This is a genomic window from Kiloniella sp., from assembly GCF_965205715.1.
Taxonomy (GTDB): domain Bacteria; phylum Pseudomonadota; class Alphaproteobacteria; order Kiloniellales; family Kiloniellaceae; genus Kiloniella.
Genome location: NZ_CBDBHW010000014.1, coordinates 1,007,279 through 1,064,442, shown reverse-complemented (window position 1 = coordinate 1,064,442; position 57,164 = coordinate 1,007,279). Strand labels below are relative to the sequence as shown.

At 46.7% G+C, this 57,164-nt stretch carries 55 protein-coding genes (2 of these 55 running past the window's edge); 27 read left to right on the top strand and 28 right to left on the bottom strand.

Annotated features, from left to right (window positions below):
* The 3 genes in view from ACOGW3_RS21985 to ACOGW3_RS21975 are tightly spaced (at most 49 nt apart) and all read right to left on the bottom strand, a layout consistent with a single transcriptional unit that may run on beyond the window.
* Positions 1–645, bottom strand: partial view of an MFS transporter gene (locus tag ACOGW3_RS21985; RefSeq protein WP_419904905.1) — the 5' portion only. The gene continues 564 nt to the left of window position 1, outside the view; only the first 645 of its 1,209 coding nucleotides appear in the window; its start codon is at positions 643–645; its stop codon lies beyond the left edge, outside the window.
* Positions 646–694: 49 nt separating this feature from the next.
* Complete coding sequence (locus ACOGW3_RS21980) at positions 695–1,246, bottom strand: DUF2059 domain-containing protein (RefSeq protein ID WP_419904904.1); 552 nt, start codon at positions 1,244–1,246, stop codon at positions 695–697.
* Positions 1,246–2,262, bottom strand: coding sequence for a homoserine dehydrogenase (locus ACOGW3_RS21975; protein ID WP_419904903.1), 1,017 nt, complete (start codon positions 2,260–2,262; stop codon positions 1,246–1,248). Before ACOGW3_RS21975 ends, ACOGW3_RS21980 begins: the two co-directional genes overlap by 1 nt.
* 190 nt (positions 2,263–2,452) lie before the next feature.
* On the opposite strand from ACOGW3_RS21975, the gene ACOGW3_RS21970 reads away from it, so the two are divergent.
* A complete protein-coding gene (locus ACOGW3_RS21970) occupies positions 2,453–2,728 on the top strand; it encodes a hypothetical protein (protein WP_419904902.1) in 276 nt (91 codons plus the stop codon).
* Positions 2,729–3,246: 518 nt separating this feature from the next.
* Positions 3,247–3,990 carry a substrate-binding periplasmic protein gene (locus ACOGW3_RS21965; protein WP_419904901.1) on the top strand — a complete coding sequence of 248 codons (744 nt, stop codon included), beginning with the start codon at positions 3,247–3,249 and terminating at the stop codon, positions 3,988–3,990.
* Positions 3,991–4,057: 67 nt separating this feature from the next.
* Here ACOGW3_RS21965 and ACOGW3_RS21960 read toward each other — a convergent pair whose 3' ends face one another.
* Positions 4,058–5,290 carry an ISL3 family transposase gene (locus tag ACOGW3_RS21960; RefSeq protein WP_419901077.1) on the bottom strand — a complete coding sequence of 411 codons (1,233 nt, stop codon included), beginning with the start codon at positions 5,288–5,290 and terminating at the stop codon, positions 4,058–4,060.
* Between ACOGW3_RS21960 and ACOGW3_RS21955 the strand changes: the two genes are divergently transcribed.
* Complete coding sequence (locus ACOGW3_RS21955; protein WP_419904900.1) at positions 5,277–5,456, top strand: hypothetical protein; 180 nt, start codon at positions 5,277–5,279, stop codon at positions 5,454–5,456. The two genes, ACOGW3_RS21960 and ACOGW3_RS21955, sit on opposite strands and share 14 nt — an antisense overlap.
* Positions 5,389–6,198, top strand: coding sequence for a substrate-binding periplasmic protein (locus ACOGW3_RS21950; protein ID WP_419904899.1), 810 nt, complete (start codon positions 5,389–5,391; stop codon positions 6,196–6,198). Before ACOGW3_RS21955 ends, ACOGW3_RS21950 begins: the two co-directional genes overlap by 68 nt.
* Before the next feature lie 69 nt (positions 6,199–6,267).
* Here the strand turns inward: ACOGW3_RS21950 and ACOGW3_RS21945 are convergent, their stop codons facing one another.
* The 3 genes from ACOGW3_RS21945 to ACOGW3_RS21935 all read right to left on the bottom strand — a co-directional run bounded on the left by ACOGW3_RS21945 (position 6,268) and on the right by ACOGW3_RS21935 (position 10,717).
* Positions 6,268–7,875, bottom strand: a complete 1,608-nt coding sequence (locus ACOGW3_RS21945; RefSeq protein WP_419904898.1) for a sensor histidine kinase — start codon at positions 7,873–7,875, stop codon at positions 6,268–6,270.
* Positions 7,872–8,957, bottom strand: a complete 1,086-nt coding sequence (locus ACOGW3_RS21940) for a TAXI family TRAP transporter solute-binding subunit (protein ID WP_419904897.1) — start codon at positions 8,955–8,957, stop codon at positions 7,872–7,874. Before ACOGW3_RS21940 ends, ACOGW3_RS21945 begins: the two co-directional genes overlap by 4 nt.
* Before the next feature lie 239 nt (positions 8,958–9,196).
* On the bottom strand, positions 9,197–10,717 hold the full coding sequence (locus tag ACOGW3_RS21935; protein WP_419904896.1) for an ATP-binding protein: 1,521 nt from the start codon (positions 10,715–10,717) through the stop codon (positions 9,197–9,199).
* Here ACOGW3_RS21935 and ACOGW3_RS21930 point away from each other — a divergent pair.
* Positions 10,704–11,936 (top strand): ISL3 family transposase, encoded by a 1,233-nt coding sequence (locus ACOGW3_RS21930; protein ID WP_419901077.1) that lies wholly within the window; start codon positions 10,704–10,706, stop codon positions 11,934–11,936. The genes ACOGW3_RS21935 and ACOGW3_RS21930 overlap by 14 nt on opposite strands.
* A 42-nt stretch (positions 11,937–11,978) precedes the next feature.
* On the opposite strand, the gene ACOGW3_RS21925 is transcribed toward ACOGW3_RS21930, so the two are convergent.
* Complete coding sequence (locus ACOGW3_RS21925; RefSeq protein WP_419904895.1) at positions 11,979–12,596, bottom strand: Asp/Glu racemase; 618 nt, start codon at positions 12,594–12,596, stop codon at positions 11,979–11,981.
* A 228-nt stretch (positions 12,597–12,824) separates the two neighbouring features.
* Between ACOGW3_RS21925 and tnpA the strand changes: the two genes are divergently transcribed.
* The 6 genes from tnpA (at position 12,825) to ACOGW3_RS21895 (ending at position 18,466) form a co-directional block, all read left to right on the top strand.
* Positions 12,825–13,259, top strand: coding sequence for an IS200/IS605 family transposase (tnpA, locus tag ACOGW3_RS21920; RefSeq protein ID WP_419901154.1), 435 nt, complete (start codon positions 12,825–12,827; stop codon positions 13,257–13,259).
* A 227-nt stretch (positions 13,260–13,486) separates the two neighbouring features.
* Entirely contained in the window at positions 13,487–14,488 is a 1,002-nt protein-coding gene (gene dctP, locus ACOGW3_RS21915; protein WP_419904894.1) for a TRAP transporter substrate-binding protein DctP, read from the top strand.
* 81 nt (positions 14,489–14,569) lie between these two features.
* On the top strand, positions 14,570–15,184 hold the full coding sequence (locus ACOGW3_RS21910) for a TRAP transporter small permease (protein WP_419904893.1): 615 nt from the start codon (positions 14,570–14,572) through the stop codon (positions 15,182–15,184).
* Complete coding sequence (locus tag ACOGW3_RS21905) at positions 15,181–16,476, top strand: TRAP transporter large permease (RefSeq protein ID WP_419904892.1); 1,296 nt, start codon at positions 15,181–15,183, stop codon at positions 16,474–16,476. Before ACOGW3_RS21910 ends, ACOGW3_RS21905 begins: the two co-directional genes overlap by 4 nt.
* 43 nt (positions 16,477–16,519) lie before the next feature.
* Positions 16,520–17,671, top strand: a complete 1,152-nt coding sequence (locus tag ACOGW3_RS21900; protein WP_419904891.1) for a M24 family metallopeptidase — start codon at positions 16,520–16,522, stop codon at positions 17,669–17,671.
* Between the two features lie 9 nt (positions 17,672–17,680).
* Entirely contained in the window at positions 17,681–18,466 is a 786-nt protein-coding gene (locus ACOGW3_RS21895; RefSeq protein ID WP_419904890.1) for a carbon-nitrogen hydrolase family protein, read from the top strand.
* 80 nt (positions 18,467–18,546) lie between these two features.
* Here ACOGW3_RS21895 and ACOGW3_RS21890 read toward each other — a convergent pair whose 3' ends face one another.
* From ACOGW3_RS21890 to ACOGW3_RS21855, 8 genes are all read right to left on the bottom strand, one after another.
* Positions 18,547–19,854: an HlyD family type I secretion periplasmic adaptor subunit gene (locus ACOGW3_RS21890; protein WP_419904889.1), complete on the bottom strand. Its 1,308-nt coding sequence runs from the start codon at positions 19,852–19,854 to the stop codon at positions 18,547–18,549.
* Positions 19,847–21,592, bottom strand: coding sequence for a type I secretion system permease/ATPase (locus tag ACOGW3_RS21885; RefSeq protein WP_419904888.1), 1,746 nt, complete (start codon positions 21,590–21,592; stop codon positions 19,847–19,849). The genes ACOGW3_RS21890 and ACOGW3_RS21885 overlap by 8 nt, the downstream gene beginning before the upstream one ends.
* Positions 21,593–21,685: 93 nt before the next feature.
* The gene (locus tag ACOGW3_RS21880; protein WP_419904887.1) at positions 21,686–24,139 is read right to left on the bottom strand and encodes a hypothetical protein; all 2,454 of its coding nucleotides are present in this window, start codon (positions 24,137–24,139) and stop codon (positions 21,686–21,688) included.
* Between the two features lie 396 nt (positions 24,140–24,535).
* A complete protein-coding gene (locus tag ACOGW3_RS21875; RefSeq protein ID WP_419904886.1) occupies positions 24,536–25,954 on the bottom strand; it encodes a DEAD/DEAH box helicase in 1,419 nt (472 codons plus the stop codon).
* A gap of 184 nt (positions 25,955–26,138) precedes the next feature.
* Positions 26,139–26,555 carry a hypothetical protein gene (locus ACOGW3_RS21870; RefSeq protein WP_419904885.1) on the bottom strand — a complete coding sequence of 139 codons (417 nt, stop codon included), beginning with the start codon at positions 26,553–26,555 and terminating at the stop codon, positions 26,139–26,141.
* A gap of 61 nt (positions 26,556–26,616) precedes the next feature.
* A complete protein-coding gene (locus ACOGW3_RS21865) occupies positions 26,617–27,060 on the bottom strand; it encodes a hypothetical protein (RefSeq protein WP_419904884.1) in 444 nt (147 codons plus the stop codon).
* Between the two features lie 32 nt (positions 27,061–27,092).
* Positions 27,093–27,971 (bottom strand): hypothetical protein, encoded by an 879-nt coding sequence (locus ACOGW3_RS21860; protein ID WP_419904883.1) that lies wholly within the window; start codon positions 27,969–27,971, stop codon positions 27,093–27,095.
* Positions 27,964–28,518: an RNA polymerase sigma factor gene (locus ACOGW3_RS21855; RefSeq protein ID WP_419904882.1), complete on the bottom strand. Its 555-nt coding sequence runs from the start codon at positions 28,516–28,518 to the stop codon at positions 27,964–27,966. Before ACOGW3_RS21855 ends, ACOGW3_RS21860 begins: the two co-directional genes overlap by 8 nt.
* 206 nt (positions 28,519–28,724) lie before the next feature.
* Here ACOGW3_RS21855 and ACOGW3_RS21850 point away from each other — a divergent pair, with 206 nt between their 5' ends.
* Both ACOGW3_RS21850 and ACOGW3_RS21845 read left to right on the top strand, forming a co-directional pair.
* Positions 28,725–29,468 (top strand): hypothetical protein, encoded by a 744-nt coding sequence (locus tag ACOGW3_RS21850; RefSeq protein WP_419904881.1) that lies wholly within the window; start codon positions 28,725–28,727, stop codon positions 29,466–29,468.
* A gap of 169 nt (positions 29,469–29,637) precedes the next feature.
* A complete protein-coding gene (locus ACOGW3_RS21845) occupies positions 29,638–30,537 on the top strand; it encodes a hypothetical protein (RefSeq protein ID WP_419904880.1) in 900 nt (299 codons plus the stop codon).
* 33 nt (positions 30,538–30,570) lie between these two features.
* Here ACOGW3_RS21845 and ACOGW3_RS21840 read toward each other — a convergent pair whose 3' ends face one another.
* Positions 30,571–31,152, bottom strand: coding sequence for an NAD(P)H-dependent oxidoreductase (locus ACOGW3_RS21840; RefSeq protein ID WP_419904879.1), 582 nt, complete (start codon positions 31,150–31,152; stop codon positions 30,571–30,573).
* A 70-nt stretch (positions 31,153–31,222) separates the two neighbouring features.
* Entirely contained in the window at positions 31,223–32,125 is a 903-nt protein-coding gene (locus ACOGW3_RS21835) for an IclR family transcriptional regulator (protein ID WP_419904878.1), read from the bottom strand.
* Between the two features lie 472 nt (positions 32,126–32,597).
* On the opposite strand from ACOGW3_RS21835, the gene ACOGW3_RS21830 reads away from it, so the two are divergent.
* From ACOGW3_RS21830 to ACOGW3_RS21810, 5 genes are all read left to right on the top strand, one after another.
* Positions 32,598–34,211, top strand: a complete 1,614-nt coding sequence (locus tag ACOGW3_RS21830) for a peptide ABC transporter substrate-binding protein (protein WP_419904877.1) — start codon at positions 32,598–32,600, stop codon at positions 34,209–34,211.
* Between the two features lie 62 nt (positions 34,212–34,273).
* Positions 34,274–35,197 carry an oligopeptide ABC transporter permease OppB gene (oppB, locus tag ACOGW3_RS21825; protein WP_419904876.1) on the top strand — a complete coding sequence of 308 codons (924 nt, stop codon included), beginning with the start codon at positions 34,274–34,276 and terminating at the stop codon, positions 35,195–35,197.
* Positions 35,166–36,128, top strand: coding sequence for an ABC transporter permease subunit (locus tag ACOGW3_RS21820; protein WP_419904875.1), 963 nt, complete (start codon positions 35,166–35,168; stop codon positions 36,126–36,128). The genes oppB and ACOGW3_RS21820 overlap by 32 nt, the downstream gene beginning before the upstream one ends.
* A 1-nt stretch (position 36,129) precedes the next feature.
* Positions 36,130–37,098, top strand: coding sequence for an oligopeptide/dipeptide ABC transporter ATP-binding protein (locus ACOGW3_RS21815; protein WP_419904874.1), 969 nt, complete (start codon positions 36,130–36,132; stop codon positions 37,096–37,098).
* Positions 37,095–38,096 (top strand): oligopeptide/dipeptide ABC transporter ATP-binding protein, encoded by a 1,002-nt coding sequence (locus ACOGW3_RS21810; RefSeq protein WP_419904873.1) that lies wholly within the window; start codon positions 37,095–37,097, stop codon positions 38,094–38,096. Before ACOGW3_RS21815 ends, ACOGW3_RS21810 begins: the two co-directional genes overlap by 4 nt.
* 108 nt (positions 38,097–38,204) lie before the next feature.
* On the opposite strand, the gene ACOGW3_RS21805 is transcribed toward ACOGW3_RS21810, so the two are convergent.
* The 3 genes from ACOGW3_RS21805 to ACOGW3_RS21795 form a co-directional block, all read right to left on the bottom strand.
* On the bottom strand, positions 38,205–38,885 hold the full coding sequence (locus tag ACOGW3_RS21805; RefSeq protein WP_419904872.1) for a hypothetical protein: 681 nt from the start codon (positions 38,883–38,885) through the stop codon (positions 38,205–38,207).
* A 123-nt stretch (positions 38,886–39,008) separates the two neighbouring features.
* Positions 39,009–40,391, bottom strand: coding sequence for an adenylate/guanylate cyclase domain-containing protein (locus tag ACOGW3_RS21800; protein ID WP_419904871.1), 1,383 nt, complete (start codon positions 40,389–40,391; stop codon positions 39,009–39,011).
* 249 nt (positions 40,392–40,640) lie between these two features.
* The gene (locus tag ACOGW3_RS21795) at positions 40,641–41,537 is read right to left on the bottom strand and encodes a LysR family transcriptional regulator (RefSeq protein ID WP_419904870.1); all 897 of its coding nucleotides are present in this window, start codon (positions 41,535–41,537) and stop codon (positions 40,641–40,643) included.
* A 106-nt stretch (positions 41,538–41,643) separates the two neighbouring features.
* Between ACOGW3_RS21795 and ACOGW3_RS21790 the strand changes: the two genes are divergently transcribed.
* The 3 genes from ACOGW3_RS21790 (at position 41,644) to ACOGW3_RS21780 (ending at position 45,025) form a co-directional block, all read left to right on the top strand.
* Positions 41,644–42,441, top strand: coding sequence for a phytanoyl-CoA dioxygenase family protein (locus ACOGW3_RS21790; protein WP_419904869.1), 798 nt, complete (start codon positions 41,644–41,646; stop codon positions 42,439–42,441).
* A gap of 48 nt (positions 42,442–42,489) precedes the next feature.
* The gene (locus ACOGW3_RS21785; RefSeq protein ID WP_419904868.1) at positions 42,490–43,602 is read left to right on the top strand and encodes a P1 family peptidase; all 1,113 of its coding nucleotides are present in this window, start codon (positions 42,490–42,492) and stop codon (positions 43,600–43,602) included.
* A gap of 271 nt (positions 43,603–43,873) precedes the next feature.
* Positions 43,874–45,025 carry a hypothetical protein gene (locus ACOGW3_RS21780; RefSeq protein ID WP_419904867.1) on the top strand — a complete coding sequence of 384 codons (1,152 nt, stop codon included), beginning with the start codon at positions 43,874–43,876 and terminating at the stop codon, positions 45,023–45,025.
* Between the two features lie 48 nt (positions 45,026–45,073).
* Here ACOGW3_RS21780 and ACOGW3_RS21775 read toward each other — a convergent pair whose 3' ends face one another.
* Entirely contained in the window at positions 45,074–45,454 is a 381-nt protein-coding gene (locus ACOGW3_RS21775; RefSeq protein ID WP_419904866.1) for a hypothetical protein, read from the bottom strand.
* A 126-nt stretch (positions 45,455–45,580) separates the two neighbouring features.
* Here ACOGW3_RS21775 and ACOGW3_RS21770 point away from each other — a divergent pair, with 126 nt between their 5' ends.
* The 6 genes from ACOGW3_RS21770 (at position 45,581) to ACOGW3_RS21745 (ending at position 50,778) form a co-directional block, all read left to right on the top strand.
* Complete coding sequence (locus ACOGW3_RS21770) at positions 45,581–45,922, top strand: class I SAM-dependent methyltransferase (RefSeq protein ID WP_419904865.1); 342 nt, start codon at positions 45,581–45,583, stop codon at positions 45,920–45,922.
* On the top strand, positions 45,895–46,152 hold the full coding sequence (locus ACOGW3_RS21765) for a hypothetical protein (RefSeq protein WP_419904864.1): 258 nt from the start codon (positions 45,895–45,897) through the stop codon (positions 46,150–46,152). Before ACOGW3_RS21770 ends, ACOGW3_RS21765 begins: the two co-directional genes overlap by 28 nt.
* 82 nt (positions 46,153–46,234) lie before the next feature.
* On the top strand, positions 46,235–46,720 hold the full coding sequence (locus ACOGW3_RS21760; RefSeq protein ID WP_419904863.1) for a DUF1499 domain-containing protein: 486 nt from the start codon (positions 46,235–46,237) through the stop codon (positions 46,718–46,720).
* A gap of 319 nt (positions 46,721–47,039) precedes the next feature.
* Positions 47,040–47,771 (top strand): hypothetical protein, encoded by a 732-nt coding sequence (locus ACOGW3_RS21755; RefSeq protein WP_419904862.1) that lies wholly within the window; start codon positions 47,040–47,042, stop codon positions 47,769–47,771.
* Positions 47,772–47,815: 44 nt separating this feature from the next.
* A complete protein-coding gene (locus ACOGW3_RS21750) occupies positions 47,816–49,501 on the top strand; it encodes a methyl-accepting chemotaxis protein (RefSeq protein ID WP_419904861.1) in 1,686 nt (561 codons plus the stop codon).
* A gap of 26 nt (positions 49,502–49,527) precedes the next feature.
* On the top strand, positions 49,528–50,778 hold the full coding sequence (locus ACOGW3_RS21745; RefSeq protein ID WP_419904860.1) for a hypothetical protein: 1,251 nt from the start codon (positions 49,528–49,530) through the stop codon (positions 50,776–50,778).
* A gap of 56 nt (positions 50,779–50,834) precedes the next feature.
* On the opposite strand, the gene ACOGW3_RS21740 is transcribed toward ACOGW3_RS21745, so the two are convergent.
* The 6 genes from ACOGW3_RS21740 to ACOGW3_RS21715 form a co-directional block, all read right to left on the bottom strand.
* Positions 50,835–51,929, bottom strand: coding sequence for an AbrB family transcriptional regulator (locus tag ACOGW3_RS21740; RefSeq protein ID WP_419904859.1), 1,095 nt, complete (start codon positions 51,927–51,929; stop codon positions 50,835–50,837).
* A 206-nt stretch (positions 51,930–52,135) separates the two neighbouring features.
* Positions 52,136–52,798 carry a dimethylsulfonioproprionate lyase family protein gene (locus ACOGW3_RS21735; RefSeq protein ID WP_419904858.1) on the bottom strand — a complete coding sequence of 221 codons (663 nt, stop codon included), beginning with the start codon at positions 52,796–52,798 and terminating at the stop codon, positions 52,136–52,138.
* A gap of 20 nt (positions 52,799–52,818) precedes the next feature.
* Positions 52,819–53,400 (bottom strand): DUF6151 family protein, encoded by a 582-nt coding sequence (locus tag ACOGW3_RS21730; RefSeq protein ID WP_419904857.1) that lies wholly within the window; start codon positions 53,398–53,400, stop codon positions 52,819–52,821.
* Positions 53,401–53,638: 238 nt separating this feature from the next.
* Positions 53,639–55,225, bottom strand: a complete 1,587-nt coding sequence (locus tag ACOGW3_RS21725; RefSeq protein WP_419904856.1) for a BCCT family transporter — start codon at positions 55,223–55,225, stop codon at positions 53,639–53,641.
* 517 nt (positions 55,226–55,742) lie between these two features.
* Positions 55,743–56,975, bottom strand: coding sequence for a type II restriction endonuclease (locus ACOGW3_RS21720; RefSeq protein WP_419904855.1), 1,233 nt, complete (start codon positions 56,973–56,975; stop codon positions 55,743–55,745).
* Positions 56,972–57,164 carry the final stretch of a very short patch repair endonuclease gene (locus ACOGW3_RS21715; RefSeq protein WP_419904854.1) on the bottom strand. It continues 263 nt past the right edge of the window, so 193 of the gene's 456 nt are visible here — the last part of the coding sequence; its start codon lies beyond the right edge, outside the window; it ends in the stop codon at positions 56,972–56,974. The genes ACOGW3_RS21720 and ACOGW3_RS21715 overlap by 4 nt, the downstream gene beginning before the upstream one ends.

Sequence of the window (57,164 nt, the reverse complement as noted above, 5' to 3'; positions counted from 1 at the left end):
CAGCCATAGTCCCTTGTTGAAAGCCCGATCATCTGATGTCAGCGTGCTTTTGTTTTTGGGTGAGGGTGACACTGCAAAACCCTTTGGTATCGCGATACTCCATACCAAAAACCAAATCATGGCAAGGCTCGCCGCGGTGAGGAAAACGGTCTGGCTTCCCCACTGACTGGCGATAAAAAATGAAAGCGCAGGCCCAAACATCCATCCCAATGATGTCATGGTTCTCAGGAATGAATTGTACCGGGTTATGTTGAAGTTCTGTTCAATGGCATAAGAGCGGCCAAAGCTATACATTAGTGAGGTTGAAGCACCGGATAGGCTGAAACACAGGCTGATGAAGCCAATAATAACCCAATAGGTTGGATAGAGTGTCAGAGTGATCGTTGCGACCATAAAGGCGACGACCGAGATACAGACCATTGGGCGCACCCGTGCCCCGCTATCAAAGCGTTCACCAAAGGTACGATTTATCAGCAGCGATAAGACGGTTATGATCGCCACATAAATACTGATCTCCCAAGGATCGCGCCCCAGGCCATCGACGATAAAATACCCCATAAAAGGGACAATCATCGCATTGCAAAACACCCCGACGAAGAGTAGCAGGAGAATGAGTTTTGCTTGGCGATTAAGGGGAGCGGACATTAAGTCGTATAGCTTCTATTGAAGGAGCCGTACTTGGTCAGCATATTTATCAATTTATTTCGTAACCTTCAGATTTAAGCCGTTTAATGACATTTTTTACTATTTGTTGCGCCATAGACCTTCCAATTTTTTCCCCTGTAGAAAATGCACCCTTCTCAATATGGGGTTGTATTTCAAGAGTTTTCTTTCCTAACGGACTACGATAAAATTCAATAAGTTGCTCAACTTCATCTAGAGTTAGATGTTTATAGTAAATTTTATAGAAGGCGTTTTTAATTCTTGTGTCGTAGTAATTATTAGATTTTGCAGTAGCCCAAATTTCCTCTTCGACAATATATAAGGCTTTGTCGTCAAGTGAGGGGTGGCTATCTTTCAGTATTTTACTTAACTCTGGTATGAAATTTTCGATAATTTCTTTGCCAATATTACCCTCCCCAGTGACTAGCAAGAGTTCATCTACAGCTTGCTTTTCTTTTTGAGTAAAGGCTTTGGCTGGAATAGATATCACGGCTAGAGGTACGGTAAGAAGGGAGAGAATGATTAGTTTTTTCATTATAATCCATTTGATGGAAATTATTGATAACGAAGCACCTGATTCCATTAATTTTCCCCCGCAAATATATTCACCGCATCCCGAAGCATCGAGGCGGCGGTGGGGGTGGGTTCGCGCTCCCAGAGTTTGTGGTACATGATGCCGTAGATGTCGGTGTGCATTTCAACGGCCATTTCCCAACCTGTACAGTGGGCAAGGAAGCTGTCGGCGGGGAGGGCCATGGGGGCGACAGAGAGTTTGCCGTCCTGGGCATTTGCAACCAGTTTGATTTGCTCGCCGCGGTCGCGCGCGTCTTTGAGTTGGGCCTCTGTGATGTTTTCTATGCCTGTGACTTCAACGTCTTTCAGAGTGGCGTTCTGGCGTAAAATGGCATTGGCGATAATCACCAGTTTATTGGCGGTATCCCAACCGCCGACGTCGAGGGTCGGGTCTGCTTCGGCGATGCCACGGTCCTGGGCTTCTTTTAAGGCATCGTCGTAAGAACGCCCGGTCGCCATTTCATCGAGGATAAAGTTGCTCGTGGCATTAAAGATGCCCTGGAGCTTGTGCACATCCCCGGCGATCAGATCGCGTTTACCCATGTTGAGGATCGGTAGACCGCCGCAAACAGTGGCACTATAGGCAATGCCAGCCCCGGTTTTGGCAGCGAGGTCATGAAGTTCCTTAAAAGCCAGCACGACAGGGCCTTTGTTGGCGAGGACAACCGAAATGCCTTTGTTTAAAGCCGTACGAGTGATGCCCAGACCCGGAGCGCCCGTATCCAGGTTAACCGGAGAGGCTTCGAAGACCAGATCTATTTTGGTATCGCCGAGCACATCTTCGATGGTGGTACCCGCGCGGTATCCCTCAAAGCTCGAAGCACGCTCTCCCGCTTCTTTTTTGGTGATGAGGTCGCGCTCGTCAAAGCCTTGCTCGTTTACGGCAACGCCCGAACTATCGGATACGCAAATGATTTTGAACTCCAGGCCATGATCATCCCGTATACGTGCACGTTTGTTTGCCAATATATTCAAGAGGTTCTTGCTCACACTGCCGAGGCCAACAACGGCTGCTTTGATGATCATGGTCTTGTTCTTTCGGATTTAATCCCGCGCGATTCCAGATTGTTACCGCATGAGGTTGTATTTTTGATGAGGGGGGTATCAAACTATGCTTCGAATTGAAGTACAAGTGTAAACGGTTGAAATTCACACACAATATTCTATTTATAAATAACTATTCATAAGTGCCAAAGAGGAGGACGAGAGGAAAGCTGTGGGGGATTTTGTTGGCTCTATTTTGAAGCATATTTTCTGGGAAATCGTTTTAGAGGGGATTTGGAAAGTTCTTTGCCTCTTAGTCAAAGGCTGGGGACATCTTTGGTTTGCATTTTACAATCTGTTTTTATGTAACCGGCCAGATTTGGTGCAGATTTTGGGAATTACTTCTGCCTTGGTGATCAATCCTATAACTCTTAGCATTCTGATCGCTTATTGGCCTGAAATGGCTGCGATTGCCCAGGAAATTGGTGCGGGAACATTGGCACAATGATTAGATGCCGAGAAGTAATTGGTGTGCTGGAGGTAGTATTTTCCTGGAAGAAGGGGCTCGTTTGGCTGGTCTGTTTAATCTCTGGCTGGTGGCCAGATCCCTGGGCCAAATTTTATGATAAACGCTTTTCGCTCAGTCCACTATGGGCGAGGGTGCTCGGCACTATCAGTTCATTGGTGACCCACCCTGCTATTTTGATTTTGATTGCTGTCTATTTTATATATCCCTTACTAAGTTAAGAAAAACCAGAGGCCTTAACCAAAGCAAAAGGATGCTGATGTATAATCATTTTCAGAGAGAGTAGATTGATACCCTGTTTGATTGTATCCCTTGATTAAAAAACTGGGAATGGTCTTGGGAATGGTTTTGGGTATACTCTGGAGCTGCTCTGGGGATAAAAGCGCTGAGGTACTCTGATGATCTCACTGCAAAAGCCAAATACTAGACGTACAATTTGGGGCCAATGGTTAGGTGTGCTCTTTTGTGGGCTTATAAGCACATTTTTTTCTGCATACATTGTGATATCTTCTCCTTCGCAAGCCTTGGCCGGTTCCTCTTCTTCACAGGCGAATACTCCCCTTATTATAGGTGTTTCTGATTGGGCTCCCTATTCCGGGTACGATCTTCCGGGGCATGGATTTTTAACCGAAGTTATCCAAGTGGCTATGAAGCGGGTTGGATATAAAACCATTGCACAGAAGACCCCTTGGTCTCGGGTGATAAAGGGAACCTCTCGCGGTGATATCGATATTATTCCGGGTATTTGGTATAGTGATGAACGTGCAAAAACAATCCTCTATGGCACGGTTTTGGCGACCGCAAGATTGGTTTTGATCAGCCGGGTCGACCACCCCGCAAAGATTGAAAATATTGAAGATTTAGATGATTTAACGGTTGGAATTATTCAAGATTATGCCTACCCATCGTTTTTTCTAGAGGCCACCAACTTCACAAAAGATTATTCGCGCAATTTGGTCTTTAATCTCAAAAAGTTGGCCAAGGGCAGAATAGATGCGGCCCTTGGGGATGAGTTGGTTGCACGTTATACGACGGATAAGCTGTTCTCGGGTAAGGTAAAGTTTAGGTATTCTGAAAGTTCTTTGGACAGTAAAAGTGTGTTCCTCGGAATTTCTCTAAAAAATCCAAATCATGACCGGATACTCGGCGATTTTGAAAATGCTTTGGCTGAAATGAAGGCCGATGGCACTTATCAAAAGTTACTTGAAAAACATGGTATAGTCGAAACCAGAAAATCATCCTAACAATGCGGTGACAAAGGAACCGTTGAGGTGGAAAGATGAAGGCACTTCTCCGCTTTGTTGAGTAGATTTAGGATTTCAAATAGAGCATAGATTGATTATCTGGAATGGATGATTGTCTAATTTTGAGTTTGAAGTATTCGGTATCCTTGATGCCTCTGGCTCGCTTACGGATCATTCCTATACTGACATTACCAGCCTCTATCCTGGCGCTTGTGAGCTTGTGTTTGGCGTAGTTGCAGATGCCCACACAATGTTTCCGTAGGGATTTCGCGAACTTTTTTAGATAGAGCATCTGTGACTGATCTGCTATCAGGCACCAACGTTCCAGTTGCTCCGCCATCGCCTCAAATGAAGCGGCACTCCACAGCAGCTGAAGCTGTTCTTTCAAGACGTAAAGTGCATTCAGGTTGCTATTGCTCTCCAGCAACCTTTGCAGCTTGTCACTTTGTTTTTCACTCAACTTATCCGCATTTTTGAGCAACAGATAATGTGTCCCTTTCATCAACTCTTTACCACTTGGATCGGCCTTTCTGAACTCAAGTCGACGCTGATTATGGATAGCTTTGCTGTAGTTTTTCATGACGTGGAAACGGTCAAATACTATGTCGGCCAACGGCAAGGACTCTCTGACAGCCTTTTGGTAGGCAGGCCCCATATCCATCGCTACGGCCTTTATTTTGCAGGCTGTATCTGGTTGCAGTTGTTTCAAAAACCTTGAAAAAACCTCGGCAGTTCGGCCTGCTTCAACCCAGATCAGATGACCGCCAACCATATCGTAGACCACCGTCATGTAGTCATGACCTTTCGCCCGGGCAACTTCATCTACACCAATATATTCCAAGCCAGTTAGCTCTGCAGGATCAAGCGTAGGGAGAGTTTCAATAAGGTATGCCCTGTCGATATTCTTGACCGTTTCCCATCGTATATCCAAATGTCTGGAAACCGCTTGAATAGACATATGCCGACATAATCCACTGATCAGTCGGCAAAATCGGTGAGTGAAACGGCACCCTTTATCAACAAAATCACACCCCTCAATGCGGCGTTCGCCCTTGTTAATATAAACCTGCGCCAGCTCAATCTCGACCACACAAGGATACCCAAAAAGGGGGATGTCGTTTACTTGTCGGCGGACATGCTGGTTGATGCTTCCCTTCTGGCCTGTAGCAGGGTCTATAGCCCTCCTACGCGCGTCTCGGCTGCAGTGAATGACAATCTTAACACCGCCGTCATCCAGTTTAATTTCATTTACACGTTGCCCTTTGAGGCCTAAAATATGCTGCGAGATGTTGATTGTCATATACCTGCTCTATGTAAAGTTATCAGAAACCATACATATCAACAGGTTACTTGGCGGTCGGCATCTTTTTCTACTCAACAAAGCGGAGAAGAGCCAAGATGAAGTCAAAACTGTTGTTATTATTGAGATCATCATTGTTTGGTATTGTGTTTTGTGCATTTTCTAACTTTGGATCTTTCTTGGCGCAGGCCCAAACGGTGCCATCTCCCTATGATGAAAATACCCCCTTATTGATCGGCGTATACACTTGGGCTCCATATACAGGCTACGAGCTGCCAGGACATGGCCTGCTTACAGAGGTCATTCAGGTGGCTATGGAAAGAGCGGGTATTACAACAGAGGTTAAAAAAGTACCTTGGTCGCGTGCCCTAAAAGAAAGCATACGAGGACGGATAGATATCTTGCCCGGCATTTGGTATCAAGAAGAGAGGGTTGAACACATAGCCTATGGTTCTGTGCTAGCGGTCAATCGGCTTGTCTTGATGAGCCGATCCTATCGGGATAAAAGGATAGAAACTCTCCAGGATCTAGATAATCTCATCGTTGGAGTTGCCCAAGACTATGCTTATCCAAAAATTTTTGTAGAAGCGAATAACTTTAAAAGAGATGTCTCCAAAAACCTTGAAGTCATTTTGAATAAATTAAAAAATGACCGGGTGGATGCTGCCTTGGCTGATGAACTGGTAGCGCGCTATACCTCTAATCGTCTTTTTTCAAATGAGACGTTATTTGACTATTCAACAGAGGCGCTTGAGATCAAAAATTTATTTATTGCAATCTCTAGGAAGACGAAGAATTACCGTAAGATATTGTTTTTGTTTGATCAGGCTTTGGACGAAATGAAAATTGATGGAACCTATGATGATCTGCTTAAAAAACACGGTCTATCGGGGGATGGGCCATCTTAAACTAAGAGGTCTTAATCAACGAGTCCTAAACTAAACACCTATCTATTATTTGTTGGAGATTCTCAGAGTTTAACTACTGGCCGTACCCCAGCAAGGCAACAATACAGAAACCTCAGTTCCTTTCCCAACCTGACTTCTAATGGACAGGGTTCCCTTGTGTGCTTCAATAAGGGCTTTGGCAATCGAGAGACCAAGTCCGGTGCCTTCTTGGGTGCGATGTGGGTTGCTTTCAGCCTGGGTAAAGGCATCTGTGATCGTTGGCAACCGATCTGGCGGAATGCCAACACCGGTATCTACGACTGTGATTTTGATGCATTTGTTATCAGAACTGGCAAAAACCTTTACGAGCCCATTGGGTTCCGTGAATTTAATGGCATTTGATAACAGATTGAGCATAATTTGCGTGATAGCTCGTTTATCGGCATAGAGCGCAGGGATGCCTTTTGGAACATCCATGAGCAATTCGACATTATTGTCCCGCGCCCGTTTGCCAAGGGATTTAAAGCTGTCTTCGAGTATATCAAGCGTGTCTAGCTGTTTTCTGTGAAGAGGCAATTTTCCAGATTCAATGGCAGCGATATCGAGAACATCGTTTACCAGAGAAAGTAAATGCTTTCCACTGTGGTGGATATCGTTGGTATATTTAGCATACTTTTCTGACCCCAAAGTATTTGTACCCAAGGGGCCAAAAAACTGTTCCTGCATCATTTCGCTAAAGCCGAGAATGGCGTTAAGCGGGGTACGGAATTCATGGCTCATGGTTGCAAGAAATTCTGACTTGGCCCGACTGGCTTTGAGGGCGGCCTCTCTCGCTTCAAACAGGTCCTGATCAATTTTCTTTAATCGGTACATCTGAAAGATAACCACGACAGTGACCAAAAACATGCCTACGAGGAAGAAGACAATTGAATTGCGGAACGTCAGAATTTGGCTGGATTGATGGCTTAACGTTGAAAAGGTTTTCTGCTGGGTCATGGCAAACATGGGGCGCATGGTGTTGATCGCATCTGTTGCTCGGGTATCAACCAGCGTAATAACCACCTGAGAGCTCGCAGGTAAGTTATATACCCCGTTGGTGAGCCAGTGTTTGATGTCTGCCAGGGCGGGGGTGATAACGGCGTGCATTGCCGAAGCACCAACCAGGTTATCAAAATTATAGGTGTTCCTCATAAGAGTTAGATGGCTTTCAATTTTAGCCACCTGATCCAGTATTTCCTGAATATGTTCTGGTGTCGGTTTACTGTTTGTAAGTTTGGCTTGCCATGCCAAATCGGAAACATCCTGGACCAATATAGCGATATCGCGTTGTTGTTTGGCTATCGTAATAGGTAGGGCTTTTTCTATGTCCTGCAGGCTGGACCATGAGAAATAAATTGTGCCAAGGCATGCCGCGAGAACGCAGAAGATCAATATGATCGGGCGGGTAATATATTGCCTGGCAACCTTGAGATCTAAACGCCTTTGTTGTCGCGTAGGGTTCTTTGTAAAGTCTGCAGTAACGGAGGCCTTATGATCCGTTAGTCCATTTTCAGAGTTAACGTCTGAGTTTTCTCGCTGATTTTCTCGCGGGTTCTCTGGTGGATTACCCTCCAACTTATCAGCCAGGTCATCTGAAGGATTATCAGTTATATTTTCGGGGTGATCCGATAGCCCTTTGGTATTAGGGGAGATGCTCAAGGGCGCACTCCCATTTCTTTATAAAAGCGTTCTGCACCGGGGTGAAGAGGAATGGAAATTCCTTCTAGCGCGCGTGCCATATCGATGGTTTTCCCCTTACTGTGACCATTGTCAAGGATCTGGCGGGAAGAGGCATTCCAAAGTGCTTTTGTAATTTGATAGATCAGCTCATCATCCATTTGCTCGCTGACAATCCACTGCGCACCAACACTAATTGTCGGAGTGGTCGGAATCCCTTCATAGGTGTTTTCCGGGATGGTATCGGGAGAAAAGAAGCTCCAGCGCTTTAACAAGCCTGTGGTTTCCTCTCCGCCAATTGAAACGAGTTTGGCCCCGACCCCAGAGGCGAGTTTGCTGACGGAGGGAGTTGGATAACCTGTGACAATAAAAAAGGCGTCGAGCTCACCGCGTTCAATTTTGCCGATTGCATGTTCAGGTTTGATATATTCAGCCTTCAGGTCTTTTTCCTTTAGACCATATGCATCCAGGATGATCCGGGCATCCACCAGAGTTCCTGAACCGGCTTCATCCAGTGAGACCTTTTTATTGCGCAAGTCGCGCACAGAATTGATCCCCGATCCCTTACGTGCAACAAGGTGTAAAGTTTCAGGGTAGAGATTTGCAATGGCCCGAATACCGGTTACAGGTGCTTTCCCGTCGAAGACGCCTTTACCCATAAAGGCCCAATAGACGACGTCCGATTGCGCAAAACCAGATTCAAGCTCACCTTTTGCGATTGAGTGAATATTGGCAACGGATCCATTTGAAGATTGAGCAATTGCCACAAGACCCGGAACGCCACAGCTGCCACCTTCGTCGCATGCACGTGAGCCCGGTGGGTTGCTGATGGCCTGAGCAACCATTCCGCCAATCGGGTAATAGGTACCCGCTATGCCACCAGTACCAATGCGAAAAATTTTGATCTTCTTTAAGTATTCAGCTTGAGAGGGAAGTGTTTGTGCCGCGGCATTTAGGGGCAGAAATGATGTAATCGAAATCAGAACTGCAAGGATAAACATGATCGGATAATCGATAAATTTTTGCACTTTAGATGTACTTATCTTGGTGTTCCAAATCCGCATTCAATTGCCTTGTAATGTCTTATATATTGTCAGATGTTGAACGATTACACCTCTGTAAATGTCTGGCAACAGGTCTTTCCAGATCTTGATAATATTAACCATAGTTGTTAAGGCTTTGTTAGGAGGATACCATCGTTGGTTTAAACTGGATAGTGGTAGTATCCGGTATTGGTTGAAATGATGAGAGGGTGGGGGATAATCAACAACCAGATTTGTGAGAATTTACTCTTGTTGCTGTATTATTCGAGAGATTCTAGGGCAAGCCGAATTTCCATTTCTTTGCCTTTGGTGTATTGGGCAAGGTCAGCATCGTTGGTCAGGACCTGGTTGTAGAGCCAAGCTCTAATTTCTTCCTGAAAATCTGGAATAAACGCCGAATTTTTATTCTTGTACCATTTATTTTCTCTGTCTTTTAGTTGGCTGATAAAATCTAGATGGTGAACGCGATGATTTTCTATATCGGGGTATCTACACGTCTCCATCACAACTTCTTCTTGTGGAAAATGATGTTGTGTATAGTTGTTTAAATCTTGAAAAAAGGTATCAAACTTCCTTTCATCAAAGTCTTCGTGCGTAATCCGATTTAATAGAGAAACCAGGTATTGATGATCTCGATCAATACTGTCGACGCCAACGCGCATTTGATCGTCCCATACAATGATTTTTTCGTTCGATGCCAAGGGGAGCTCTATCCAGAAACAACTTCCTGTACCCAATTTGCTTTCGAAATCAATAAAGCCTGCCATTCGCTCGATTAAAAGTTTGGTTACCGTCAGCCCAATACCTGTACCCTCGCGCGATTTCATGGAATCTGCGCCAATACGGTGAAACATTTGAAAAACTTTTTCTCGGTCTTTGACGTGAATACCAATCCCTGTGTCAATTACAGAAACCCGGAGAAAACCCTTTTCTGTAATTTCACTTCTGATGTGAACCGTTCCATCATCCTTGTTGTACTTGATCGCATTGGAAAGCAGATTGATTAGCACCTGTTTAAAGCGAAGTTTATCCGTACGTAAGATGATGTCATGGGGCTGATTAAATTCGTTAAAAATCAATATGTCCCGCTGTTCACCCAAAGGTGCAATAAGGGTAAGGCATTCGGTTACGACATCGTATGCGTTGACATCTTCAAGGGAGAGATCCAGTTGATCGGCTTCAATTTTTGCGAGGTCGAGAACTTCATTTACCAAATCGAGTAAATGGTTCCCGCCACTCAGAATACATTCTACATGTTCATTTTGTTCAGGGGTTAGCGGAGATTTTTTATTGATTTGCATGATTTGGGCAAAGCCGAGGATCGCATTAAGAGGGGTCCGAAGTTCGTGGCTCATGCTCTCTAGAAATTGCGACTTGGCCTGATTGGATCTGTCTGCTTCTATCAAGGCGACGTGAAGTGCGTCTTCGGCCTGTTTTCGGTCTGTAATGTCGATAATGCTGACGGCAAGGGCTTTGTAATCTTCTGCCTTTTGAGGAACCCTGAAGGTTATGATCGCATCTATTTCTCTGCCATCAAGTGAACGAAAAGCGGCTTCTGAACGGTAGAGATCTTTTTTGTCCCACATGGCACAGAGTTCATCAATGAACACGTCAATCATGTGGGGGCCAAAAGTGTTTCCAATGTGGTGAAAAAAGTCAGCTTCACTTTGGGGGCTCTTCTCCGCTTTGTTGAGTAGAAAAAGATGCCGACCGCCAAGTAACCTGTTGATATGTATGGTTTCTGATAACTTTACATAGAGCAGGTATATGACAATCAACATCTCGCAGCATATTTTAGGCCTCAAAGGGCAACGTGTAAATGAAATTAAACTGGATGACGGCGGTGTTAAGATTGTCATTCACTGCAGCCGAGACGCGCGTAGGAGGGCTATAGACCCTGCTACAGGCCAGAAGGGAAGCATCAACCAGCATGTCCGCCGACAAGTAAACGACATCCCCCTTTTTGGGTATCCTTGTGTGGTCGAGATTGAGCTGGCGCAGGTTTATATTAACAAGGGCGAACGCCGCATTGAGGGGTGTGATTTTGTTGATAAAGGGTGCCGTTTCACTCACCGATTTTGCCGACTGATCAGTGGATTATGTCGGCATATGTCTATTCAAGCGGTTTCCAGACATTTGGATATACGATGGGAAACGGTCAAGAATATCGACAGGGCATACCTTATTGAAACTCTCCCTACGCTTGATCCTGCAGAGCTAACTGGCTTGGAATATATTGGTGTAGATGAAGTTGCCCGGGCGAAAGGTCATGACTACATGACGGTGGTCTACGATATGGTTGGCGGTCATCTGATCTGGGTTGAAGCAGGCCGAACTGCCGAGGTTTTTTCAAGGTTTTTGAAACAACTGCAACCAGATACAGCCTGCAAAATAAAGGCCGTAGCGATGGATATGGGGCCTGCCTACCAAAAGGCTGTCAGAGAGTCCTTGCCGTTGGCCGACATAGTATTTGACCGTTTCCACGTCATGAAAAACTACAGCAAAGCTATCCATAATCAGCGTCGACTTGAGTTCAGAAAGGCCGATCCAAGTGGTAAAGAGTTGATGAAAGGGACGCATTATCTGTTGCTCAAAAATGCGGATAAGTTGAGTGAAAAACAAAGTGACAAGCTGCAAAGGTTGCTGGAGAGCAATAGCAACCTGAATGCACTTTACGTCTTGAAAGAACAGCTTCAGCTGCTGTGGAGTGCCGCTTCATTTGAGGCGATGGCGGAGCAACTGGAACGTTGGTGCCTGATAGCAGATCAGTCACAGATGCTCTATCTAAAAAAGTTCGCGAAATCCCTACGGAAACATTGTGTGGGCATCTGCAACTACGCCAAACACAAGCTCACAAGCGCCAGGATAGAGGCTGGTAATGTCAGTATAGGAATGATCCGTAAGCGAGCCAGAGGCATCAAGGATACCGAATACTTCAAACTCAAAATTAGACAATCATCCATTCCAGATAATCAATCTATGCTCTATTTGAAATCCTAAATCTACTCAACAAAGCGGAGAAGAGCCACAAAATCTAACAAATTAGTGATTAAGGAAAAGGCCCCCGGCGCCTTCTATGCGATCATTAATTCCAGCCAACCGTAAGCTATCCCACATCATAGCTTGGTTGGAGACAATCACGGGTTTCCCCAGACGTTTTTCCAATGCATCGACGATCTCGAGCGAACGCAATGCACCGCAACTTATGAAAACAGCCTCGGCGTCTTTATGGTCCAGCGAGGCGGCATAATCTGCGATATATGAGGGTTTTACCCGAACCATTTCACTATCCTTTTCAAGATTTAAGCCGCCGATATTACAAATCTCAAATCCGTTTTTTTCCAGGTATTCGGCTTCAGCGTCGTTGATACTGTCGAGGTAGGGGGTTGCGACACTGATGCGACGTACATTTATCGCGCGCAAGGCCCGAATAACCCCTGTGATGAGCGACGTAGCAATCGCCGAAGGTGCGCCTTTGCGAAGCTCCGTAAATACGCGTTCTTCACCAATAACAAGGCTCCCTGACGTACACGCGTAGCTGATAACGTCAAGACTGCCGTCCGGTAACAGGGTTTGAGCCGCGCGTGCGAGATCATCAGCCTGTGCCGACAAGGTTTCCATCGTAATGCTGTCAGGAATAGGGGCGCGGGTGAAGTGCACACCTACACCTGGAGGGCATAATCGGAAAATGTCGCTCTCTATGGTTTGTTCCGTGGCGAGTAAGACAAATCCAAGCTTTGCGCGCGGGTGTCTTCCGCCATCAAGGATTTCATTTTTTAATTTAATCCGGTAAACCCCCGGCTATGCCGGGGGACTCTCAATGGTTTGACCGTTCCCACGGTCTTACATTTCTTTGTTTATTGACCAAAATAACAAAGGAATTAGCCGATGAGAGATTACAAAAGCCTTGCACATACGAGATGGGATTGTAAATACCACGTGGTTTTCATCCCTAAACGCAGGCAAAAAGTTATCTATGGCAACCTACGTCAGTATCTTGGTGAAATTTTCCATGAACTGGCCGGGCATCGCGAAAGTAAGATTGAGGAGGGCCATTTGATGCCGGATCACATTCACATGTGTATCAGCATACCGCCCAAACATGCTGTTTCAAAAGTCGTTGGATACCTAAAAGGAAAAAGCGCGATTGCCATAGCTCGAAAATTCAAAAATAAAGCACGGAATTTCAAGGGTGAAAATTTTTGGGCCCGTGGATATTTCGTCTCAACTGTAGGGCTCGATGAACAGATGGTGAGGGAGTATATCAGAACGCAAGAAGAGCGTGATAAGTACTTTGACCAAATGGATATATTCAATCCATAACCGCTTTAGCGGTTCCCAATTTGCCCCTTTAAGGGGCTCACCCGCTTAAGCCCCCGGCTTTGCCGGGGGTCATTTAACTGAAAATTAGCGGTAGTGTATGCAGCTATCGTCATTTTGACCTCTATTTACTCTAAAAATGATAACTGACAGCCAAGCTGTATACAGCTATATGAATTTACGCAATATAGAAAATGTCGTTAATTAAGCTCTAACAGGGAGATTGCAGAATGAGATTGAACAAAACGTTCGCAGCCATCATGGCTGCTGGGACATTAACTTTTACGGGTGGGGCTTCGGTCTCGGCTGAAGAAGCCATTCTTGGACACGTTATGGATAGCAAACATATTTTCCATAAGGTTTCTGAGAAATTTACCGACAAACTTACCGAACTGTCCGATGGTTCTTTTAAGGTTGATTACCATCCTGGAGGAGATCTTGGGGATTGGACATCAATTGTCGAGCAGGTCATGGAGGGCTCCACCCATATGACCATGACATGGAATCATTCAGAGCTTGATCCGCGCTGGGATGTTTCGGTTTTGGGTTATGTCGCGGATGATTGGAAGTCTGGACGTCGAATTTACGGCCCGAACTCTGCAATGGAGGGCGTATATAACGGGATTATGTCTGATCTCGGTATGGTGCTTTTGGGTGTTATCCCGACAGACTTCACGGGGTATGTCGTCCGCAAGGGTGTTAAGGTTCCAATGACATTCCCTGATGATGCCAATGGTTTTAAAATGCGTGTCCCCGGAATGCCAATGGCTATTGAACGCTATAGTGCTACTGGTTTCTCTGTCGTGCCGATGGCTTTTTCAGAGGTGCATACAGCCCTACAGACCGGCGCCATTGACGGCCGGGCCTATTCCCCGCCATCAGAAGTTCTCTTGTTTAAAGATGTTGTCAGCTCCTACGTGTTTACCCGTGAAAATTTCGAACACACCTTTTGGGTTGCCAATAAAGAATGGTTTGAGGGCTTGAGTGTTGAGCAACAGGGCTGGATGAAATCTGCGGCTTCTGATGCGGTAAACTGGGCATGGGATAATGCAGAAAAAGAAAGCCCTGATTGGATAGAGCAGATCAAGGCTGAGGGGATCAATGTTATTGAGCTATCTCCTGAGCAGTTGACCAAATACCGCAAGCTCGTTGTGGATGTTGAATACCCTTACATGGAAAAAATTATCGGTGCTGAAGTCATGGATGGGATAAGAAAGGCCCGAGCCCAATAAATGTGACAGTCGCAAGAATAGGCATTGTGAATGGGCGGGTATCAAGCCCGTCCATTCATCGTCATAAGGGAAGGTATTTTAATGCCAAAAGAACTTTTACATACGGACAGCCTCGACGACATCATATCACCGATGCCGATCATTCCCGTTCCAGATCAAGAGGCACAGAACGACCCGGTCTATCGGGGTCTTGAAGGACTTTATAATAAGGAAAAATGGCTGGCGTCTGGTTTGCGGGTCATTATGTTTACCGGGATGATTTCGCTTGGCTTGTTAATGGCCTCACAAGTCTTCCTGCGCTATGTACTCGAATTGCCGTTCTTGGGAATGGAAGAGCTCGCGCCAATGCTGGCTTTGTGGATTTATTTCTCAGGCATGGCCTATTGTTCGCGTGAACGCGATCATATCGAGGGTGGTCTTCTTTCGTTGCTTACCCAGAACCCACGAACCCTGATGAGCGTTCGTTTGTTTGGCAGTCTGGTGTGTTTCCTTGCTTTGATTGTGTATGCCTATTTTGGATGGAAATATGCGTCGTTTAATTTCGGTCTCGGACGCAAAAGCGTTTACATGCACTGGCCCAAATATCTGTGGGATTTCAGCATGGTGTCTGGCTTCATCCTAATGATCCTCTACATGACTTTGCAGATATTTTTGGAAACACGATCCCTTTTTCTGGATAAGGTTGGGGCAAAATGACGTTTTTCTTTATCACCATCGCTTGCATCATGGTTTTACTATTGGTTGAGGTGCCTGTCGGCTTTGCCTTTGGAATCGGGGCTTTAATCTACGGTTTTCTTTCTGAAACCAATTTGTCTTTCCATGCCGCCTATGGTTACCAGCAGATAAGCTCTTTTTCGCTTCTGGCGATCCCGTTGTTCATATTATCCGGTACCTTAATGGGGTCGAGCGGGATCTCTGATCGCTTACTGAATTTCGTGAACTCGTTTGTTGGCAGGACCAAGGGCGGTTTGGGGGCTGTAACCGTCATAACCTGTGCGATTTTTGGGGCCATATCAGGAAGTGCAGCCGCGGCTATTGCGGCGGTTGGGAAAATCATGGTGCCCCGCATGATCCGCGAGGGCTATCCCCCCGGACATGCTACAGCACTTGTTGCGGTATCTTCTGTGCTCGCACTTATGATCCCGCCCTCTATTCCCATGATTGTCTTTGCTATTGCGATCCGTGAATCAATTGCGAAATGTTTTCTCGCCACCATGGGTCCTGGGATCATGCTGGCGCTGGTCTATTGTGTGCTCAACTTTGTTTTCCTGCGTAAGGAAAAAAACATCAAAGTTGCGCCAGCCACTTCTGCCAAGGAAACGGTGGAGGTTATTTTCAAGACAGGTAAAAAAGCCAGCCTGGCTGTTATTATGCCTGTGATTGTTTTGGGGGGGATTTATTCAGGAATAGCAACGCCGACCGAAGCAGGTGCTGTTGCGCTCGTCTATACCCTTGTGGTCGGTATCCTGATTTATCGTAGTCTGCCTTGGAACAAACTCTTCTCATCGACTGTTGATGCTGCTCGCTTAACCGGGGCAATCATCATGGTGCTATTTTTCCTTTTCATCATGAGCAGGGGGATGATCCTGGCAAAGGTACCAACTCAGTTTGCTGATATCCTGTTAAGTATTTCGGATAACAAGGTCGTAATCTTGTTGTTGATCAATGTTCTGCTCCTGATTATGGGGGCTATTATTGATGATGTTTCCGGGGGTGTTTTAGCTGCAATTATATTGCTTCCGATCACGCAGAAAATCGGATTGGATCCGATACATTTTGCGGCGATTGTTGGCACAAACCTTGGCCTAGGCAACATTTCTCCGCCTTGTGCGCCCTTACTCTATATGGCTGGCGGGGTAACGAATATGCCCTTGTCCAAGTATGTAGGTCCGACCATGAAATTCCTGCTTCTTGGTCATCTCCCGATGGTACTATTGGTCACATTCGTACCTGAACTTTCTCTCTATCTACCAAGTTTACTTGACTAATTGATGGTTCAAATTGAACATCATTTTCTAAGGAGTATTTATCGTGCTTGAAGAAACAATTGTACGTACCCGCCAGCTGCAGGCTCGAATGAAGGAAAATGGTATTGAAATTGCCGTTTTCACGGATGAGAGTTCCATCGCCTATCTCGCAGGTTTTTGGGGTTATTTGGGGATTGAGTTTGGCCGCCCAACCATGCTGGTTGTGCGCCCTGATGAAGAACCGGTTGTGGTGACCCCATTGATGGAAACGGAAATGGTTGCAGCCATGACCTGGGTTAAGGATGTTCGCTCCTGGGAAGATATGGGGCAGCGCTCATGGGCTCAGGTTCTGAAGGAGATCGTCGGCGATAACACGCAAAGGATCTGGATTGAGCGCGAGACCATTCCAGCCATCGTGCGTAACTTTTTTGACGATCAGTGCAAGGGAACTGAACTTCTCAATATCTCTCCGACCCTCGGGCAGATGCGGATGATTAAATCTCCACTGGAGATTGAGATCATGAAAAAAGCCGGGCAGATCGCCGGATCGATGATGAGTGCCGCGCACAATTCTCTTGAGGTCGGCGCCCAGGAATACCAGTCGGCTCTTGATGTGATCAATGCAGGGACAAAAACCGCCGCTGGGTTTCTAACCGATAAAGGCTGGGAACGTTTTGTATCACCAATGGTGCACAATCTGCAGATTATGCAAAGTGGCGCCGATACATCTATGGTGCATCGTCGTTCAAGCGTACGCAAACTTGAAAAGGGCGATCCGGTTTATTTCTGTTTTTGCAACATGATCCAGTTCAAGCAGTACAAGCTTGGTTTTGACCGCATGTTCCATATTAAGGAAATCTCTGATGCCGCCGCTCACGTACAACAGGCGGCCATTGATGCTCAACAAGCAGCAATCCACGCCATAAAACCGGGTGTTCTAGCCGAAGATATCGCAGCCGTTGCCAACGAAGTTTATCAAGAGCGCGGTTATGAAACGGGCTATCGCACAGGTCGCTCCATTGGGGTTGCCTATCTCGAAGCGCCAGAGCTTAAAGCCGGGGATAAGACTATTCTGCAACCGGGAATGACTTTCGCCGTTGATGGTGGCATTTCCGTAGATGGTGCGTACGGTGGCCGCATTGGTGATTCCATTGTTGTCACGGAAACCGGCTTTGAGTACATCACCGAATACCCACGCCAACTTTTGGTAACTTGAGAGTAATATATGGAAAAAACTTTTAACCTCGCCGTGGCCCAAAGCCCCGGCGAGTTATCAGGGCCAGAAGAGCGTTTGCATTGGCTGTCGAGCAAGCTAAAGGAACTCGATGGTAAAACGGTTGATCTTCTGTTGTTACCAGAGCTCTTTCTCACCGGCTACAACGTCGGCGAAAGGCTGATGAATTGGGCAGAACCTTGTGATGGCCCTATGGCGTTACGGATCAGTGAACTGGCCACTAAGCATAATATCGCCATTCACTATGGCTTTCCTGAACGCAGAAGCGATGGTGTTTACAACGCGGCCCAATGCATTGGGTCAGATGGTCAGCAGCTCAGCATTCATCGCAAATTGATCCTACCCCCTGGTTTTGAAGGAGATCACTTTCAGGCTGGAAAAGGCTGTAACCTGTTTGATCTGAACGGGTTTAAGATCGCGACCCTGATCTGTTACGACGCTGAATTTCCAGAAGCTTTCCGCCACGTGGCGTCTCTCGGAGCACAGCTGGTGTTGGTACCAACGGCGCTTGGGGCGCAGTGGGGTGTCGTCGCGCAAAAGGTGGTCCCAACCCGGGCTTTTGAAAACGGTGTCTATGTCGCCTATGCAAACCAGGCGGGGAGTGAGGGGGATATGACTTATTACGGGGGCAGTTGTGTTATCTCCCCCAACGGTGAAGAGGATGCCAGGGCAGGGGACAACGAAGAAATTCTGATTGCTTCCTTGAGCACCTCAAAGGTCCTCGCCGCGCAAAAACGCCTGCCTTATCTAAGTGATCTAAAACGAATAGATCTCTAAGTGTACTTTTTGTTGGTCAAAAAAAGCCCGGAAGAAAGTATCTTCCGGGCTGAAGTTTATGCTCACTATTTCTTCCCTTGTTAGATTTCTCTAAAGGCACGGTTGAAACCCTGGGAAATAGGTTCAAAGAAATACTCAATAAGGGTTTTTTGACCAGCGAGGATCATGACCTCTGCATCCATGCCGGGGACCAGTTTTTGCTCTCTGGTAAGGCTGCCACTATTATCGAGCTCAATCTCTACCCGATAGAAATCCAGACCGGTTTGTGCATCGGTGAGACGATCAGCAGAGATCGACAGGACATTGGCCTTAAGCGGGGTTGAGTTGCGTTGATTAAAGGCGGACATCCGTACCTGTGCAACTTGGCCCAGTTGAACGGTATCTATATCCTTTGGGGCGATTTTTGCATCTACGATTAGCCGGCCATCGAGCGGTACCAAATCCATCAGGTCGCTACCCGGCGTGATGACGCCTTTGTTGGAATGCACCTGAAGACCCACGATGGTTCCGGAAATAGGTGCCCGGATATTGGTGCGCTGCATAACATCCAGTGCCGCCAGGATGCGTTCATCGAGATCACGGACTTCGGCTTGTGTGGACTTTAATTGTTCGACAATTTCTTTGGTATATTGGTTCTTAAGCTCGGCAATCCGAAGTCTTGATTCTCCTATCGATTGTTCGGCTCTGGCGATTTGAGCGCGGTGTTGCGCGCGACTGCCTGATATTTCAGCTGCTTGGCGTTGCAAGCTTAAAAGGCGTGGTTTACGTGCGAGGCCTTTTTTGAACATACCTCGGACGATGCCAATTTCCTCGTCTATGAGTTTGATTTGATCGGTTTCAGCACTGATTTGTCCTTTGATGCCCTTGATTTCTTCGTTGTACTGGGCGATGCGTTGTTTGAGGATCGCGGACTGACTTGCAACGGAAACGCGACGGGTTTGGAAAATAACTTCCTGGTTTTTCAACACGTCTGCGATATCAAGATTTTTTGCCCGGCGGAGCAATTCATTGGGAAACACGATATTTTCCAGTCCATCCCGCTCTGCCCGCACTCTGGCAGCGACTGAAAGTGCCGAAATGCGACGGCCGTCGAGAAGGGCAAGGACCGCACGCGCTTTTGTGCTGTCGAGAGTGAGTAAAATCTCTCCCTGTTTAACGACTTGGCCTTCGCGTACCAGTATTTGAGAGACGATACCGCCTTCAAGATGTTGAACCGTTTTGCGTTGGCCTTCGACGATAACCTTGCCAGAAGCAAGGGTCGCGCTATCGAGAGGGGCATAATAAGCCCAACCGAAGAAGCCACCAAAGAAGAGTGAAATGACCATAAGGCCTGCAAAAATTGGCTTTCTGGTGAGAGGGGTTGAACTCTTTGTTATTGTATTAGGCATTGGTCACCTCCCGAATTTTTAAGTTACGTTTCCCTTCTGGAACCCCAGTAATTTTAGTGAACATTTCATTGCAGGGACCAAACTCTGTGCGCCCATCGCTGTGCAGGATGAGAATTTTATCCACGTGGCGAAGGATGCTGGGGCGATGGGTAATAATGACGGTGGTGGTTTTATTTTCTGATAGGGTATCAAGTGCACCGACCAGAGCGTTGTCACCTGAAAAGTCCAAACTGGCATTTGGTTCATCGAGAACCACAAAACGTGGATCAGAAAAGAGGGCGCGGGCTAAGGCAATGCGCTGGCGTTGCCCCCCTGAAAGAGCTGCGCCATTACTGCCGATCTGGGTTTCATATCCGTGATCCAACTGTAATATGAGATCGTGAACCCGGGCCATCTGGGCTGCTTTGACCACATCCAGAGCATTGGCTTTACCGTGGCGGCCAATGTTATCGCGCACGGTGCCTTCAAACAACTCTACTTCTTGTGGCAGATAGCCAAGATACTGTCCTAAATTCTCTTTAGGCCATTGAGATATATCAGCGCCGTCCAGGCGGAGGTTTCCTGCTTGTGGTGCAGCCAGGCCTACCAATAGGCGGGCGAGGGTACTTTTCCCCGCGGCGGTGGGACCCGCGATGCCCAGGCTTTCTCCTGGCTCGAGCTTGAAAGAAAGGTTGCGTAGGATAGGCATACCAGCTTCATTGTGAGAATAGATCACATTCTCTACCGAAATCGCCCCTGTGGGTGCAGGAAGCTCCATAACGTCTGGTGAAGCTTCAGCCGGATCACCCATAAGGCCTTGTAACCGATTGTAGGCACTACGGGCAGCTATGGCATTTTTCCAGCAGCCAATAGCTTGATCGACCGGGCCGAGGCCACGGCCGAGCAGTATAGAAGAAGCAATCATGCCACCCGCGGTAAGCTCGCCGCCAAGCACCAGCCAGGCACCAGTGCCGGTCATGGCAATTTGAAGAGAGAGGCGAAGGAAGCGGGAAATTGCTGAAACTGTGCCGGAGCGACGGCTTGCTGTCGCCATGTCATCCAGAGATTCCTGATTGGATTTTGACCATTGACCGACCAAATTCTTGGCAAAGCCCATGGCAATGACGCTGTCCGCATTACGAACCGCGGCCTCTGCATTGTGTAATCCGGCAATCGAGGTTGCGCCTGATCTATGCAGGGCATTGCGAGATACCAAATCGTTGATGATGGCGAGAAGTAGTAACAGGGCCGCACCAGCAGTAGCGATCCAGCCGAGGGTCGGGTGAAGCAAAAAGATAACAAACAGGAATACGGGTATCCAAGGGGCGTCCAGGATCGGAAAGACCGAAGGGCCAGTCATGAAATTGCGAATGATAGCAACGTCGCGTAATCCCTGGGCGCTTTCGTCCGTTTTTTTCTGGCTGGCCAGTAAAAGGTGACGTTCCAACGCGCTATCAGTGAGTTGGCGTTCCATCCATACGCCCAATGAAACCATCACTCGGCCCCGGATAGCCTCCAATCCGGCAAGAGCGATAAAGGCGGCGATGACAATGCCACTGAGGAAAATCAGCGTATCAACGCTGCCACCGCCGAGAACCCGGTCAAAGACCTGGAGCATGTAGAGTGGAGCGGCCAGCATCAGCAAGTTGATAAAAAAGCTGAATAAAGCAACGGCGGTGAAACTGCCGCGAGACCCTTTAAGGGTTTCTGCGAGGCGGTTTTTACCTTTAGAAATAGAAGAAAGCGGTGTGTTGAGCATATTATTGGTCCCTTATTCGTAAGGGTTGAGGTCCGACAAGTGTTCCCTCCTCGGGGATAGAGGGAGAAAAGTGTCGGACCACCCTTGGTGGGCTTAAACCAGGAAGTCTTCTTCGCTGAGGCTGTCGGTATCGACACCGAGCAGGGTAATGCTGTCACCGCTGCCAAAATCGATTACGGTGTCCTCGCCAACCTGGCTGGCTGCGGCGATCACGTCGCTGTAGCTTGAAACGGCGCTCGTGCGGCGCAGATCAATCACATCTGTCATGTCATCACTGCCGAAATCAGTGATGACATCACTGCCGTCGCCATCCTCGAAGACGAAGGTATCATCACCGAGGCCGCCGGTGAGAGTATCACTACCTGTGCCGCCCGTGAGGGTGTCATTACCACCTTCACCGTCGAGGTTATCATCACCACCTTCGCCATAAATAGCATTGGCACCGGCGTCGCCTGACAGGGTTTCGTTGGTTTCATCACCGGCCATATCGACGGAGGCAATTTCAACATCCAGATTGATGTCGCCATAACCGGGGATCGAAATGGTTAAGCTGTCGCTGCCGTAACTGTCAGTATCAGTTGGGATTTCAAGGGTAATATCGAAGGTGTAGGTTCCTGGACCCGCGTCTTCGTATACTTCCGGTGTCATGCCGGAAACCAAGCCATAGTCATCGTCACTGACGTCGAGTGTCAGATCAAGTGAGGCATCGGTTAGACCGCTGGTGATGGTGTCCATAATGTTACTGCTATCAGAGGCCAGTTCTGTCACCGAGCCAAAGCCCCAGCTATCGACCAGATCCTGATAGGTCGTAAGATAAGGACTTGTTACCGCAAAGATGGGGATAATGCCCGCTGCTTCAAGCAAGGCCCCGACATCTGCGGGATCTGGATAATCTTCGTCTTCCAATTCGGTATCGAGATCATTGGCTACCGCGCCTTCATAATCTCCGGCCACATGAAATGGCGCGTCAGTTGAAAGCACGACAAACTTTTGGGTGCCGTCCCGGAAACCTATTTCTTCACCACGCAAGGCGACTTGAACCAAGGCTTCTAGTTGTGATTCCGGCCAATCAGAACCTGAGTAGGTTCGCAAGGCATTCATGGCATCAGTAACTGTGGCTGTGTCGCTCGAAATTGCCTGATCGGTTTTATAGGCATAGTCGTAGCCTTCATACCCGAAGGGGGCCATCGGCTTATCGACAAAACTACCGACACCAAATGCAACATCGTATTCGGCGTTCAGCCCATCGATCAGGGTGGGCAGCTGTTCCTTGACGTTTGGGAGGTCATCATAGAAAGAGCCGGATAGATCTTGAACCATGAAGACATCGAACTTCGACGGCAGCTCGGTAACCGCAACGTCAACTGACAAGGTAACCGTCGTTCCGGGAGCCAGTTTTACATTTACGGGAACGGTGTCGCCCGTGGTGGCGCCCAAATCAACCTTGATCTCTTCAACGATCGGGGTCGGTTCTGGATCTGGTTCAATAACCGGGGCCGGGTCCGGTTCTGTTACAATAACGGGGTCGGGTTCAGGGCTATCGAGTATTTCGACTTCCACAGTTTCGAAGTTTCGGATGTGCAGGCCAAAAGAGGTTTCAAATACCGGGTGGGCTCCCCCTTTAGCGCTGGCATCGTTAAAGGCGTGACCGGTTGACGCTTTTGAATTGGCGTTTTCTTCAACCCAGTTTTCAAGATTGGTAATCTCTTCCTGATAGGTTTCGTATTCTTCAGATGTCATGCGCAGGACAAGTGTATCGGATCCTTTGCCGCCATCGTAATAATCTGTAGAGCCATCATTTTCTGAAAAGGTGTAGGTGAGGGTGTCATCGCCTTTTTCACCGTCAACAGTATCTGAGCCCGCGCCGCCATCCAGGCTATCATCGCCATGGCCGCCACGCAGCCAGTCATCGCCAGCTGCGCCATCAACTTCATCATCGCCCTTTTTGCTTTTGATGATATCGACACCATCGCTACCAGCGATTTCTTCGTCTTCTTTTGTTCCGGTTGTGCGGGTATCAGCCCGGGTGGTGAAATCAGAAGGGGAAGAGCGCTCAAAGCTGCTACTTTCTTCTTTTACTTTAGGGGCGCTTTTCGCAGCCGTGACTAGTTTTTCTCCGCTGCTTTCTGTGTCGCTTGAACTCGACGATTTTGTTTCTCTGCCAAAGCTGTCACTAGTCCGACCGCCATGATCATCTCCGTATCCGCCGTCGTAGTCACTACCGCTATCACCTGATCCATCAGGGCCTTCACTCGTACCTGAAGATGAAGAGCTTTCACTCCCGTCATCGCTGTCGCTAGCATCGAGATCATCATCGGGGGAGGCTTCACCAGTCAAATCTAGATCGCCACTATCAGAGGAGCCTGTTTCGTCTTTACCAGAAGAGCCTTTTGAAGTGCTGTCACCCGCTGTTTCACCTGTTGAACGACCACCCTCTGTATCATCGGGTAATTCTAATTCAGGAATAGGGCCACCTTCGGATAAAAGGTCGCTACCAGTTTCTTCGGGTAATAAGTCGTCAAAGTCTTTTCCGGTTGTCCGCTCCATTTAATAATTCCTTTCAATCGTATAACTACTAAATATTTATTTTTCCACCATAAGTAATGTTGTTAATATTTACGTACAATACTTAAGAATGTAACTATAATAAGTATAAAATATTAATGGTAATATAATTATGAATACAATTGTATGTATATATCTGATTAGTACTTGTATTTAATTTCAATGTAATTTACGTAAAATGCAATCGATTAAATAATCCATGCAAAATAATATGTTATTCTTGTGTGTAAAGTTAACGTAAAGTAAATAGGAATTATTACTTGTCGTCAGTGAGGTGAATATTTCTCGAGGCAGAACAGAAAAAAGGCCAAAGAGAGCGATTCCCTTCGGCCTTTTTGGTAATTTATTTTATATTTTTAAAGAAATGCAGCCGTAATCCTAAGCAGAACGGGCGTTCCTGTTTCCAGATCGATTGCCGCCACCGGGTTTGTTGCCCGATTTGTGTGACGGACGCCCTTTGCGTTGGCTGTGTTTGCCCGGACGGGCACTTGCACCGGATGTGTTTTCGCCACCAGCTCCACCCGAACCAGCCCCTTCAGACCCATGAGCTTTTGGCTGATTGATCCGGCGGTTTGGTTTGTGCTTGCCTTGGTTGGGGCGAGGTTTGCGTGCACGTGGTTTACCGTCTGTTTTCCCGCCTTTTGGTCGATCCGACATACCTTCTTCGTGGTAGGGATGATCTTCGAACAAAGGCACGGGTTGGCGAATGTTTTTCTCGATGTCTTTGAGGAAAGCCCGTTCTTCGTAATCACAGAAAGAGAGCGAAATCCCGGTTGCCCCTGCACGTGCGGTCCGGCCGATACGGTGCACGTAACTATCCGGCTCGTTTGGAAGCTCAAAGTTAATCACGTGGGTCACACCATCAACATCAATACCGCGTGCCGCGACATCAGTGGCAACCAAGGCACGGATATCACCGGAACGGAATTCGTTGAGAGCTTTTTGGCGGGCGTTCTGAGACTTGTTCCCGTGAATAGCACCGGATGTAATGCCAAGTTTTTCAAGGAAATCTGACACCCGGTTGGCGCCGTGTTTGGTTTTCGTGAAAATCAGAACCCGTTTGATCTCGTCATCTTTGAGAACATGGGCAAGCAGATCGCGTTTACGGTGCTTTGGAACCATAAGCACATGCTGATCAACTTTTTCCGCGGTGGTCGCTGCTGGCGCAACCTCAACACGGACGGGATCGATCAGGATGGAATTGGCCAGAGTGGCAACCGACTTAGGCATTGTCGCAGAAAAAAGCACTGTTTGGCGCTTCTTAGGTAGCTGGGCGACGATCTTTTTGATGTCGCGGATAAAGCCCATATCCAGCATACGGTCGGCTTCGTCGAGAACCAGGAATTCTACCAGACGAAGATTAACAAGCCCGCGATCCATAAGGTCAAGCAGGCGTCCAGGTGTTGCGATCAGGATATCGACACCGGGTTGCATGGCTTTAATTTGTGGTTTTTCTGACGCACCGCCATAAATCAGGGTACTGCGCAGGTGCAGATGCTTTGAATAAGCACGCACATTGTCGGATATCTGTACCGCCAACTCGCGGGTTGGGGCGAGAACGAGCGTCCGCGCAGCCTTTGCTGTGCGCTGTCCTTCTGCCTTCAGCAGCAATTGGATAATCGGCAGGGAAAAGGCCGCGGTTTTACCCGTTCCGGTCTGGGCGACACCAATCAGATCTTTGCCCTCAAGGATTTGAGGGATCGCCTGAGATTGGATCGGGGTCATTGTCTCATAACCACCTTCTTCAATCGCACGAAGGATGGGAGCACGTAGCCCGAGTTCCGAAAATTTGCTCATTATAGCCAAATGGTAAGTTAAAGGTTCCGGTTACCTATCCCCAAGCAGCGCCTGTGTCAATAAAGTAAGCCGATCACAAGTCTATCACGCATAAGTAAATATAAGAAAAAGATGAGGTAATATCTTGGTCTTAATCAATTTATTTAAAACAATAGCCGAATTAATGTGTGGGATCTCTCTACGGTTAAATTCTGACCCAAGAACCGCCGGGTTCTTTACAGGCGGTGCCTTTGGCGGGGTAGGACCGTTGTTGGAATGTTAGGTTGCGCTCATAATCTCGGCAGTACCGACCGTTTTCTGCTTTGAAGGTTCTTAAGGGGGTCACAGAAATCTCAACCTCTTGAGATGATTTTTTTAGGGCCGTACCTGAGGTTTTGGTTTGCAGAGCTTCTTGAAGCACAGCTTTATAAAACGTTTTAATTTTTTTTGACAACTGCGGAGATAATTTTGGCATTTTAAGTTTGTGTTTTATTAGCTCAACCCGTTTGGCGTCTTTTGCCTTATAACGATCTACCTTTAAAATATAATGACCGACCTTGGGGGCATAGTACCATGTTCGTTGGCGTTTGATCCCCTTGTAACAGTGTATTGGGTAGGTCAAGTATATGCCCGATTGGATTTGGATGTTTTCGGTTGGATCAACTTTGCACTTCCATTTGCCTCTACCTTGCTTTTGAAAGGCTGTCGCCTTTGACTTTTGAGACGGATTTGTATTTGTACCAGAGCTCATTTCCTGGCTCGAGGGGCCACAGACTTCCGTAGGAGTGTGAATTAAAAATAAGCCCCCCGGTTTTGGTTCTACTCTCCCACTCTTTGGTCGGCATAGAGAAATCGCGATGGGTTTTCCATTTGTACCCAGCATTATTTTCCCAAGAAACCCAGTCGCCCTCGACTTTGGCAACTTTATCGCTGCGTCCATTGTCATAGCGAAAGCGATCACCAACGGTGTAGGTCGGCAGAGGTATGGCGCTTTCGGAAACAGGTTTAGGTTCAGGGCTAAACAGGGCTGCTGTGTTTTTAATTAGTGATTGTGATGTTGTCTGGCATCCCAAGACTAAAAGTGAGGTAGTGACCACGACTACATACCTCAAGCTTAGTTTATTCATACATATTGTTCCCTGGCATATAATTCTTTGCCCTATAGTTCCTTGGCGCCGACAACGGGGATAAGTTTTGCGGGTGAGCCTTGAGAGAGGCTATCGTTAAGGCCATTGCCCGGGATTATGCTATAGATGTTTTGCCATACTTTGTCACTGCCGATACAGGCTATACCTTTTGAAGAAATGAGGGTGCCCTGTAAAACGGTTTCTTCGCGGTATTCTCGACAGTAGTTGCCCCGACGGTTTTTAAATGTTCGTACTGGTTCTACAAAACCTGATATGTCCTGCCCCCATTCCCAATTCAGTTTTTTACCGCTGACCAGTTTGGTGAGGGCCTGCTGTACGGCCTGTTGATGGTGGCTCTTTAATTGATCTGAATTCTCCAAAGCTACCAACTGGATTTTTTTATTGTTGTTATCGGCCATAAAATATCCCCCCAAATATCCCCCGGCGCCGGATAAAAGGGCAATGAGAAAAAATGAGGCAATAACTGCAGTGAGTGGGCCGCTCCAACGTCTGTTCTTTTGACAAGATAACAGGTAGTTTGATAGGCGGATCATAAGGCTTTCAATTAGACCGGTTTTTTCATTTTTTAAAATAGGATCAAAAGCTGTTGTTGGGCTTTTAAGTTCCCCTTTTAGTTCTTCCTTTATCTCTTCTTTTATCTTTTGCGCCTGATCAGCAGCAAGGACAGCGCCAAGTAATTTTTGTGGAACGGGCTCATCTGTTAAGGGCAAAAGGGCTGAACGGACGCTTGAGGCAGTTTGTTGAAATAGTGCTACAAGCTCTGAAGCCTGTTTGTTCTCCGTGAGCAGTCGTTCGATTACGTCATTTTCCTGTGTCGATAGTTCACCATCGACATAAGCCATCAGGCTTTCTGGACTAAGCAGTGTTTGTGGATCTATTTTATCAGACATTGTTCACGACCTTTGTAGGGGCGGTGTGTTCTTTGTTCTTATTGGTAACAACACCAGAATTATCTGACGATAATATTTGGTGTAATTGTTGGCGCGCCCGTGCCAAGCGGCTCATTACTGTTCCCAGAGGAATGTCGAGGGTTTGTGCGACTTGGCGGTAGCTCATATCCTCGACGCAAACCATCAACAAAATACTACGTTGACTGAGAGAGAGCTGATCGAGACCGTTCCCAACAACACCGAGATCATACCTGCTTTCCAAAGCTCTGACACCATCGACGCAGCTCTCAGACTGGTTGGCTGTGTTGAGGGCATAATCCCTGCGGATTGTATTGGCACGCGAATGATCGAGGTAGAGATTTTGGATGATGCGAAACACCCAGCTGTCAAGACGGGTGCCTTCTTGCCATTGGCTCTGGTTTTTAATCGCTTTTTCACAGGCTGTTTGCACAAGGTCATCAGCCAGGGAAATATCTCCACATAGTCCGATTGCGAAACGTCGCAATTGCGGGAGTAGAGAAACGATCTTTTCTCCGACCTCGGTCAATATGTCTCTCTTTTAATAACCACAAATAATCCTTCTGAGAGAATGCCTTTGGTATGACAACGATTAACTATGGGCTTTATTCCCGCCAGAAATAAAAATAATTTTTTTGAGTACTTTTTTGTCTCCTTCGGGAATAATCCAGCGGTTAGATCGTTGTTGTCATGTAAGCCACCGATGATGGCGATTGTATAAGGGATCATTTAGGTATGTTTTTAAAAGCCGAAAATAATGGGAAAAGTACCCCAAACAAAAATAAGGCGTTTATCGCTCCGACTTTGACCTTGCGGGATAAGCTTCTCTCTAGCTGTCGATCAACCGTTTGTATCGTTGCCCTGGCTTCGGGTTTGCTTATTTTACCTATGTCGCTTGATATGAATGATAACGGCTTATCTTTCACTTATAAAGCTGCTTATGCCGATGGGGATGACGGCGGTGATGATGATGGTGGTGACGACGATGGCGGTGATGACGACGGCGGTGATTTCGGCGGCGACGATGATGGCGGTGATTTCGGTGGTGACGATGACGGCGGTGATTTCGGTGGTGACGACGACGGTGATGACTTTGGCGGCGATGACCTCGACGATCTAGGCGAGGATGACCTCGATGATCTAGGCGAGGATGACCTCGACGATCTCGGTGAGGATGATCTCGATGATCTCGGTGAGGATGATCTCGACGACCTAGGTGAGGATGATCTCGACGACCTAGGTGAGGATGATCTCGACGACCTAGGTGAGGATGACCTCGAGGATCTAGAAGATGATCTCGAGGAAGAAGAGATTGATGTCGAAGACGATGCTACTGATGACATTAACGGCGGTGGTGAAGCAGAAACCCCAAGCCCTGAGGTTACAGCAATTGATGCTGCTATCGACAATGCAACACAAGATGGGCCGGATTTAACAGAAAAAGAAGAGTTAGAGGCAATCTCTAAAGGCTTCCAATAAAGGTAGGATAACTTCCCTTTAATTAATCTTTGAATATGGGTGAGAGCGGCTGTACCTGAAGGTTTGGCTCAGAATATATCCGTTCATACTTGATCACTATATTTAGGATTAAATTCTTATATTTGTTTTCACCAGAGGCGTTGGTGGATTTGCAAAAGGAAAATTTCTTATGGAAATTCAAAGCTCAAGTATCAATGTAACGCAATTATTCCAACGTGATTACCAACTAGATCAAGCAAATGATATTAAACCATCGACGCAAATACCTTCAGGCGCATTTTTTGGTCCCTCGTTTGAGATTTCGCTGTCGGAGGAAGCTTTGAAACTTATTGAACAGTCCAATGGACCCGATTTTGATGTATCTCTGGGCCTTTCTGAAAAAGTGAGCAAGGAGCTCGATGGCCTTTTTAACAAGTTGGACCAACTGTTTGAAACAGTTGGTGACAAACCTCTGAATGCAGAGCAGGAAAAACAGCTCTCCGCCTTGGAAAAGAAAATCGATGGCATTCTGGGGCCCGTAGACAGTTCTTTTGATCCCTACGCAGAACTCTCTGAAAAGGCGACCAAGGAATTAGAGAGCCTGTTTAACCAGGTTGATAAACTGTTTGATACTGTTGGTAATAAGCCTTTGAGTGCGGAGCAGGAGAAACAGCTCTCAGCTTTGGAAGAGAAGATTGATGGTATCTTGGGCCCGATTGAAATTGATTTGGACCCCTATGCGGATCTCTCTGAAAAAGCTGTAAAAGAAGTGGATACGCTGTTTGCTCAGATAGATAAGTTGTTTGAAACAGCTGGCGACAAACCATTAAGCGCTGAGCAGGAAAAATTACTCACTGCTTTAGAAGTGAAAATTGAGGGTATCCTGGGGACGGAAGAAAGCCCATTTGATCTCTTTCAAGGGCTCTCCGAACCCGCAGCCAAGGAACTGGATAGTCTCTTTACTCAACTCGACAAACTGTTTGATACCGCAGGTGATAAACCACTGAGCGCGGAACAGGAAAAGCAGCTTATCGCCTTGGAAGACAAGATTGATAATATTCTGGATCCGAGCGAGGCAAAGTCAGGTTAAATATGATCGTTCAAGATCAGGAGAGAAAGGTTGCTAGAAAGTACTTTTAATTCGCGCGACAAATTTCTCTATTTTGGTTTGTGTCAGACTTTCACTTGCATAGAGAGAGAGCATCTTAAAACGGCAGTTTTTAGCGCAAGTCCCAAGAATAGCCAGCTTTAGAATACGGCGTACCGGGCGTCTGAGTATGAACCAATCAACCCACCAAGGAGAACCTAGAGTGGTGATGACCTTTACTTCCTGCAAACGATCAAGCCGGGGAATGATGCCTTTTAAATCTGGCGAATGATCGTAGGCATGTCCCGGTGCCCAAACCCGGTCGAACCAGCCTTTTAAAATGGCCGGGAACCCAAACCACCAGGTTGGGAAGACCAAAACCAGAATTTCTGCTTCCCTGAGTTGGGCGAGATCCTTTTCAAGGTCACGACTTTGAAATTCAGCTTGGTAATAACTGCTGCGTTCTTTTTCTGTAAGCCTTGGGTCGAAGGCTTCGTCATAGAGATTTTTGACGGTGACATCGTGCCCACGGGCTTTCATATGCATGATGGACTCTTCAGCGAGATGCCGACAAAGACTGTTTTGTAGGGGATGTGCAACAACAACGAGACAGTTCATTATTCTTCCCAATGCCATATCTGAAATTTATATAACATTGTCTCTAAAGTTCTGGAGATTTATCTGAAGCTTAATTGGATAGTGCCAAGGATATATTATGGGCTGTTTGGCACACAATCGGCGCGAGTTGTTCTATCACACGTTCTTCGGTCCAGGCCGGGCGGGTGACACATATATTTACAGATCCGACACCCACACCATCAGGTCCCCATATGGGTGCGGCAATGGTAAGTTCTCCGACGATACATTCCTGGCAGGCGGTAGTGTATCCGTTGATGGTAACATCTTCGATCCGCTGCATTATTACCGACCGATCCGTAATCGTGTGTCGGGTGAGGGGGGAGAGGTCAGAGGCATCAAGAATGTTTTCAATGTCACCAAATGCCAGTGTTGAAAGATAGGCACGGCCGCTTGATGTGCAAAACATCGGCGCGCGACCGCCAACAATGGGATGCAGGATATGTGAATTGCTGCTTGATAGGCGCGCAATATAAATGACGTCCTGCTCCATAGGAAGGGCCAGATTAACGGCTTCCCCGCTGCTTTCTCGCGCTTGTAAAAGGTAAGGCGCGGCGATAGAGCTAATCGGGTTTGAAGCCAGATAAGTGTGAGATAATTCCAGCAACTTGGCAGAGGGGCGCATACGCCGACTGCTCTCGTCGCGTTCTAAGAAACCCAACTGCACCAACGTATAGCAAAACCGCTGAGCCGCACTTTTGCCCATACCTGTCGCGGCAGCAATTTCTGTCAGGCTGAGAGGTTTTCGGGATCGGCTAAAGGCTTGAAGAACCGAAAATCCTTTTTCAACAGAGCCGACAAAAAGAGAACTGTCTGATTTTGAGGCCGGGTTGTTTATTGATTTGCCATCAGAATTTTCTGAAAAATTTTGGGCGTCGGTTTCTTTGATCTTTTTCCCGGGTTTAGTTCCGGTTTTTGACTTTAATGGTGTTATTCGACCGCTGGCATTTGTCATCTAATTTATCTTTTTTTGCCAATTACTTCCATTTGTAATGTCCAGAAAGCTTGGCTCTTTGTTGGGGTGTTTAAGTCAGTTTTTATCGTTGGATTAAATCATAGAACTACAACTGGATTTTGACCAGTTCCTTCCTTTGAACTTCTGCTTACAAAATAATTTTCGTTGCAAAATTTATTCAACTTGTTACACATATTAGCGATATACGGTACTAAGTATCGTAATGCAATACAAATATTGTTAATTTGGTTTCCGTGCAGACTGGGAAGGAGAGGACAAAATGCCCGTGTATCTAATGTGCATCTAATGACCTCCTCACAGCTGTGGTTGCCTTTGGGATCATTAACGGGCTGTTCCACCGCTTGGTAAATTAATCAAAAGGATGGGCCACGGATCCTATAAATCCACAAAAAAATAAGTGTGGAAATTAAGACAAATCGTCAAATTTTGTTGAGAACAGGGAAAGAGACTTATGAGAACGAAACTTTTATTATCTGCCGCGCTTGGCGCGATGCTGGTTTTTCCAACCATCTCAAATGCAGAAGTCATCAATGGTGAAAAATTAGCGGCGGATCAGGTATTTACCTATCGTCTGTTGGATGACATCAAATCCTTTGATCCGCAGATCAACACCGATATTGAAGGCTCTGGCGTCATTCGGGATCTTTTTGAAGGGTTGATGAACGAAGACGAAAAAGGGGGGCTGATCCCAGGCGTTGCCTCTGGTTACAGCGTAAGCGATGACAAATTGACCTACACCTTCAATCTGCGTGATGCGAAATGGTCGAATGGTGATGCGGTTACCGCTCATGACTTTGCCTATTCCTGGCAACGGCTTGTCGATCCCAAAACGGCTTCTGAATACGCCTGGTACATGGAATTGATGGGCGTGAAAAATGCCAGTCAGGTTGTGAACGGAGAGGTCACCCCTGACAAGTTAGGTGTACGGGCCGTCGACGATAAGACTTTCGAAGTCACCCTTGAAAAGGCAATCCCTTATTTCGCTTCCATGACGGTTCATGGTTCAACCTTCCCGGTGCTTCAATCTGTTGTTGAAAAGCACGGAACAGATTGGACCAAGCCAGGGAAAATTGTTGGAAATGGTGCTTATGTTTTGTCCGAGTACCGTTCTGGCGAGAAGGTCGTTCGCGAACGCAATCCCATGTATTGGGATAACGAAAATACCATCATCGATAAGACTGTTGCCCTGGTGATCAATGATGAAAACCAGGCCTTAACACGTTATCTCGCGGGTGAAATTGACAAAACGAACATTCCTTCAGGTCAGTATCCGCGTTTATCCAAAGAGTATCCAAAACAAGCGATTTCAAACCCTTATTCCTGTTCTTATATTTACTGGTTTAATATGGGAGAAAAAGGACCTGAGTCGCTAAAGGATGTGCGTGTACGTAAGGCATTGTCCTATGCAATCAACCGTGAAGTCGTCACCGACCGCATTTTGCAAGGCGGCCAGTATCAGTCCTATAACTTTGCCCATCAAAAGACTGCGGGTTTTGATTTACCAGAAATCGACTATGCAGGGTGGACCCAGAAAGAGCGTGATGCCAAGGCTGTCGCTCTACTGGCTGAAGCAGGCTATGGACCCGACAATCCACTGGAATTGACCCTGAACTACAACACCTCTGAGACCCATAAAAAAGTGGCTATCGGGGTATCGCAGTTCTGGAAACAAACTCTGGGTGTTAAGCTGACACTTGCAAATAACGAGTGGAAAATTCACACAACCAAGCAACAAGCGGGTGATTTTGAAGTAAGTCGTTATGCCTGGTGTGGGGATTATAACGAAGCCTCAACCTACCTTGATCTTCTGACGTCTTATTCAGGGCACAACGTGTCTGGTTATTCTAATGCGGCGTACGATGCTTTGATGGTTGAATCAAAAACCATGGCTAATCCGAACAAAAATTATGCCAAGGCCGAAGCCCTTCTGGCTGCGGATATGCCTTTTGCACCGATCTATCAGTACACGGGTAATATCATGCTTCAGCCGACACTGCGTGGCTGGCCGGTTGATAACCTGATGCAGACTTTTTATTCCCGCGATCTCTACATCGTCGAGAAGTAATCAAGACGGGGCGCTCTATAAACGAGCGCCCCCTTTTTGGACCTGCCATCAGGTAGTTTGTAATGTTAAATCTCATCCTTAAACGGCTTGCCCTGGCAGTGCCGACAGTACTCGTGCTTATTGTATTTTCGTTTTTACTGATGCACGCAGCCCCCGGTGGACCCTTTACTGCTGAGAGGGCGCTTTCCCCTGAAATCCTTGCTAACCTCGAAGCGAAGTATGGTCTGGACAAGCCGCTGTATAAGCAGATCCTGGTTTATATCAATAATGTCGTGTTCCATTTCGATTTCGGGCCTTCTTTTATTTATAAAGACCGCAGCGTGAACGAGATTATCGCGCAAGGCTTTCCGATCACGCTGACATACGGGTCGATTGCCTTTGTCTTGGCTGTTATCACCGGGGTTTCCCTTGGGGTAATGGCGGCGATTTATCACAACAGTTGGCTGGATTACCTCGCGGTGGGGATTTCGATCGGTGCGCAGGTCCTACCTAACTTTGTTATGGCCCCAATTCTGGTTTTGGTCTTCACCCTTTTACTCGGGTGGTTACCGGGGGGCGGTTGGGAATATGGCGATCCCAAATATATCATCATGCCGGTAGTGGCGCTTTCGACCAGCTTTATGGCCTCCATTGCGCGTATAACCCGCTCTTCCATGCTTGAAGTGATGAATGCCAATCACATACGTACCGCCCGATCTAAGGGATTGCCGATGCGACACATCATCCTGCGGCACGCGCTTAAGCCGGCGATGTTACCCGTTATATCCTATCTCGGGCCAACGTTTGTGACCATGGTGACGGGATCAGTCGTTGTGGATCTATTCTTTTCCACCGGGGGCATGGGGTTGTTCTTCGTCAATGCCGCCTTGAACCGGGACTATTCCGTCATGATGGGAATTACGATCCTGGTGGGTGTTTTAACTATATTTTTCAATCTTGTGGTCGATATCCTCTATGCGTGGATCGATCCAAAAATCCGGTTTTAAGACGATGTTGTTTAAACAGGCAAAAATTGAAAGCCTCTCGTTGGCGATAACTGAGCAGGATGTTAAAGGTCGTTCTTTGTGGGCGGATGCTCGCAAGCGGTTTTTCCATAACAAAGCCGCGGTTGCTGGTCTTGTGGTTCTTATCATGGTGGCAATGTTTGCTTTCATTGGTTCACAAATCGCACAGTTCTCCAATGATGAAATCGATTTTATGGTAATCGGTCAGGTGGCGGAACTGGGCGGTCCGTCGATAGCATCAGGTCATTATTTTGGAACCGATGATCTCGGCAGAGATCTCTTTGCCCGGGTTGTTCAAGGCACACAGATATCGCTTATGGTTGGTGTGGTCGGGGCCGCAATCGCGGTCATTGCCGGGACACTTTATGGGGCCACCGCGGGTTATGTCGGGGGTCGTGTCGACAATTTCATGATGCGGATTGTCGATATCCTGATGGCTGTACCTTACATGTTCGTCATCATTTTGTTGCTCGTGATCTTTGGGCGTTCGATCTCTATGCTGTTTGTCGGCATTGGACTGCTGTCTTGGCTGGAAATGTCACGGATTGTACGCGGCCAAACCCTTAGCATTAAAAACAAAGAGTTCATTGAGGCGGCCCAGGCGACGGGCGTTCCCAGCTTTAAGATCATTCTGCAACATATCGTGCCCAATTTAACCGGGATTGTTGCGGTATACGCCACCCTCTTGGTGCCGCTTATGATCTTGACTGAAAGTTTTATTTCCTTTTTGGGGCTCGGTGTTCAAGAGCCGGATACATCTTGGGGCGCTTTGATTTTTGAAGGGGCGGGAACAATGCAGTATGGCACGCTCTGGCAATTGGCATTTCCCTTGTTTTTCTTCGTTATTACCCTGTTCGCCTTCTTTTTCGTCGGCGACGGGTTGCGCGATGCCCTTGATCCAAAGGACCGATAATATGGCGTTACTTGATGTTCAAAACCTTACGGTCAAATTTCGTACCAATGACGGTATCGTTAATGCGGTTAATGATGTCAGCTTTTCAATGGATCCGGGACAAACGCTGGCGATTGTCGGTGAAAGTGGTTCTGGTAAAAGCCAGACTGCCTTTTCTATTCTGGGACTTCTTGCTCAAAATGGTTCTGCGACGGGATCGATTAAATTTAACGGAAGCGAGATATTAAACGTTTCTACCAATGAATTGAACCGCGTGCGTGCCGCTGAAATCGCTATCGTATTCCAAGATCCCATGACCTCGCTTAATCCCTATATGCGGGTGTCAGAACAGATGGCAGAGGTCTTGATCCATCATAAGGGCATGTCAAAGGCCGAGGCCATAAACGAAGCCGTTCGAATGTTGGATGCGGTGAAAATTCCGGGGGCAAAGAGCAGGGCTCAGCAATATCCTCATGAATTTTCAGGGGGGATGCGCCAGCGTGTGATGATCGCCATGTCTTTGTTATGTCGCCCCAAGTTGTTAATCGCAGATGAGCCGACAACAGCCCTGGATGTGACCGTTCAGGCGCAAATCATGGCCTTGTTTTCTGAAATCCAGAAGGAGTTTGGCATGGGTGTTCTTTTGATTACCCATGATCTCGGTGTTGTGGCTGGATTTTGTGAACAGGTCCTCGTTTTGTATGGCGGCCGTGTCATGGAACAAGGCCCGGTCGATCCGATCTTTGAGCAGCCTTCTCACCCCTATACGCGCGGTTTATTGAGGGCTATTCCACGGGTTGATCAGGGGGCAAAGGTTTTGGATACCATACCAGGCTCGCCCCCCAACATGATGAACCCGCCCTTGGGGTGTCCGTTCGAGCCACGTTGTCAATTTGCTCTGGAGGATTGCGCGCAAAGTCTGCAGCCATTGTCAGAGTTTTCAAAGGGGCGTTTACGGTCCTGTAATAGAGCATTGGAGGAATTGGCATGAGCACACCTCTTTTAAAGGTCGAAGACCTCCGTGTTTCGTTCAGCCTCAAATCTGAAGGTGATATGCCTTGGACCAAGTCGCGTGTTTTGCAAGCAGTAGGCGGGGTGGATTTCGAATTAAAGCAAGGCGAAACCCTGGGGATCGTCGGGGAGTCCGGTTGCGGGAAATCGACCCTTGCTCGGGCCCTGATCCGGATGGTCAAAGCCACGGGGCGCGTGGTCTGGATGGGCGATCAAGAACTTCTGGGGTTAAATAAATCCCAGATGATGAAGTATCGCTCGGAAATTCAGATGGTCTTTCAAGATCCACTGGCGTCGCTCAATCCGCGAAAGACCGTGGGGCAAATTATTGCCGAACCCCTGCGTACCCATAACCCGAAACTCTCCAATGACGAGGTTATCGCTCAGGTGAAAGCCATGATGGAAAAGGTGAGCTTGCTGCCCAATCAGATCAACCGTTATCCACATGAATTCTCCGGGGGCCAGTGTCAGCGGATTGGTATTGCCCGCGCGCTCATCGTAAAGCCGAAATTGATTATATGTGATGAACCAGTCTCAGCATTGGATGTTTCCATTCAGGCGCAGGTGATCAATCTACTTATGGAATTACAACAGGAAATGGGACTTTCGCTGGTCTTTATTGCTCATGACCTAAGCGTTGTGAAGCACATTTCCAACCGTGTCATGGTTTTGTATCTTGGAAAGGTAATGGAGGTTGCCGATCGCAATGACCTCTACGATAACCCGCGCCATCCCTACACACAGGCTTTGATCTCTGCGGTTCCTATTCCCGATCCCAAGATTGAACGGACTAAGGATGTCATCCTACTTGAGGGAGATTTACCAAGTCCCTTAGCCCCGCCGTCGGGCTGTGTGTTTCGAACCCGTTGCCCAAAAGCTCAGGCCATTTGTGGTGAAGCTATTCCTGAATTGAAAGAGCCGAAATTAAATAAAAGCGGGCAGACGAACACGCATCGTGTCGCGTGTCATTTTGATTGAGCGTACTTTAATCAGGATTACCGAACATTAAAACGAAAGAACAGGCCCGGCAGGGCCTGTTCTCGGATGTGTGCTTATGTAAACGCCAGACGAATTAGAGTTTTCTTCCTAATCGGCAGCAAAACAATAGAACAGGCCAGAACCACCGGTTTTTGTCAGATCCTCTTGACTGCAGCCGCGTGAATCATGGGCAGCATTCCACGAGGTATTACCGCCGCCGTGGCGATCGTGATGCCCTAAAGTGGCGTTGCCTTCACCAGAACTTGTCCAGTTACTACAGGTGTGATCGGCGGTTTCCCTTGGGAAATAGGCAGTGCCATCTGACATAGAGCCGGTGAGAATATCGTGACGGTTCGGTTTGTCACCGCGCCCGTTGACCCTGTTGCCATTTTCATCCACGGCGGTGCGCTTGACGATATTCGGGTTGAGGTGGAGCTGATCGAGATCACTGGCGATGAGCTCAGCATTGGCATTGTACCAAGGACCCAAACCAATACGGTCGCGGGCAGACACGCCGCGTTTGCCCTTTTCCTGTGTGCTGAGATAGGCCTTCCAGGTTCGATCCGTTGATCCCGCAGCCTTTGCCAGGTTTGTGCAATGGGCATCAGCACCAGCCAGACCACCAAGATTGGCCCCCTGTCCAAGCCCAACCGATGTTACAAAAAATCCCATGGGGTGGTCTTCGTCCGCAATCGCTGTGGTGATGCCGGGCATGCCTAAAAGTATCAACATTCCAGCTGTGGCACCCGCTTTTGCACCTGATTTTAATATGGATTTAGAAATAGTCATTTCGTATTTCCTTATCTGTTATTTTATCGAATTAAGAAGGCTTTCTGAGGTTGCTTAGACTAATGTAAGAGCAAGATTTTGTGTCGAATTAGTTGAATAACCCAATCATTTTTCTGTGATAGGTTACGCGATCAATCCGGCTTTGCGAAGCCCTGATGTAATTTTCTTGGCCTCAGCGGGGTCTTTGAACGGTTGTTTTGATATGTGGTTCTCGAATGAATAGGCAGGATTGATATCCTTGAGTTCCCGCCAAAATGTATGCGCTTCTTCAATTTCTCCCATATGGCCAAGTACAGAAGCCAGGAAGGCGCGGGTGAGGTCTGTTGTGGGATTGAGCTTTATGCGTTTTTTATAAACTTCTGCTGCGGTTTCATACTCGCCCAATATCAGATAGGCCGTCCCCAGGAAGTGCCGAGCTTGTTGTGTTTCTAGCTGATCTAGACGAATACAGCGTTGAATGTAGGGAATACCCATAAGCGGAGCGCCAGAATAAATGTAAACAGCTCCCCGTGAGTTTAAGGCAAGGGCGAAGTCCGGGTTGAGTTCCAAAGCCCGGTCTGCGGCTTGAGCCCAACTCTCATGATCCTTTTTCCACATTGCCACCACGGAATTAGCATAGTGGGCAAAGGCGTCGTTTTCATTCCGTTTGATCGCTTCTCGGACATAGATTTTCGCCTGGTTAAGCGATGTTTTCGGATCGCCACTCCAACAGTTGATGTAATTTAAGACATAGGCCATACCGAGAGCTGCATAGGGCGAAGAATAGTTTTCATCCAGCGCTATGGCATGCCGAAAGAGTGGAATTACGCGCTCGAATACATTGATATCTCTTTGGAAGCCGAACAGTAATTCTCTACCGCGGAGGAATAGATCATGAGCCTCGTCAGATTTGGTGCCAAAATCGGTAGGTTGAGGTGTTGTATTGGGTGTAGACACACCCCTTGGGGGCGTTTGTTGTAACCGTTCTGATGTCACCTGTTTGGAAGTACAAGCCTGTGGAGCCCATCCCCAGATATGGATGGGGCGTTCGATGTTTTTGACCTGGTGTATTCCCTGATCACAAAAGCGAATATCCACACGGTCTCTAACCTCGTCATAGACCTTTTCGGATATGCTCATGCCCCCAGGCAGAGAAAGGGTTTCAAGTCGTGCGGCCAGATTTACCACATCGCCATGGATGTCTTCGCCATCGATAACGATATCCCCATGATTAATACCAACTCTAAAAGTCACTTGTTTGTTGCTGGCGAGAAGAGAGTTATGCTTTGCCATTGTTTCTTGAATTTTAACGGTGGCCTGAACGGCATCTACCACGCTCGTAAATTCTGCCAGTATTCCATCGCCCATAAGTTTTACCAATCGGCCATGGTACTGGGAAAACACTGGAGAGATCATACCTTCGAATATGGCTTTAAATGACGTAAGAGTGCCTTCTTCGTCGACCTCTATCATATGAGAGTATCCGACGACGTCCGCGACGAGAATGGCGGCGAGACGACGCTCCATTAACATCTCCCCATTGGGCAGACTCTATCGTGCCAAATTGTAGGTTCGATTAATCGAGAGACGCTTAATTTATTGATATTTATAGTTATTATTGTGAGCGTTACTCGAGATTTACCCTCTAGGAGTTGTCCTCCTTGGAAAGGCAGTTATGGTAAAAAGTGATAAACACTTTATATACCTTTTGAAGGGATTTTGGGAATCAATTTTGTATTTTTTTATTAATTTTTGAGTGATTTTAGAACTATTTTTCTAGGTCGATAAGTTTTCTTGAATATTATCAATAATATCGGGGATAGGCATTGTTGGCGGGTTTAATGCGGAGCGGACCAGGACGATGGGCTCCCGGGCCTCGGGGTTGATAATCGGTACGGTGCGAAGAGGTTTGCCGTCGTAACTGATTTCTGTTGGTGGAATGGTGTAGCTGATACCAATGCCTTCGTTGTTTGCAGCGAGAGAACGCATGACTTCCAAAGAAGCTGCTCGGTGCACAACACGGGGCAATAAGCCTTGTGCACGAAACAGGCTGATCATATGGCGTATGGAAAGCCCTTGTTCCGAGAGGATAAGGGGGCGATCTGCGAGATCTTGCAGGGTTAAATCCGTGCGTTTTGAAAGCGGATCACGGGAATGAAAAAAAGCGTGGGGTGAAATCGTTTTCAGGAGTTGTTTATCAAAGCTGGCATCAAGGCCGAGATCATAAGTAATGGTGATATCAATTTGGCCATTTTGCATACCCAGGGCCAGTTCTTCGAACCCGGTTACGTGTGGGGTAATCTCAACTGCGGGAAAGGCCGTTCTTAGGTGAAGTAGGATCGGAGCCAAATAAGTTGGGGCGAGGTCGTCAAAACAACCAAGAGTGATGCTGTGTAAACCCCGGGTTGCCAGAACTTTGGGATCTTCCAATCGAGCCGCGTCTATAAGCAACGTTTCAGCATCACCAATAAAGGCACGACCAAACGACGTCAGGGTAATCGGGGTTCCCTTACGGCGAATAAAAATCTTTTGTCCCTGGCGTTGCTCTACCTGGGTAATAGCAACGGATAGGGCGGGCTGCGATACGTTTAATATCTGTGCCGCCTCGGTCAGGCTGCCTGCTTTGGCGATTGCCACGACGTATTCGAGTTGTCGAAGTGTTAAATATAACATGAAATTATATTTAACTTAATCAAACATTATTTGAAACTAATATTTTGATCGCACACACTCTGACCCAACAAGAACGAATAAAATATATTAAATGGGAATTTAGATCATGTTGCATCCATTGCTTACTCAAGATCATGTCGACGCCTATCAAAGGGATGGTGTGGTTCTGATAAAAGGACTGCTCAAAGATTATGTTGAACCGCTGCGTCGCGGAATTGAGATCAACATGTCTGAGCCAGGTACTTACGCTGCTGAAAATTTAAAGACGGGTGATACCGGGCGTTTCTTTGATGATTATTGCAACTGGAACCGGATTTCTGAATTCGAAGATGCCATTCGCCGTTCACCCATGGCAGAGGTCGCGGCGGATCTCATGAAATCCAAATCCGTACAGGTCTTTCATGATCATGTATTGGTGAAAGAGCCGGGCACATCGAAAGCGACACCCTGGCATCAGGATGAGCCCTATTACTTTGTTGAAGGGCAGCAAAACGTCAGTTTCTGGGCGCCGATGGACCCGGTAAAAGAGGCCTCTCTGCGGTGTGTTGCTGGATCGCATCTTTGGGAAAAGCCTGTATTGCCGACACGTTGGCTTTCAGAAGAAGATTTTTATGCAGGCGAAGATATTTACATGCCGGTCCCTGACCCGGATGCTGAAGGGATGCGCATACTAGAGTGGGAAATGGAACCCGGTGACGCGGTCGCGTTTCATTATAAAACACTACACGGCGCCCGAGGTAATCAGGCAAGCTCCAGACGTCGTGCCTTTTCCCTACGTCTGGTTGGCGATGATGCCCGTTATGTTGAACGGGCCGGTCCAACCTCGCCACCTTACCCAGGACATGCTATGAAAGCGGGAGAAAAATTACGCGAAGACTGGTTCCCGACAATTTTCACCAAGTAAGAAAATAAGTGAATAGGTAGAGTTCCGGGAACTTCATCAGGGGGAACAATGACAGATAGCAAGCTTTTTACCCCTTCGGGAAAAGTGCGTGCCGCAGGCCTCGGGCTAGAGTTTCCCGGGATACCGGGAGTATCTAATAGCATTACCGATGTAGCCGGTGTCTCGGTTGGCTATAGTACTTTAATTGAAGGAGAGGGATCTCTTGTCGTTGGCTCTGGTCCGGTTCGGACCGGAGTGACCGCGATATTACCCCGCCCTAGAAGTGAAGTATGTGATCCTGTCTTTGCGGGGTGTTTTAGTTTTAATGGTAATGGCGAGCTGACCTCTTCTCACTATCTGGAAGAGGTCGGTCAGCTTACCCTGCCGATCACAATCACCAACACCCATGCCTGTGGTCTGACCCGTGATGCGACGCTTCGTTGGATCAACAAGGCTTTTCCAAATGAATTCAAAGAAAGTTTTGGGCTTCCCGTTGCCGCGGAGACCTATGATGGTTTCTTAAATGACATCAATGGGTTTCATGTCACCGATGCGCATATTTTCGCGGCGATTGAAAGTGCCTCGCCAGGCCCGATAGAAGAAGGCAGTGTCGGCGGGGGTACCGGGATGAAATCATTTGATTTTAAAGCTGGGTCTGGAACAGCCTCAAGAGAAGTTCTCTATGGATCCAACCGTTATACCATCGGGGCTTTTGTCCAAGCGAACTTTGGCAAGAGATCGGATCTGACTATTCTTGGATATCGTCTGGGGTTGGACTTAACCGAGCCAGAAATGGTGAGAAATACACCCGATACCGAATTGAGCTCGATTATCGGCATCATTGCAACCGATGCGCCTTTGCTCCCGCATCAACTCAAACGGCTCGCGCGCCGTGCGGCACTGGGGATGGGGAAAACGGGCGGCATTGGTGCCCATGGATCCGGTGATATTTTTCTCGCCTTTTCAACCGCTAACCAAGATGCTTTGTCTTCGAAAACATCTGATGTGCAGCGGGCAGAATTTATTCCAGATCCCGATCTGGATTTTCTTTTTGAGGCCGTGGTGCAATCCACTGAAGAGGCCATTATCAACAGTATGATAGCAAACCAAGGCATGGAAGGACGCGACGGTAATTTTGTGCCCGCCTTGCCACATGGAGCTGTCAAAGCGATGGTTGGGTAACGACTGAATAATAAGCAAAGACATCCTTCATATTAAGAATTATAAATATCATATTCGGAAGTTGTTTCGTGCTGTGTCTCAGGGGTAGATTAATGTCATGCTATTATCCCTATTGATTGTGGGGCAATGTTAAATCTTCCCGAAAGATTTTTGTCTCATGGGGTGACAATGGAGGAGGCAAAAATCATAGATTCATCAGAGGGCTTGTCTATGTTGATCAGGGGAACTTACCTTTTATTACTTTTTTTGCTGGGTGTGTGGAGTGTCAAAGATGAGTAATGTCGCAGGATCTTCACCCTCATCTCCCTCTTCTCGGAGCGTTTTGTTACCAGCAGTGATTTCGGCCCTGTTTGGATCTCATGCAATGCAAATAGGGCAATTAATTATTGTGGCCTGGGATCTTTCAAGAGGAAAAACACCACAAAAAATTTATCAAGTGGAAATGGGGTTATTAGTTCTTGGAATTGGGTTCCTTGTACTCCTTTTTATTGGGGTCAAGAAAGCACTTCACTCTCAAGAATTAAAGGATCTTGAAGGGGTAGCCGTCTCGATAATTGTTGGGTTGTTAGGCGGTATGTTTTCTATAATTGATAAAACTTCTGACGCATCTGGTATTCCGGGAGACAGAACAGCTGTTGGACTTTTTTATTTGGTCATCCTGACCTGTATATTTGTAATGCCTGTGTTGTCAATTTCTTGGAGTAAGTTTGGGCTAAATCATATAGCCATATTGATGGGCCGTCTTACCATTGCGTCACTTATCGCGGGGTTTTTAACAGGATTACTACAGCTTTTCTATCGAGCTGCGAGTGGGTTGTTGAGTAATATATTATATCCTGAACTATTTGCCGAAGGGCATTTTCAATTTGGAAGGACATCATTTTTTCTCTCAGCTCCCATGGCAGCAATGTTGTTAGCGCCATGGGCTTTACTCCTGATTGACCCACTAATTAGACCGAGTAGATGGCTTAATAAAACAAATTCATGGGTACAGTATTGGGTAATCGGCTACATAGCTCTGGCATTTTTAATGAGTGCTATGTATGCGCTAGGCTTTTATTATCCAAAACATGAAAATGGTTGGCTATCTCTACCTAATACAGGCCAGATAACTACAATTGTACTGTTCTTGAGTTTACATATGCCCGGCTTATTTTTCGCCGCATTTGGTCTTTATGTAAGCAGGCCGCAAGAAGGCGATCACTGGATGCAAAGCAAGGACTTTCTGCTTTATCTTGGTGCTTTCTGTGTGGGCTTATCCGGGGCTACACTCGTAAGTTATTTAATATTTGGTACACATGGCATGACACTAATTAAGGCGATATTGTTTTGCGTTGGACATGGAATAACAGCCATGGCTATTGTTTTCTCTGTTTTATTGGCTCATCGAATAAAATTAAAAAGTAATTTTGTGAGCCCGTAATAGTAGTTTTCAATTTAATATCCTTGATCGAAGATGGAGTGGTTTATCTCAAGACAAAATTGCGGCTCTTTGATCTTCTGGCAATTCTGAAATCATTTGGTGGGCCAGTTTTATCCAGTCTTCGATTAATGCCTGTGCCATAATCGCTTGCCCGATATGCTGTGAACCCTGATTTTGCTGATTTTGTAATGTAAGACCTTCTAGGACAGAGCGGACCTGCATACCATCCAGGATGACTCTAAAATGATCTGAATCTTTAGTATCGAGATCTTCAGAACCTTTGGGCAGGGGATCTCCGTGAATAATATTGCGGATAGTGAGAGCGAGTTCAGCGTCACTTTTTTTCAAAAGCTCATAGGTGAAATTTAAACTGCCGCGGCTGAATATATCCGGATCTTGTGTACTGTAAGAAGAGGGTGCTTGGGTCATCGCATTACTCTCTTAAGTTTTTCGCCATTTTCCTGTAGTTTAGTAAAACATTATTTTAAGGTTTTGTTAAAAGGAAATTCAACCGGGAGTGAATTTTATGGCTCCTGTTAATAAGGGGAAGTTATAATGTCATCACAAGCGAGCCAATTTGTAGGATCTATTCCAGAAAACTATGATCAAAGCCTCGGCCCCCATATTTTTCATGAATATGCAGAAGATTTAACCCAAAGAGCCTCTGCTGCCAGCCCGAAAAAAGTGCTCGAAATAGCATCGGGCACGGGGATTTTAACCCGAAAACTTAGGGACGCACTAACCCCGGATGTTTCCTTGATTGCCAGTGATTTAAACCCACCTATGCTTGCCGTGGCGGCAAATTTTTTCCAAAAGACCCTCCTGGATTTTACAAGATTCCTTTTGGCTATACGGATCAAAGTCTGGTTATGTCAGAAATGGAAGCGGGAGGTCTAAGGGATCTTGAGTGTGAAACCGTAGCTTTTGAAAAAACGGTCGCCGACTGGGGCCTTTTCGCCCGTGGTCTGGTCTACGGAAATCCCTTAATTGATGAGATAAACAGCCGTGGTGGTGTTGATCCCAACATGGTTGTGCAGTCTATCCTAACTGCTTTACGCGAGACTTTTGGTTCGGAACCCGGCTCTATGCCTCTTTTAGCCAAGGTCTATAGCGGTGCAGCCACTTGATATTGCTATCTAATTGCGGTTTAGTTGGTTCTGCGATATTAAAGAATTATTGAGGGGAAGCTCTTTGGGGAAATTTCTAAGTATGATTTTCAAGTTGCTCGTTTTACTGGTCGTTGGTATTGCTTTGTATATTGCCGTTGTGGGCCGGGATCGCATCCTTGAAATTGTATTTGGGCCCATTGTTGAGCAGACGATTGACTTTCCCAGCCTTGTACTTGGCCCAAAACCCAACCAGTTTTTGGTTTGTCCAAAGGATTTTTGCCAGTCTGAACCCCATATGATCAGTTCGAGCTTTGCTCATTCGGCAGAAGACCTTAGGAAAAGCTGGATGAAAATGCTGGCCGTTCAGCCCCGTATTGAAATCGGTTTGGCAGATGATGAAGCCATGCAATACGATTTTATTCAACGCACGGAATGGGTGCACTATCCAGATACTATCACCGTTCGTTTTATTCCTCTGGGTACCGAGAGTTCAACCTTGGCGATTTATAGCAGATCTCATTACGGTAGCAGTGATTTTGGGGTCAATGAAGCACGGATTAAGAGCTGGCTTACGCAATTAAAATAAAGAAAAACCCTCTGACGCCGCAGGAAGCTCTGGCATCAGAGGGAAGTAAGCAAGTAAGGGATACTTGCTTGGGGACGGCAGTGCCACAAGAGTGTGTGTGACCTTCTTGAGCACTACTTATGGTAGATTTATTCAGAAGTCATGATTGACATTCTCCGACAAAAAATGTCCCAAATGCGGAAAATATAACGGGTGTCGCTAATGATCAGGCTTTGCGCTTGTTCTGGCTAATAAAGCGGATAAACAGCACAATTTTAGAAATCGTTGTGGGTGTTGAAAACATACTTTGTATTTCACATCTTAAGCAGTTTTTAATGCGTTGTTGCAATACTACAAGCTTCAAACAGCCTCGTGCTGCAATGAAAATAATGCTCGCAGATTATATACCCATAGAGTTTTCTCTTTAGGAAATAAAAGTATGCGAGCTATCACAAAAATTCTCTCAAGTTACTTAGTTGTTATAGTTGTCTTATCCGATTTTGGAGGCATTCTTGGGCAAAATATTGCCTGGGCGGAGACCTCTGCACCGCCAAAATCTCTGGTCGATGATCAAGCGATTAAGACCATTCGAGACTGGTTGAAAAACGCCGTTGTTGAGATTTCGGTGACTTCCCAAAATAAAAAATATAAAGCCATTGCGCAGAGTGAGGTTGATAGCCTTGATAAGCAATGGCGAGCGGAAAGAGACAAAGAAGATCAGCCTTTGATTGCTGCAATTCTCAGCAGCCCGCTATCTAACTATCTCACTCAAATTCAAGCTGCATCCGGTGGCCTTTTTACAGAGATATTCATAATGGATGCCAAAGGCTTGAATGTGGGGCAATCAGCGATAACGTCCGATTTTTGGCAGGGTGATGAAGCCAAATTCAAAAAGACTTTTCCGAATGGGTCATCGGCTATTTTTGTCGACGATCCAGAGTTTCATGAGGGGACAAATACTTGGCGAGCCCAGGTGAACCTTACTGTGTCGAATACAAGCAACCAACCTATCGGTGCTGTTACAGTCGAATATAATTTAACCGAGTTGGCCCGTCGCCGTGCAGAAAATTAAAAACTGCAGTTATTAAATTTCAGTAAGAAACAAAGGACTAAGTTATGCAGTTTTTCCGGCATTTAAAAATAGCACATAAACTGGTTGTAAGTTTTTCACTTCTTGTTGCGGTGACTGTTCTTATGGCGATTGTATCCTTCTCGGCCATCAATGATATCAAATCCGCCGATACGGAAAGCGAAATAGCCCGCGAGTTGGAAGGGACCTACCTGCTTTACCAGCAATCCTTTGCCAGCCAACGTCAGGGATTATTGTTCTATTTATTGACGGGTGACCGATCCGGACTTCAACAATTTAATGACTTTTCAGTTCTGACGGCGAACCATTATCAACACCTGCAAGAACTCTCTCGTGAGCAAGAGGATCTTTCTGATTTGGTTGGGTTATTGTCTGAACATTATCAGGTGTGGGTCAAAGATTTTGCCAATACACAAATCAAATTGATGAGGAATTACCTTACGGTAAACCAAGCTCGCGCCATTGAGGTTTCAGGACAACCTCAAGAAGTGATTGCTCAATTCGATGCGACGGCTCAAGAACTGAGTACGGAACTAAACCTTATACTGAGTAGGTCAGTAGAGGTTAAAGAAGGTGCTATAAATCAGTTTACCATTACTATTATCGCTTCTATTTCTATTTTAGCATTCGCGGCTATCTTCTTAGCAATTACCCTGACCAGGGCTTTAGCGGTCCCTATCAGCCGAATTACGGATAAAATGAGTGATTTGGCTAAGGGGGAACTGGATATTGATATCCGTGGTAGTGATCGTCGGGATGAAATCGGCGGCATGGCCAGAGCGGTGGAAGTTTTTAAAGAAAATGCGATGGAACAGAGGGAAATGAGGGCGCAGGAAGCCAAAAAACAAGAAAAAGAAAGAGTGCGTCACGAGGGTATGGAAAGCTTAACCAAGGATTTTGATGCGTCTATGATGGATGGGTTGCAAATTGTTTCAAAGTCTGTTTCTGAAGTATCTGATTCTGCAACAACAATGGTTGGTAATGCCTCTGAAACCGGTACCTTATCCCAAGATGCCTCTGCTGCAATTGAGGAAGCCACGGCGAACATACAAACAGTTTCGGCCGCGACCACGGAGCTGACGTCATCTATAACAGAAATCTCACGTCAGATGAATCAAACCTCCGAGGTGTCTCAAGCCGCAGTAAGTGAAATTGAGCAAGCCAATTCACGTGTTGTTGCGTTGAATGAAGCGGCAAAGAGTATTGGCCAGGTCGTACAGATTATCAGCGATATTGCTGAACAAACCAATTTACTGGCCCTGAATGCCACCATTGAGGCCGCTAGGGCGGGGGATGCTGGGAAAGGTTTTGCTGTTGTCGCCAGTGAGGTCAAGCATCTAGCTACCCAAACTGGTCAGGCGACAGAAGAGATTGGTGTAAAAGTCAATGAAATCCAGACAGAAACTGAATCTGCTGCAACCGCGGTTTTGGGTATAGGGGACACGATCCGAAAAATAGATGAACTTACGGCTGGTGTTGCAGGTGCTGTCGAACAACAAGGTGCCGCCACAAGTGAAATTGCCCGCAATGTTGAAGAAGCAGCACAAGGAACGAACCAGGTTGCAGGCGTCGTTCTAAAGGTTGCCAAGGCGGCTGAAGAAACTGGTAAATTGGCTGAAAATCAAAAGAATGTCGTTGGTGAGATGGGGCGTAATAACGATGCTTTAAAGCAGGATATCTCTGTATTCTTAAATGAGGTTAAGGCTTTGTAACTATATCAGGCTTTGGGAGTATGTAGATGCTCTATAGGAGCAAAATTATATTATTACTGGTTATTGCCTGGATTTATCCTCTGGCTCTTAATGCATCAGATAATCAAGACCCAATCATTTTGTATACGCACATTCATCCCCCCTACCAGTTTCTGGAAGGGAGTGAATTACAAGGTGTTGGCGTGAGTACTCTCAGGTGTATATTGGACAGGCTTAAACGTAAATATACTGTTGTTGTATCCCCCCCTAATAGGAACCGTCACCTTTTGAATGTTGATCAGGCTGATGGTATTTTTCTAAGTGTTCCTGATCCAGTGTTGAATAGCGTTGCGGTTGAGACACAACCCCTTGCGATTGAGAGGTGGAAATTTTATAGGCTTATAGGAAAAGAGCTAAACCTTGACCTCAAAGAGGACACAATAGGGTCTGTACTGGGATCCAATGAGAGTGTTTGGCTTAATCAACAAAATTATAAAAAGATTGCTTTTTCTACTAACATGGTAAATTTAGCGAGAGTACTTCTCAATAAACGCATAGTTCATGCTTTGGCGGATGAAGCAGCTTTCCAAGCTGCCTTAGAACAGGCCGAAATATCTCAAGATAATTTTCACTCTTCTTTTATACGTTATGTCCCTCTTGTTGCATATTTTTCAAAGGGGTTTATCACTCAAAATCCTGAATTTCTCGAAAAGTTCAATCGCTATATTGATTTTTGTCTGGGTGATTCAAAGCGCGCTACAAAGCAAGAAAAACAGAAGCTAATTGAGTTGGTTAGGACTTACCTTGGCGATGAAAAACGGATGTCTCAAATTATAAAGTTGATTAAAGAGGTTACGTTAAAGTCCGATACTGAAATACATAGAAGAAAACAAGATATTATGTGGGTCGAAGCCCAAAGAAAAGGAAGAAAAACACCTTTAATGACGACCCTTATGTCCAATAGGATATCTGAATATTTATCTGATATTCGAGATGGCTCGGAGGGAAAGATTTCAGAAGTATTTGTCTTTGACCGTCAGGGATATATTTTAGGCCTTAGCCAGATTACGTCCGACTATTGGCAAGGAGATGAAGAAAAATACAGTAGTATTTTCATTGAAAACTATGAAACACATTTTTCTAAGATTCACTTTGATCATTCCACCCGAAAATTTCAAGTTTCGATCACGATGCCTCTTCACGATCCTGCTACAGGACAAAAAATAGCAGGAATAACCTTTGGCCTGGATGCTGATATTGCCATAAGTGAATACAGAGTTGAAGCACTTCAGAGATAGGCCTTAGCCACTGAAAAACTCAATAGCAGATAGTATCAAGCTGGAAGGTTATCTAATTATGCTTCGCGTTTGTTCCGGGTAAGAAAGCGGATTAACAAGGGCAGCATCAGGATCAAGAACACAATTCTGAAAATGTGGTGGGTGGCGACAAAGGCAGGATCATAATCCAGCGAGAGCGCCATGGCGGCCATGGCCTCAACCCCTCCCGACGCGTAGGCAACCCAGATTTGGCCAAAAGGAACAGCGAGAAAGCTGGACATAAAATAGGCCACTGTTGCGGTAAAAGCAGAACTCACCAAGAAAATCGTCACTGCGGCGACCACAAGCCCTTTGAGATCCTTGCGGGTTATGCTGGAAAAACGCGCCCCCACCACGGCACCAGTAAGGGTAAAGCCGATAAAGAGTATTTCTTTGGGAATGTTGCCAACAAGAAGCCCTGAGGCGTGTAAGGCACCACTTATGATCATGCCAATAAGTATGTAAGCCGCTGGAATTCTAAGCTTGCTGCCGAGAAAACCCGCAGCATAAACCACAGTCATTAAGATAAGGGAATGACCAATCGGTAACCACACCGGGGGCGAGTGCAAAGAGAATTGGCCTTCTTCACCGACAGTTGAAAGAATAATCGGCAGACAGATAGTGATGATTAGCAGGCGGAGGCTCTGCAGGATTGAAACTGATTTGATATCACCCATTCCGGCTTCTGCGAGGGCGAGGGTATAAGAAAGCGCCCCAGGAGAGGTAGAGAGAACGGCGGTTCCTTTTGAAAGCCCGAAAAATCTGACCAAAATCAGGCTGGTGGCAAACATGATTAAGAGCAGAAGTAGTGTCAGCACGATAAGGCTAAGCGGCCAACGGGCGGCATTGTCGAGAATTTCAGGGGTTATACCTGTGCCGAGAGAGCAGCCAATTGTGGTAAAGCCAATGTTGCGTAACAAGAGAGGCATCTTCATCGGCAAACCAAAAAATGAAGTTGCGGATACGGCAAAGGTACTGCCCAATAAAGCGGGGGCTGGCACCCCAAGAAGAGATGCCAGCCCGGCCCCTATAAACCCTATCAGCAGGGATAGGGTTATAGATTTAATCGACCCAAAGTCTTGACCAAAGTGTCGGCTAAGATTTTGACCAAGCTTATGGGCAGAGTTATACATTGTTATGAGGCACGTTTGATAACGCTTCCTTTGTTGCGACGGTTATTTCTGCGACTGAGCCAGATCGGCCCGATAATGATGTAACGGGATAATGATGCAAAGGGTGAGAATATACAGACCCACACTATAGCTTGAGTTATAGAGAATAGACCAGTCTCCACCAGAAATCGAAAGACGTTTTAAGTCATCTGGAACGAACTTCTTTACTACGCTCGTTCTTCTTCAACCCAGCTGGCCCATTCCCCGATATCGCCGCTCCAGGCCCAAAGGGCGAGCAGGGGCTCATCATTTGTTCTCATGGCATGGGGTTGATTGCTGGCGTGAAAGAAATATTCGCCTGGGTCTCTGCTTTGCCAATCTTTCCTGCCTCTTTTCCAGTCTGCCTTACCAGAGAGCACGACATAGAGCTCAACCGCAGGGTGTTTGTGTTCGGGGTAGAGTTGATTGGGGCCGAGATAAAACAGGCCACAGAGAATGTTATTACTGGAGAAGAGGAAAGGGTTAGTCTGTGCGCTACCAATCTTGCCGACCAGATTACAGCAGTAATTTTCTGTTTCCTGAGCTGCGTTTGCATCTTCAAATACCGAGTTTGGATACCAGAAAAGAAGATCTTTTGCCCTCTCCAGTGCTTGATTAAATAACTCAATACTTTCTGATAAGTTATTTTGTTTGCTGGAATTTTCAAGCAACTGTTCAATGGCGGGAAGAGAGGCGTTTTCTACTGGAGCCAACAAAGTCGAGGTCGTTATTTCTGACAAGATCTCGCCGAGATACTTATCGCTTTGGGTTGTTTCACAATCCTCTCGGCTTGAGATTTCACGCCAAAGGTCTGCGAGAGCTTTCCCTAAGCCTTTTTGTCTTTTTTCCATCAACTTAAATCCTTCACCACTCAGTCTTTAGTATGAATGACCGGTTCACAAACGGGAGCTCCAGTCTTATCAAAAAACGGCGAAGGTTTATGACGGCCGAGGATCTTGTTTTTGATCATGCGGGGGATAGCGATCAGCATGATGCTTAACGGAAATGTATCGTGGGTATCTCTAGGCAGGGGAGAACCGTCTTTTGCAAATTTGCCCATTACGGAAAATCGCACCGGGCCGAGGTTATTATCGCGTAGTCCCTTATCATCCATAAAGTTATGCACGATACCTGAAAAAGGCAGGCTGGCGTTTATGGTATTGGCAACCGGGGTTTTGCAACAGTCGGTGTACCAACGGAACAGACCTTTTGGTCCCAGGCGCACACAGCGCAGTTGATCATGTCCTTTGGTAATCTCTATCTGCGAAGGGGTGGTTTGAAATACATCGGTGCCACCGCAGGCATCGAGAATATCAGCTTCTCTGCCCAGATAGTTTGCAAATGCCTGACAGTCATCACAATGGCAGACCAGACGAAGGCCAGTTTGAGGGGAAATATTGTGAGCAGTGCCTTCGACCTGACCACAGCTGCATTTTAACGCGACTTCAATCATGATTTTCCCTCAGGCATGTGATACCCCAAATTTCCACGACTTTATATTTTGAGGGGAGTGTAGCTGATTATTCGATTGGGACAATGTTCGTTGTAAAATCGACCGGTAAAACCTCCAGAGCAGCACACATACTAGAGCACCCACAAAAAAGCCCCTGATGCTAAAATAAGGGGGAGCATCAGGGGCAGTTAGCAAGTCGACAAGCAGGTAAACTTGCTCAGGGAGGTTCTTGAGTTAGCTAGGTGCCTTTACTTTCAGCGCGCAGGCCTAGCCAGATACTGATACACATAAGAAGGAGAACGGCGGCAAAGGGAAAGCCCATTGTCACCGCCATGGCCTGAAGGGCGGCCAATCCACCGCCCAGGAGCAAGGCGATGGCGACCAACCCTTCGAACACACACCAAAATACACGTTGTGGCATGGGACCGTCGGTTTTCCCGCCGGCGGTAATGGTATCGATCACAAGGGATCCAGAATCAGACGAGGTCACAAAGAAGACCACGACCAGGATTATCCCAATAGCAGAGGTGATCTGGGTAAGAGGGAGCTCTGACAGCATGGCAAAGAGGCGGAGTTCGGTTGCGGCTTCCTGTGCCCCGGTATAGCCGTCTTGCACAATTTGTTGGAGGGCGGTGCCCCCAAAGACGGCCATCCAGAGCACGCAGACCAGGGAAGGAACCAGCAACACACAGAAGATAAACTCGCGTACCGTCCGCCCGCGGGAAACCCGGGCGATAAACATGCCGACAAAGGGTGACCAGGAAATCCACCAGGCCCAGTAGAACGAGGTCCAGCCCTGACTGAAGTTCGCATCTGTGCGGCCAAAGGGGTTGGATAGGGCTGGAAGGTTGGTGATATAAGCACCAAGACCTGAGAAAAAGCCCATAATGATATCTGCTGTCGGCCCGACAAAGAGAACAAAGAGCAGCAACAAAAAGGCCAGGACCATATTGATCTCTGACGCCCGTTTGACCCCGCCATCAAGGCCGCGCATCACAGATACCAGGGCCACCGCGGTGATAGAGACAATCAGTATAATCTTGGTGCCATCACTATCGGTGACGCCAAAGAGAAAGTTTAAGCCCGCGTTGGCTTGTGAGGCGCCAAAGCCAAGCGAAGTTGCGAGGCCAAAGAGAGTAGCCAGCACGGCGACCACATCGACAAGGTGGCCGAACCACCCCCAGACGGCTTCACCCATAAGAGGGTAGAAGGCAGACCGCAGGGAAAGTGGCATGCCTTTGTTATAGGTGAAGAACGCCAAGGCTAGTCCGACAACAGCATACATTGCCCAAGGATGTAGTCCCCAGTGATAAATAGTTGCGGCCATACCTAATTTAGCAGCAGCTGCCGCATCACCCGGTGCACCTGCAAGCGGCGCCCAACTTTCGGGCGTGCCAGCAGATTCAGATATGGAACTGCCAAAATGCGAAATCGGCTCTGATACTCCAAAGAACATCAGGCCTATCCCCATCCCTGCAGCAAAGAGCATGGCAAACCAACCGAGATAACCATAATCGGGTCTGGCGTCTGCACCACCCAATCTGATTTTCCCAAGAGGGGTTACAATGAGGAGAAGGCAAAACAGAACGAAGATGTTGCCGCTGAGCAAAAAGAACCAGTCAAAGTTAACGGTTACCCAGCCGCGCATGGCCTTAAACACATCCGTGGCCTGTTCCGGCACCATGAGGGTACCGATAACGAAGACAAAGATTGCAAGGCCGGAAATAAGAAATACGGGATTGTGAATGTCGAGCCCAAAGGGGCCGATATTGGTGGTTATGTTGTCCTGACCAACTTCGTAGTCGGTCCCAGTTTCTTCAGACATCTGGCTTCCCCCCCAGTTGTATAAAACCATACCAGGTACCACACGCTCAAATGACAACTCAGTTGTTACTATCTGCCAGTAAGGGCATATACCCGTAAAGACTACCCGATAAGGTTAACTGATTGCATTTTCATGACAATGGTACTCCATAAAAGTTATTTTTGCGAAGAGATAATTCACCAATCTGTAATAGGGGGTGTGTGTTTTGATCAGAAAAGGGGCCATATTTGGTGCATATTCAAGCCTTTGGGCCTGTGTGGAAGTTTGATGAAAAAAGAGTATTCTACTCTGATTAAATCGTGAATTTTCCTTCCCAAAAAACAAATCTGGCTTCGATTCAGCCCCCGACCCGCCTGTCTTTTTGAGCAAAATGGAACACACATTCTACAGCCCTACCGAACGAGATGTATTTTCTCTTGTTTGGTATAGTTGTAAAACTACTGTCGTAAGGTGAGTTAAAGCGTACGTGGTATTTTATACGAGTTGGTATGATAAATTGGTGGCTATTATCGTTAGTTTAAGGAGCTGTAGTGTTTGGGGTAGAATTATTTTGTGTACGAAGGTGGTGGATAAAAACCTCAAGGTTTATCAACCATTTTTGTTGTGTTTCGCTATAGCTTTGATGAATTTCCTGTGGTACGACAAGTTGGAGATTTGCCGTTTTCATCTGGGTAGTTTGATTTTCTGAAATTGCCGGCTCAAGTGTAATTAAGTGTTTGAAATCCACTCTCTTTGCTTCCGTAAGTACTTGCCTCCAGCGGTCCTTACAGGTGGTCTTAACACCAAGCATTGATAATAGTTCCGGGGAGAAATCCAGTGATTTATATTCTTCAATTCCCGGGAAAATAAAATCTGGTTTCTCCTTATGTTCTGTAACCGCCCCTCGTTTGTATTTGATATCAGATTGAATAAATATCTCTTCCAAATGATTTTCAAAAGCAAGGCCAACACGTGATTTTCTTCGGTTTTGTACGCTGAGGGAAAAAGAAATAAAGCCATCAACATCGATGTCATTTCCGGATACAAAGCCTTCTTTTAATCTTTCTGAAACGACATGCTTTTCAAGTTGCCGGAAAAGAAGTTCTTCTCTGCTCATCCAGGCCATCAAGGCAGAATCAGAATTTTTGTATTCAGTGATTGAGGGTGCTGTCTCGCGTGCAAACTCAGAAAACTGACGGGTTGTAGGGAATTTGTGACCAAATCGGGATAGTATCAATTCAAGGTCATTGGGGGCTTCTTCGATTTCAATGCCGAGCTTGTCAAAAATAAGTCGAGTTATGAAATCACTTCTTTGCAGTTGTACCGTTTCTTCAAAAGAGAATTGAGTACCAAGATCGGAGGGTAACCCGAAAAGCCATAATAACTGGCGTTCAATAGTCGATCCGGAAGATGCTATAATTGCGAGAATTTCACTATTCTCTTTTTTGGCGAGAATAAGAGTATCTCCAGCTTTCGCAGATTTGGATGAAATTGTTGAGCGATAATAAAGCCGATATTCCGAACGGGTCGGATTTTCTCTACGAGAGTCATACCATGTCATTACGTCAGATTCGTCTAACGGATCAGACACATCATCAAGATAAAGAAATCTGGTTTGAAATTTAACTGGTTCAGCCTTACCCAATAACTGTTTTAATTCTCGGGTGACATTGAATTCATGTTGATTTGATTTCGATGAATCTATTTCAACATGACTCAGTCGTTTGGCACAAATACCTGTAAAATAGTTGGCAAGTAATCCCTGACTCATTTATAGCCTCGAATCTCTAGTGATGAGGCCACACCTTTCAACCAATGGTCGATATTGTCAACAACTTCATTAATAGGTAAGCTTTCTCTCCCTTTAAGGCAGCATTCCCAAATAATACAGATGCGCCATCCAAGAGTTTCAAGTTTTTTTACCTGCGTCTTGTCCCTTCTTTGAGTGTCTTTGATTTTC

What these genes read in the sequence shown, in the direction of transcription:
- ACOGW3_RS21980 (WP_419904904.1), bottom strand. Translation starts at nt 1,246, where the DNA reads ATGGAATCAGGTGCTTCGTTATCAATAATTTCCATCAAATGGATTATA.
- ACOGW3_RS21975 (WP_419904903.1), bottom strand. Translation starts at nt 2,262, where the DNA reads ATGATCATCAAAGCAGCCGTTGTTGGCCTCGGCAGTGTGAGCAAGAAC.
- ACOGW3_RS21955 (WP_419904900.1), top strand. Translation starts at nt 5,277, where the DNA reads ATGTTGATTGTCATATACCTGCTCTATGTAAAGTTATCAGAAACCATA.
- ACOGW3_RS21960 (WP_419901077.1), bottom strand. Translation starts at nt 5,290, where the DNA reads ATGACAATCAACATCTCGCAGCATATTTTAGGCCTCAAAGGGCAACGT.
- ACOGW3_RS21950 (WP_419904899.1), top strand. Translation starts at nt 5,389, where the DNA reads ATGAAGTCAAAACTGTTGTTATTATTGAGATCATCATTGTTTGGTATT.
- ACOGW3_RS21940 (WP_419904897.1), bottom strand. Translation starts at nt 8,957, where the DNA reads ATGCGGATTTGGAACACCAAGATAAGTACATCTAAAGTGCAAAAATTT.
- ACOGW3_RS21930 (WP_419901077.1), top strand. Translation starts at nt 10,704, where the DNA reads ATGACAATCAACATCTCGCAGCATATTTTAGGCCTCAAAGGGCAACGT.
- ACOGW3_RS21935 (WP_419904896.1), bottom strand. Translation starts at nt 10,717, where the DNA reads ATGTTGATTGTCATATACCTGCTCTATGTAAAGTTATCAGAAACCATA.
- tnpA (WP_419901154.1), top strand. Translation starts at nt 12,825, where the DNA reads ATGAGAGATTACAAAAGCCTTGCACATACGAGATGGGATTGTAAATAC.
- dctP (WP_419904894.1), top strand. Translation starts at nt 13,487, where the DNA reads ATGAGATTGAACAAAACGTTCGCAGCCATCATGGCTGCTGGGACATTA.
- ACOGW3_RS21910 (WP_419904893.1), top strand. Translation starts at nt 14,570, where the DNA reads ATGCCAAAAGAACTTTTACATACGGACAGCCTCGACGACATCATATCA.
- ACOGW3_RS21905 (WP_419904892.1), top strand. Translation starts at nt 15,181, where the DNA reads ATGACGTTTTTCTTTATCACCATCGCTTGCATCATGGTTTTACTATTG.
- ACOGW3_RS21895 (WP_419904890.1), top strand. Translation starts at nt 17,681, where the DNA reads ATGGAAAAAACTTTTAACCTCGCCGTGGCCCAAAGCCCCGGCGAGTTA.
- ACOGW3_RS21890 (WP_419904889.1), bottom strand. Translation starts at nt 19,854, where the DNA reads ATGCCTAATACAATAACAAAGAGTTCAACCCCTCTCACCAGAAAGCCA.
- ACOGW3_RS21885 (WP_419904888.1), bottom strand. Translation starts at nt 21,592, where the DNA reads ATGCTCAACACACCGCTTTCTTCTATTTCTAAAGGTAAAAACCGCCTC.
- ACOGW3_RS21880 (WP_419904887.1), bottom strand. Translation starts at nt 24,139, where the DNA reads ATGGAGCGGACAACCGGAAAAGACTTTGACGACTTATTACCCGAAGAA.
- ACOGW3_RS21875 (WP_419904886.1), bottom strand. Translation starts at nt 25,954, where the DNA reads ATGAGCAAATTTTCGGAACTCGGGCTACGTGCTCCCATCCTTCGTGCG.
- ACOGW3_RS21865 (WP_419904884.1), bottom strand. Translation starts at nt 27,060, where the DNA reads ATGAATAAACTAAGCTTGAGGTATGTAGTCGTGGTCACTACCTCACTT.
- ACOGW3_RS21860 (WP_419904883.1), bottom strand. Translation starts at nt 27,971, where the DNA reads ATGTCTGATAAAATAGATCCACAAACACTGCTTAGTCCAGAAAGCCTG.
- ACOGW3_RS21850 (WP_419904881.1), top strand. Translation starts at nt 28,725, where the DNA reads ATGTTTTTAAAAGCCGAAAATAATGGGAAAAGTACCCCAAACAAAAAT.
- ACOGW3_RS21845 (WP_419904880.1), top strand. Translation starts at nt 29,638, where the DNA reads ATGGAAATTCAAAGCTCAAGTATCAATGTAACGCAATTATTCCAACGT.
- ACOGW3_RS21840 (WP_419904879.1), bottom strand. Translation starts at nt 31,152, where the DNA reads ATGAACTGTCTCGTTGTTGTTGCACATCCCCTACAAAACAGTCTTTGT.
- ACOGW3_RS21835 (WP_419904878.1), bottom strand. Translation starts at nt 32,125, where the DNA reads ATGACAAATGCCAGCGGTCGAATAACACCATTAAAGTCAAAAACCGGA.
- ACOGW3_RS21830 (WP_419904877.1), top strand. Translation starts at nt 32,598, where the DNA reads ATGAGAACGAAACTTTTATTATCTGCCGCGCTTGGCGCGATGCTGGTT.
- oppB (WP_419904876.1), top strand. Translation starts at nt 34,274, where the DNA reads ATGTTAAATCTCATCCTTAAACGGCTTGCCCTGGCAGTGCCGACAGTA.
- ACOGW3_RS21820 (WP_419904875.1), top strand. Translation starts at nt 35,166, where the DNA reads ATGCGTGGATCGATCCAAAAATCCGGTTTTAAGACGATGTTGTTTAAA.
- ACOGW3_RS21815 (WP_419904874.1), top strand. Translation starts at nt 36,130, where the DNA reads ATGGCGTTACTTGATGTTCAAAACCTTACGGTCAAATTTCGTACCAAT.
- ACOGW3_RS21810 (WP_419904873.1), top strand. Translation starts at nt 37,095, where the DNA reads ATGAGCACACCTCTTTTAAAGGTCGAAGACCTCCGTGTTTCGTTCAGC.
- ACOGW3_RS21805 (WP_419904872.1), bottom strand. Translation starts at nt 38,885, where the DNA reads ATGACTATTTCTAAATCCATATTAAAATCAGGTGCAAAAGCGGGTGCC.
- ACOGW3_RS21800 (WP_419904871.1), bottom strand. Translation starts at nt 40,391, where the DNA reads ATGGAGCGTCGTCTCGCCGCCATTCTCGTCGCGGACGTCGTCGGATAC.
- ACOGW3_RS21795 (WP_419904870.1), bottom strand. Translation starts at nt 41,537, where the DNA reads ATGTTATATTTAACACTTCGACAACTCGAATACGTCGTGGCAATCGCC.
- ACOGW3_RS21790 (WP_419904869.1), top strand. Translation starts at nt 41,644, where the DNA reads ATGTTGCATCCATTGCTTACTCAAGATCATGTCGACGCCTATCAAAGG.
- ACOGW3_RS21785 (WP_419904868.1), top strand. Translation starts at nt 42,490, where the DNA reads ATGACAGATAGCAAGCTTTTTACCCCTTCGGGAAAAGTGCGTGCCGCA.
- ACOGW3_RS21780 (WP_419904867.1), top strand. Translation starts at nt 43,874, where the DNA reads ATGAGTAATGTCGCAGGATCTTCACCCTCATCTCCCTCTTCTCGGAGC.
- ACOGW3_RS21775 (WP_419904866.1), bottom strand. Translation starts at nt 45,454, where the DNA reads ATGACCCAAGCACCCTCTTCTTACAGTACACAAGATCCGGATATATTC.
- ACOGW3_RS21770 (WP_419904865.1), top strand. Translation starts at nt 45,581, where the DNA reads ATGTCATCACAAGCGAGCCAATTTGTAGGATCTATTCCAGAAAACTAT.
- ACOGW3_RS21765 (WP_419904864.1), top strand. Translation starts at nt 45,895, where the DNA reads ATGTCAGAAATGGAAGCGGGAGGTCTAAGGGATCTTGAGTGTGAAACC.
- ACOGW3_RS21760 (WP_419904863.1), top strand. Translation starts at nt 46,235, where the DNA reads ATGATTTTCAAGTTGCTCGTTTTACTGGTCGTTGGTATTGCTTTGTAT.
- ACOGW3_RS21750 (WP_419904861.1), top strand. Translation starts at nt 47,816, where the DNA reads ATGCAGTTTTTCCGGCATTTAAAAATAGCACATAAACTGGTTGTAAGT.
- ACOGW3_RS21745 (WP_419904860.1), top strand. Translation starts at nt 49,528, where the DNA reads ATGCTCTATAGGAGCAAAATTATATTATTACTGGTTATTGCCTGGATT.
- ACOGW3_RS21740 (WP_419904859.1), bottom strand. Translation starts at nt 51,929, where the DNA reads ATGTATAACTCTGCCCATAAGCTTGGTCAAAATCTTAGCCGACACTTT.
- ACOGW3_RS21735 (WP_419904858.1), bottom strand. Translation starts at nt 52,798, where the DNA reads ATGGAAAAAAGACAAAAAGGCTTAGGGAAAGCTCTCGCAGACCTTTGG.
- ACOGW3_RS21730 (WP_419904857.1), bottom strand. Translation starts at nt 53,400, where the DNA reads ATGATTGAAGTCGCGTTAAAATGCAGCTGTGGTCAGGTCGAAGGCACT.
- ACOGW3_RS21725 (WP_419904856.1), bottom strand. Translation starts at nt 55,225, where the DNA reads ATGTCTGAAGAAACTGGGACCGACTACGAAGTTGGTCAGGACAACATA.
- ACOGW3_RS21720 (WP_419904855.1), bottom strand. Translation starts at nt 56,975, where the DNA reads ATGAGTCAGGGATTACTTGCCAACTATTTTACAGGTATTTGTGCCAAA.